The organism is Chryseosolibacter histidinae (assembly GCF_018598225.1).
Classification (GTDB): domain Bacteria; phylum Bacteroidota; class Bacteroidia; order Cytophagales; family Cyclobacteriaceae; genus Chryseosolibacter; species Chryseosolibacter histidini.
In genome coordinates, this window is record NZ_JAHESF010000051.1 from 1 (window position 1) to 42,627 (window position 42,627).

General features: G+C 49.3%; 37 protein-coding genes. 31 read left to right on the forward strand and 6 right to left on the reverse strand.

The genetic code is table 11. The features are described from left to right. From KK083_RS28645 to KK083_RS28655, 3 genes are all read left to right on the forward strand, one after another. The coding region (locus tag KK083_RS28645) for a class I tRNA ligase family protein (RefSeq protein WP_254169582.1) at positions 1 to 2,306 on the forward strand (2,306 nt) is incomplete at its 5' end. Between the two features lie 39 nt (positions 2,307 to 2,345). Further along, on the forward strand, positions 2,346 to 3,047 hold the full coding sequence (locus tag KK083_RS28650) for a lipoprotein signal peptidase (protein WP_254169583.1): 702 nt from the start codon (positions 2,346 to 2,348) through the stop codon (positions 3,045 to 3,047). 153 nt (positions 3,048 to 3,200) lie between these two features. Then, positions 3,201 to 4,715 (forward strand): amino acid permease, encoded by a 1,515-nt coding sequence (locus KK083_RS28655; protein WP_254169584.1) that lies wholly within the window; start codon positions 3,201 to 3,203, stop codon positions 4,713 to 4,715. A gap of 264 nt (positions 4,716 to 4,979) precedes the next feature. Here the strand turns inward: KK083_RS28655 and ccsA (KK083_RS28660) are convergent, their stop codons facing one another. The 6 genes from ccsA (KK083_RS28660) to KK083_RS28685 form a co-directional block, all read right to left on the reverse strand. Continuing rightward, entirely contained in the window at positions 4,980 to 7,532 is a 2,553-nt protein-coding gene (ccsA, locus tag KK083_RS28660; protein ID WP_254169585.1) for a cytochrome c biogenesis protein CcsA, read from the reverse strand. Between the two features lie 48 nt (positions 7,533 to 7,580). Next, complete coding sequence (locus tag KK083_RS28665) at positions 7,581 to 7,985, reverse strand: cytochrome c maturation protein CcmE domain-containing protein (protein WP_254169586.1); 405 nt, start codon at positions 7,983 to 7,985, stop codon at positions 7,581 to 7,583. Positions 7,986 to 8,049: 64 nt separating this feature from the next. After that, positions 8,050 to 8,286 carry a CcmD family protein gene (locus KK083_RS28670; protein WP_254169587.1) on the reverse strand — a complete coding sequence of 79 codons (237 nt, stop codon included), beginning with the start codon at positions 8,284 to 8,286 and terminating at the stop codon, positions 8,050 to 8,052. Continuing rightward, positions 8,270 to 8,947 (reverse strand): cytochrome c biogenesis protein CcsA, encoded by a 678-nt coding sequence (gene ccsA, locus KK083_RS28675; RefSeq protein ID WP_254169588.1) that lies wholly within the window; start codon positions 8,945 to 8,947, stop codon positions 8,270 to 8,272. The genes KK083_RS28670 and ccsA (KK083_RS28675) overlap by 17 nt, the downstream gene beginning before the upstream one ends. Before the next feature lie 83 nt (positions 8,948 to 9,030). Further along, a complete protein-coding gene (locus KK083_RS28680) occupies positions 9,031 to 9,696 on the reverse strand; it encodes a heme exporter protein CcmB (RefSeq protein ID WP_254169589.1) in 666 nt (221 codons plus the stop codon). 2 nt (positions 9,697 to 9,698) lie between these two features. Beyond that, a complete protein-coding gene (locus KK083_RS28685) occupies positions 9,699 to 10,727 on the reverse strand; it encodes a GumC domain-containing protein (protein ID WP_254169590.1) in 1,029 nt (342 codons plus the stop codon). A 94-nt stretch (positions 10,728 to 10,821) separates the two neighbouring features. On the opposite strand from KK083_RS28685, the gene KK083_RS28690 reads away from it, so the two are divergent. The 28 genes from KK083_RS28690 to KK083_RS28825 all read left to right on the forward strand — a co-directional run. Beyond that, on the forward strand, positions 10,822 to 11,847 hold the full coding sequence (locus KK083_RS28690; protein WP_254169591.1) for an NAD-dependent epimerase: 1,026 nt from the start codon (positions 10,822 to 10,824) through the stop codon (positions 11,845 to 11,847). A 9-nt stretch (positions 11,848 to 11,856) separates the two neighbouring features. Then, a complete protein-coding gene (locus KK083_RS28695; RefSeq protein WP_254169592.1) occupies positions 11,857 to 13,107 on the forward strand; it encodes a nucleotide sugar dehydrogenase in 1,251 nt (416 codons plus the stop codon). A gap of 7 nt (positions 13,108 to 13,114) precedes the next feature. Further along, positions 13,115 to 14,134, forward strand: a complete 1,020-nt coding sequence (gene galE, locus KK083_RS28700) for a UDP-glucose 4-epimerase GalE (RefSeq protein WP_254169593.1) — start codon at positions 13,115 to 13,117, stop codon at positions 14,132 to 14,134. A 255-nt stretch (positions 14,135 to 14,389) separates the two neighbouring features. Next, on the forward strand, positions 14,390 to 15,514 hold the full coding sequence (locus KK083_RS28705) for a DegT/DnrJ/EryC1/StrS family aminotransferase (RefSeq protein WP_254169594.1): 1,125 nt from the start codon (positions 14,390 to 14,392) through the stop codon (positions 15,512 to 15,514). Next, the gene (locus KK083_RS28710) at positions 15,511 to 16,095 is read left to right on the forward strand and encodes an acyltransferase (protein WP_254169595.1); all 585 of its coding nucleotides are present in this window, start codon (positions 15,511 to 15,513) and stop codon (positions 16,093 to 16,095) included. The genes KK083_RS28705 and KK083_RS28710 overlap by 4 nt, the downstream gene beginning before the upstream one ends. A 259-nt stretch (positions 16,096 to 16,354) precedes the next feature. Then, positions 16,355 to 18,952 carry a LamG-like jellyroll fold domain-containing protein gene (locus KK083_RS28715; protein ID WP_254169596.1) on the forward strand — a complete coding sequence of 866 codons (2,598 nt, stop codon included), beginning with the start codon at positions 16,355 to 16,357 and terminating at the stop codon, positions 18,950 to 18,952. 70 nt (positions 18,953 to 19,022) lie between these two features. Continuing rightward, on the forward strand, positions 19,023 to 19,991 hold the full coding sequence (locus tag KK083_RS28720) for a Gfo/Idh/MocA family oxidoreductase (protein ID WP_254169597.1): 969 nt from the start codon (positions 19,023 to 19,025) through the stop codon (positions 19,989 to 19,991). 9 nt (positions 19,992 to 20,000) lie between these two features. Continuing rightward, positions 20,001 to 21,107: a DegT/DnrJ/EryC1/StrS family aminotransferase gene (locus KK083_RS28725; protein WP_254169598.1), complete on the forward strand. Its 1,107-nt coding sequence runs from the start codon at positions 20,001 to 20,003 to the stop codon at positions 21,105 to 21,107. Between the two features lie 38 nt (positions 21,108 to 21,145). Next, positions 21,146 to 22,096, forward strand: coding sequence for an NAD-dependent epimerase/dehydratase family protein (locus KK083_RS28730; protein ID WP_254169599.1), 951 nt, complete (start codon positions 21,146 to 21,148; stop codon positions 22,094 to 22,096). Continuing rightward, complete coding sequence (locus KK083_RS28735) at positions 22,093 to 22,986, forward strand: NAD-dependent epimerase/dehydratase family protein (protein WP_254169600.1); 894 nt, start codon at positions 22,093 to 22,095, stop codon at positions 22,984 to 22,986. The genes KK083_RS28730 and KK083_RS28735 overlap by 4 nt, the downstream gene beginning before the upstream one ends. Then, entirely contained in the window at positions 22,983 to 23,687 is a 705-nt protein-coding gene (locus KK083_RS28740; protein WP_254169601.1) for a metallophosphoesterase family protein, read from the forward strand. The genes KK083_RS28735 and KK083_RS28740 overlap by 4 nt, the downstream gene beginning before the upstream one ends. Before the next feature lie 3 nt (positions 23,688 to 23,690). After that, the gene (locus tag KK083_RS28745) at positions 23,691 to 24,746 is read left to right on the forward strand and encodes an ATP-grasp domain-containing protein (RefSeq protein ID WP_254169602.1); all 1,056 of its coding nucleotides are present in this window, start codon (positions 23,691 to 23,693) and stop codon (positions 24,744 to 24,746) included. Positions 24,747 to 25,004: 258 nt separating this feature from the next. After that, positions 25,005 to 25,616: an imidazole glycerol phosphate synthase subunit HisH gene (gene hisH / locus KK083_RS28750; RefSeq protein WP_254169603.1), complete on the forward strand. Its 612-nt coding sequence runs from the start codon at positions 25,005 to 25,007 to the stop codon at positions 25,614 to 25,616. A 9-nt stretch (positions 25,617 to 25,625) separates the two neighbouring features. Further along, positions 25,626 to 26,390, forward strand: coding sequence for an AglZ/HisF2 family acetamidino modification protein (locus KK083_RS28755; RefSeq protein WP_254169604.1), 765 nt, complete (start codon positions 25,626 to 25,628; stop codon positions 26,388 to 26,390). Further along, entirely contained in the window at positions 26,377 to 27,552 is a 1,176-nt protein-coding gene (locus KK083_RS28760) for an N-acetyl sugar amidotransferase (RefSeq protein WP_254169605.1), read from the forward strand. The genes KK083_RS28755 and KK083_RS28760 overlap by 14 nt, the downstream gene beginning before the upstream one ends. Before the next feature lie 6 nt (positions 27,553 to 27,558). Further along, positions 27,559 to 28,746: a glycosyltransferase family protein gene (locus tag KK083_RS28765; RefSeq protein ID WP_254169606.1), complete on the forward strand. Its 1,188-nt coding sequence runs from the start codon at positions 27,559 to 27,561 to the stop codon at positions 28,744 to 28,746. A gap of 94 nt (positions 28,747 to 28,840) precedes the next feature. Then, a complete protein-coding gene (locus KK083_RS28770; protein ID WP_254169607.1) occupies positions 28,841 to 30,184 on the forward strand; it encodes an oligosaccharide flippase family protein in 1,344 nt (447 codons plus the stop codon). Then, positions 30,181 to 31,362 carry a hypothetical protein gene (locus KK083_RS28775; protein ID WP_254169608.1) on the forward strand — a complete coding sequence of 394 codons (1,182 nt, stop codon included), beginning with the start codon at positions 30,181 to 30,183 and terminating at the stop codon, positions 31,360 to 31,362. The genes KK083_RS28770 and KK083_RS28775 overlap by 4 nt, the downstream gene beginning before the upstream one ends. Before the next feature lie 143 nt (positions 31,363 to 31,505). Then, the gene (locus tag KK083_RS28780) at positions 31,506 to 32,768 is read left to right on the forward strand and encodes a hypothetical protein (RefSeq protein ID WP_254169609.1); all 1,263 of its coding nucleotides are present in this window, start codon (positions 31,506 to 31,508) and stop codon (positions 32,766 to 32,768) included. A 39-nt stretch (positions 32,769 to 32,807) separates the two neighbouring features. Then, on the forward strand, positions 32,808 to 34,712 hold the full coding sequence (gene asnB, locus KK083_RS28785) for an asparagine synthase (glutamine-hydrolyzing) (RefSeq protein WP_254169610.1): 1,905 nt from the start codon (positions 32,808 to 32,810) through the stop codon (positions 34,710 to 34,712). 1 nt (position 34,713) lies between these two features. Beyond that, positions 34,714 to 35,811, forward strand: coding sequence for a glycosyltransferase family 4 protein (locus tag KK083_RS28790; protein WP_254169611.1), 1,098 nt, complete (start codon positions 34,714 to 34,716; stop codon positions 35,809 to 35,811). Positions 35,812 to 35,823: 12 nt separating this feature from the next. After that, complete coding sequence (locus tag KK083_RS28795; RefSeq protein WP_254169612.1) at positions 35,824 to 36,111, forward strand: hypothetical protein; 288 nt, start codon at positions 35,824 to 35,826, stop codon at positions 36,109 to 36,111. A gap of 46 nt (positions 36,112 to 36,157) precedes the next feature. Then, the gene (locus KK083_RS28800) at positions 36,158 to 37,252 is read left to right on the forward strand and encodes a glycosyltransferase family 4 protein (RefSeq protein ID WP_254169613.1); all 1,095 of its coding nucleotides are present in this window, start codon (positions 36,158 to 36,160) and stop codon (positions 37,250 to 37,252) included. A 111-nt stretch (positions 37,253 to 37,363) separates the two neighbouring features. Then, positions 37,364 to 38,188: a class I SAM-dependent methyltransferase gene (locus tag KK083_RS28805; RefSeq protein ID WP_254169614.1), complete on the forward strand. Its 825-nt coding sequence runs from the start codon at positions 37,364 to 37,366 to the stop codon at positions 38,186 to 38,188. Between the two features lie 190 nt (positions 38,189 to 38,378). Beyond that, on the forward strand, positions 38,379 to 40,283 hold the full coding sequence (gene asnB / locus KK083_RS28810) for an asparagine synthase (glutamine-hydrolyzing) (RefSeq protein ID WP_254169615.1): 1,905 nt from the start codon (positions 38,379 to 38,381) through the stop codon (positions 40,281 to 40,283). Beyond that, positions 40,276 to 41,496: an O-antigen ligase family protein gene (locus KK083_RS28815; protein WP_254169616.1), complete on the forward strand. Its 1,221-nt coding sequence runs from the start codon at positions 40,276 to 40,278 to the stop codon at positions 41,494 to 41,496. Before asnB (KK083_RS28810) ends, KK083_RS28815 begins: the two co-directional genes overlap by 8 nt. Continuing rightward, positions 41,489 to 42,424: a WD40 repeat domain-containing protein gene (locus KK083_RS28820; RefSeq protein ID WP_254169617.1), complete on the forward strand. Its 936-nt coding sequence runs from the start codon at positions 41,489 to 41,491 to the stop codon at positions 42,422 to 42,424. The genes KK083_RS28815 and KK083_RS28820 overlap by 8 nt, the downstream gene beginning before the upstream one ends. Next, on the forward strand, positions 42,425 to 42,627 hold a 203-nt coding region (locus tag KK083_RS28825; protein WP_254169618.1), incomplete at its 3' end, for a hypothetical protein.

The window sequence follows — 42,627 nt, forward strand, 5'->3', positions numbered from 1 at the left end:
TCCCTACTGTTGATAAGAAGGGCAAGTTTGTAACACCCATCGGCAAAAAACTACAGGAAGGTGTTGAACGATACCACATCAAAACACATCGTCCCCTGGGGCCTGATGATTTTTATGTGAAGAACTATACCAATGAAGATGAGGCGCACGCCGACTACAAGACCACGGACGTGATCATCTCCATCATCCTGAAAGAAGAGAACAAAGCTTTCAAGGTGGAGAAATACGAGCACACGTACCCGCACTGCTGGCGTACAGACAAACCCGTGCTCTACTATCCGCTCGACTCATGGTTCATCCGTACCACGGCGCTGAAAGACAGAATGGTGGAGCTGAACAAGACCATCAACTGGAAACCCGAGTCTACGGGAACAGGACGTTTCGGCAACTGGCTCGAGAACCTGGTTGACTGGAACCTGTCACGCTCAAGATATTGGGGGACACCCCTGCCCATCTGGCGTTCAAGAGATGGTAAGGAAGAGCTTTGCATCGGTTCGCTGAAGCAGCTCAATGCCGAGATCGAAAAATCCATCGCCAGGGGATTGATGAAGACCTCACCGCTCGCCGCGGGAGACTTGCACAGACCTTATGTAGATGATGTGATCCTGGTAAGCGCTTCGGGCCAGCCCATGTACCGCGAGCCGGACCTCATTGACGTGTGGTTTGATTCCGGCGCCATGCCTTATGCGCAGTGGCACTATCCTTTCGAGAACAAGGATGTGTTCGAGAAAAATTATCCTGCCGATTTTATTGCCGAAGGTGTTGACCAGACCCGTGGATGGTTCTTTACCCTTCACGCCATTGCCGTGATGCTGAGCGAAAGCAGCCCCGAAGTGCAGGCCGTGAACAAGAAAGTGAACAATGGCGGCGTCGCTTTTAAAAATGTGATCTCCAATGGCCTGGTGCTCGACAAGAATGGCAACAAGATGTCGAAGAGCAAAGGCAACGTGGTGAACCCGTTCGAGGCCATCAGCAAATATGGCCCTGACCTGGTGCGCTGGTACATGATCGAGAATGCACCGCCATGGGATAACCTGAAATTCGACTTCGACGGCATCGTGGAAGTGCAGCGCCGGTTCTTCGGTACGCTGCTCAACACCTATTCGTTCTTCGCGCTCTATGCCAACATAGACGGTTATGTGAAAGACGAGATGAACGTAGTTGCCTACGAAAAGCTCTCGAACCTAGACCGCTGGATCCTCTCCAAGCTTCAGTCGCTGATCGTGGAAGTGACCAAAGCGCTGGAAGAGTACGAGCCCACCCGCGCGGCCAGGGCTATCCAGGAGTTTGTGAACGATCACCTGTCAAACTGGTATGTGCGCCTGAACAGGAAACGTTTCTGGAAAGGTGAGATGAGCGAAGACAAGAAGGCTGCCTACGAAACCCTGTACGAGTGCCTCACGGTAACGGCACAGCTGATGTCGCCCATCGCGCCGTTCTTCAGCGAGTGGCTGTACAGAAACCTCACCGAGAACATCAGAGACAAGGCTGTTGCCAACAAGACACCGCTGCGCCACACGTCTGTGCACCTCACAGACCTGGTGAAAGCTGAGCAGAAACGCATCGACAAAGACCTGGAGATCTCCATGGACTATGCCCAGCACATCAGCTCGCTGGTGCACTCCATCCGCAAGAACAGCAAGATCAAGGTGCGCATCCCGCTGCAGAAGATCCTGTTGCCGGTGCTCGACGGCGCTTTTGCGCAGCGCATCAAAACCGTGGAGGAGATCATCCTCGCCGAGGTCAATGTAAAAGGCATCGAATACATCGACGATACGTCAGGCCTCCTGGTGAAGAAGGTGAAACCGAATTTTGCCAAGCTGGGCAAACAGTATGGTCCTAAAATGAAAGAGGTTTCGGCGGTGATCAATGCCCTGCAGAAAGAAGAAATTGCCGCGCTCGAAAAGAATGGCAAACTTTCGAAAGATGGTTTTGATCTTGTGCTGGAAGATGTGCTCATCAGCTCCGAGGATATACCCGGCTGGTCGGTGGCCACCGAGGCAGGTGTTACCGTTGCGCTCGACATCAACATCACCGAAGACCTGAAGAAAGAAGGGATTGCCCGTGACTTTGTGAACCGTGTGCAGAACCTGCGCAAAGACATGGGGCTGGAAGTGCTGGACAAGATCGGCATTGAAGTGGAAAAAGACGGCGAGCTGGTAACGGCGGCGCTGACCGAATTTAAAGAATACATCAGCATAGAAACCCAGGCGCTGAGCCTCGAGCTGAAAGAGAAGCTCCAGGATGCGGCAGAGGTCGATATGGATGAGTTCATGCTGAAGATCAAGATCAGCCTTAAAAAATAACTGTTCAATTTTTTGAACAGACAGACAAGCATAATTTCAATGAAGATCTACAAGTATTTCATCATCGCTCTTGTTGTTATCATCATCGACCAGGCGTCCAAGCTGCTGGTGCATGAGCACATGTACCTGCACCAGGAGATCAACGTGATCGGTGATTGGTTCAGGCTTCACTACCTCCTGAATCCGGGTATGGCCTTCGGCATCCGCTGGAACAATGAGTTCGGCAAGCTTGCCCTTACCGTGTTCCGCATCGCCGCCATGGCAGGCATCGGCTACTACTTGTGGCGCATGGCTTCCAGGAATACACATCCTGGTTTTCTCTGGTGTATGGCTCTCATTCTGGGCGGTGCTGTGGGCAACGTGATAGACAGTACCTTTTATGGTGTGCTGCTCAACAACCACCCAGCAGGCTCGCCCACGCCTTGGTTTCACGGGCAGGTGATCGACATGCTCTTCTTTCCGATCTTCGAGTTCTACATTCCCGACTGGGTACCTTTGAAGGGGGGAGAGTTCTTCCTGTTCTTTAGCCCGGTGTTCAATATTGCCGATTCTTCTATTTTCATCGGCGTTGTTACCATCCTGCTGTTCCAGCGCAGGTTCTTCAAGGATAAGTTTCACCACGACGAGACCGACGAGGCAGCCACGCCGGCGCCTGGGTCCAACGGCATCGATGGAACAAGCTCTCTGACCGTAGGCGATTCAGCCTCTTCGGAGACAAAAGATCCCGAGCCAGTCTCCTGAACAAAACTCCACTGAGTAGACGGATTTATCCCGTTCACATAGGAAATTTCACGAACCGCAAAACGATCGTTAGCCAAATTCATTATTCTTCTTACTTTTAGGGATTAAAGTAGTTAAACCAATTAGTTAAAACCTAAAACCTGGAAGAATACAATGAGTTTGTTTATCAAAAAGCCTTTAGCGCAATTGCTTGCCCAGGCTGGCGATTCTGACAAGGGACTGAAGCGTACCCTTGGAGCTGCCAACCTCGTTGCCCTGGGCATTGGCGCGATCATTGGGGCTGGATTGTTTGTGCGCACCGCGGCCGCAGCGGGTGAAGCTGCAGGTCCTGCCGTTGTTGTTTCATTCATCATCGCAGCGGTTGGTTGTGCGTTCGCAGGCTTGTGCTATGCGGAGTTTGCCTCCATGATCCCGATCGCGGGAAGCGCTTACACCTACGCCTATGCTACGATGGGCGAGCTTGTGGCCTGGGTCATTGGCTGGGCGCTGGTGCTGGAGTATGCGCTGGGCGCTGCAACCGTATCCATTGCGTGGAGTGAGTACCTTAATAACTTGCTGGGAGGTGCAATCCCCTACTCGTTGAGTCACTCGCCGTTCGAGCACCTGGTGACCAGGCTGGTAAACGGAAAAGAGACCCTGGTTTCAACTACTGAACTACTGGCCGGCGACGCGGTTGTCTCTGCCGGTATCGTGAACCTGCCCGCATTGCTGATCCTCACCATCCTCACGCTGGTGCTGATCAAAGGAACACAGGAATCGGCCAGCCTCAACGCCGTGATCGTGTTTGTAAAAGTGGCCATTGTGCTGATCTTCATCGCCATCGGCTGGTCATTCATCAATCCTGAAAACTATACACCCTTTATCATCCCCGAAGGCACGCCTGGCCATGATACCTTCCGTGAATTCGGATGGGGCGGTGTGCTGGGTGGCGCCGGTATCGTATTCTTCGCCTTCATCGGTTTCGACGCCGTGTCAACAGCAGCCCAGGAAGCGAAGAATCCCAAACGTGATATGCCCATCGGTATCCTCGGATCGCTCGTGGTATGTACCATCCTTTATGTATTGTTCTCACGCGTGCTCACCGGTATCGCCAACTGGGAAGAGTTTAAGACGGTAGGTAAGGAAGCTTCTGTTGCTTACGCTATCCAGACCTACATGCCCGGCTATGAGTGGCTGGCAACGTTGATCAGCGTGGCTATCCTCGCCGGTTTCTCATCGGTGATCCTTGTGATGTTGTTAGGCCAGTCGCGGGTATTCTACTCCATGTCTAACGACGGCCTGTTGCCCAAGGTATTCGCGGTGCTTCACCCTTCGTACAGAACGCCTTATAAGTCTAACCTGATATTGCTCGTTTTTGTGGGCTTGTTTGCCGGCTTCATTCCTGGAAGCATGGCCGGTGACCTCACCAGCATCGGTACACTCTTCGCGTTTGTGCTGGTGTGCGTGGGTGTATGGATCATGCGGGTGAAGAACCCCGAGTTGCCACGTGCCTTCAAAACACCGCTCGTTCCGCTCGTGCCTATTCTGGGTATCGTTGTCTGCAGCGCCATGATCGTAAGCCTCGACCCTTATACCATACTGGTAGCCGCCGTGTGGATGGTGATAGGCCTCGTTGTTTACTTCGGCTACAGCAAGGACAGGAGCAACCTCCGAACGGGGAAGAAGTGATCGAACGAATTCATAAAAAGAAAGGGCTTCGATCGAAGCCCTTTCTTTTTTTAAGACGGTATGAAAAGTTGCCGGTTGCCAGTTGCCGGCGGGATGGTTTCAGGTTAGAAGTTTCAAGTTTGTGGGAGTTATCCATCAGAAGGCGGTTTGAAAATATCAGTCTCCGTTGTTGGTCCTGCCTTCAATGCAGCATCTCACCAACTGGCAACCGGCAACTAAACCCCACAACTTTAAACTTCAAACTTTAAACTTTAAACTTCTAACTCACTCGAGTCCCTTTTCCTTCATCTTCTTAAACTCCCTTGACCTTCTCACGATTGCTATTCCAAAACCGATCATCAGCACCAGCGTGCCGATCCACAATACGTTGATCAGCGGCTTTTCGAAGGCCTTCAGCACGATCCAGTCTTTCTGGCGTGTATCGATACCGATAGAGAACTGTCCCGTTTCTGGGTGAATGTTCATGAGCGTGAGCCGTACGCCCAGGTCTTTGATCTCGTCAGGGATGCGGCCCACCATCCGGTTGCGGATGATGAAGATGGGTTCGGCCAGGTACTCTTCATACTCGCCTTTCACCCTGATCAGCGCTTTTACCGCAACATCGGCCGAGTCGAGCTTCGTATTGCCGATGCTGAAGATGCGTTCCACTTTTTCGAGCACAGCAACGTAGTCGTTGGCGAAAAACTCTTGCAAAGCAGCCACCTTGATCTCTTCCGTTTTGCTCCACTCTGCTTTTTCAGGATCGTTCAGGTCAACAATGTGTGCGTAAAGATCTTTTGAGAGATCGCGTTTGATATCGGGAGATGCTGCAACGCCCATGGTGGGATTGTCCTGGATGCGGGGATACAAAGTATGTTTGCCGCCACCCTGGCTTACAAGCTGCACCTCGTAATATTTGTTCTCGGGGAAGATCTCGATGGTGTCTTTGGCATTGAACAGCTTGCGTCCGTTGTATTGGATATCACGTTTGGCCACAACGCGGTACGGATCTTCGATGAACTCAACATCGTTGGGGTTCAGGTATCCCGACTTCCATCGCGGCTCCAGGCGCTCGCCCTTGAACTCGATCTTGTAACCTGCCATGGTACGCGGCTCGTTGATGAAGAGCAGCAGGTTCTCGCGGTTGTATTCTTCACTGGCCTCGCGGCTGTATAAAAGTCCTGTGTTGTTGAGCGACACCACTTTTGAATAACCCGAAGAGAACATCATACCGATGAGCATCATGCCCACACCGATGTGTGCTACGGCGCCTCCGGAAAGCCCGGGGCTTGACTTGAGGAGCGAGAGCAGGATCTTGCCATTGGCGATCACCGTGAAAAGCGCGCTGAACAGGATGATGAGATAACGTGCGTTGATGGCCTCGCTGCTGTAGAAAGAAACCATCACCTGCAGGATCACCACAAAGGCCACCAGTGTGATTATGAACGGCATGAGCAGCTCCTTGCCCAATTGCCGCACGTCCATTTTTTTCCACCAGAAGAATTGCCCTACCGCTGAAAGCAACGCTATCGCTACCGCAAACCACAGCTGGAACTTGGTGTAGAAATAGATCTGGTCAGCCGGCGGGGCCATGTTGGAGGAGAAGCCGAGGAAACCTACAAATTTATTCCATGCGGGGATGGAAGTGGGCAACAGCACCTGGAAGCCCATGAGGCAGATCACCAGTGTGCCAACAAAGATCCAGAACTCACGCGAATAAGTGGAGACTTCTTTGTCTGACGACGGGATCTCTTTCCAGCGAACGATCGAAAGTATGATGGCGCCGAACAGGAAGAACCCGAGGTATACCAGCAGTTGTCCGCTGAGACCCAGGTCGGTGAAGGAGTGAACAGACGAATCGCCCAGCACACCGCTGCGGGTGAGGAAGGTGGCATACAGCACCAGCACAAAAACGGCGATCACCAGAATGATGGAAGCCTTGAGCGCAGTCTCGCTGTTCTTGTAAGTGATCATGGTATGGATCGAGGCTACCAGGATCAGCCACGGAACATAGATGCCATTCTCCACCGGATCCCAGTTCCAGTAGCCGCCGAAGTTCAACGTCTCATAAGCCCAGTACCCACCCATTAAAATGCCCAGGCCCAGCACTGCGCCGCCGAACAACGCCCAGGGCAGCGCGGGCCTCACCCATTCGCGGTACTTCTTAAGCCACAGTCCTGCCAGGCAGAACGAGAACGGAACAAGCGTGGAGGCAAATCCCAGGAACAGTGTAGGCGGGTGGATCACCATCCAGTAGTTCTGCAACAGGGGATTGAGTCCGGTGCCGTCGTTGGGAATAAATTCAGGATTAGACACGAAGATCGGCGCATTCTGCATCACCTCGCGCAGCAAAATGAAGGGCGAGCTGCCGATGCGGAAGTCGAGGCCAGGGATCACCACACCCAGGATCATGGAAGCAAGAAAAGCCTGCACCAGCCCGAACACGGTCATCACCGGTGCTTCCCAGAAACGGTTTGTAAAGATCAGCACCAGTCCGAGCGCCGCCTGCCAGAACATCCATAACAAAAAGCTTCCCTCCTGGCCGTTCCAGAAAGTAGAGATGAGATAATGCAGCGGCAGATTTCTATCGGAGTGGCTATAGGCGTAATGGTATTCGAAATAGTGATTGTAAATGATGATGAACAGCGTGACACAGATGCCCAGCACAGCCGTGGCGTGCACGTAGAAGGCCACAGCGCCGTTCTTCCGCCATTGATCTTTGAGGTCAAGCGAGGCGGCGCCGGTACTTCTGAAATAAGAGAACGCCGAAGCGATGGCAGCGATAAAAGACGTAATAACAAAAAGGTGACCGAGGTCACCGACAAAATAATGCATCATCTTGGTAAGTACGAATTACGAGATACGAGGTGCGATTTGGGGTGCCCGCTAAACATTTACTTTTTCTTCCTGGTATTTGGAGGGGCATTTCAGGAGGATCTTGCTGGCAACGAACGTGTCGCCTGAGTAGCTGCCGATCACCACCACTTTTTCAGATTTGGTGAAATCAGCGGGCATCGGTTCTTTATAACTTACTTTTTGTTCTTTGCCATTGTCATCGATCATGATGAAGGAGAATGAAACCTTGTCAGCGCCCGGCTCGATGCCAACGATGTTTCCATTGCCGTCTTTTTTCAGCTGGCCCACCACGTGGATGTCTTTCTGATTTCCTGTAGAAGCCAGTTGATATGCTTCCGAGAAGCTTACGTAGCTGCTGGCGTCATCGGCCGTGGCAACAAGGATACCCACTGCTGCGGCAATAACGACGATGATCAGGATATGCGACTTTTTCATGACCTTCAGTGATTTGGTGCAAAGTTAACTACAAATTGAACAGCTTGTTCTAAAACGATTCTCTTCATGATTTGGTTTGCTGTCTTTCGTGGAGCAGTTTCTCCATTTTGCTCAACTTTTTATCGAGCAGAAAAAGGTAGGCGATCAGGCCGGCGAGCACCACCAGGATGATGGCCACCACCACATAGATCTTGCCTTCAGAGCGCATTACATCTGCCATTTCTACTTTTTCAGGCTGTGCAATGGCGGCATTGCAGAAGAGGAGCAGCAGGGCGGCCAGGTACTTAACGAGATGTTTCATGTTCAAGGTCTAAAAGTTTTTCTTCGATTGTTTTGATCTTGATCCGCAGCGACGCGATCCAGTATCCTACGATAAACCAGCCAGCGGTGGCGGGGTAAAGCACCAGCCGCATTCTGCTGTCGAGGTCATACATGTTGAAGCCGGGATTTCCGCCGCTGCCCGGGTGCATGGAGCTGGTCATGCGGGGAATGATGAAGATGAGCGGCACCATGGCGGCGAACGCAAAGATGTTATACACGGCGCTGAGCCTGGCTTTCTGCTCATGGTTCTCAACAGAGCCACGCAGCACGAAATAAGCGAGGTACACCAGGCAGGCAATGGCGGCACCGTTCTGCTTGGGATCTCCATGCCAGGGCGAGCCCCAGGTGTAATTGGCCCAGATCATTCCGGTTAAAATGCCGAGAATGCCAAACGCCAGTCCCACATGCGCGAAGGCTTCCGCCCGCACATCATATTCTGCCAGTGGCTTGCGCAGATAAAGAATGGCGTTATATAACGAAAGGCTGAACAGGAAGCACATACCGAACCACATGGGTACGTGGAAGTAGGTGGCCCGCACGGTTTCGTTTACAATGTTAAGCCTGGGCACATCGAACAGCATGCCCCCGATGTGAAGATAGAAGAGGAGGCCTATGGCCAGGATTTTTAACCAGGTTTTCATACAAAAAAGGGAACGGACGGCGGCGCAGGCAGGTTACTGCCGGTTTGTCATCCCGTTCAAAAACGACGGGAAGCTGCCGGGTTTTAGCTGCGCCAAATATAAGGGAACAAGAGGTACGCAAGGGCTGTGCTTATACAATTTATTGCAAGAAGGTTGAGCAGTTCATCGTAGCTCGCCGACCGCTCGAGGCCATCGAGAACGTTTTTGGTAACCTTGATGGCCATCAGCAGGATACTGATCACAACCGGGAAGCTCAGCACCGCCACCAGGATGTTGCTGTTGCCCGCCTTCGATGAGATGGCAGAGATCAGTCCAAGCGAAGAGGAGAAGCCAACGGACGTGAGCACAAGGGTGAGCACAAACAAAGGCTGATCCTGTACGGGATTATGAATAAAAAGATGAAACAGGAAATAACCCACCAGCGAAAGGATGAGACAGAGCAGGGCGTTATAAATGATCTTGGAAAGGATGATGGCTTCGGCAGGGGCCACGCTGTAGTAATAAATAGACAGCCCCCTTTTTTCGCCGATGAAACCTTTGGCCACGCTGTTGATCACTGAAAAGAGAATGGTGAGCCAGAAGAGCGCAGACCAGGTAGCCTGTGAGATAGAGGCCTGGCGCAGGCTGAAGGTCAGGTAACAGATAAAGATGAGGCTTAACAGGTAGAGACCGATGCCCGAGATCACCGACTTGCGCCTTAGCTCGAGCGTGAGCTCCTTGCGGATCAATATCTTGATGGCCTGAAACAAGATTAGGCGCTGGTTGAATATTTCGCCAGCAGCTTGTCAAATTTCCACGCGCCGATGATGAGGTAGCCCATCAGCCAGGAGATCCAGAATGAAATGAACAGGACCTCTGGCAGGCTTGCGCCCTCCGGTTGTTTGAAAGTTGTAAAACCTTCAATTACTTCGAAGTCGGCCTTGATGTAAAGTTTCTTTTCGATGTCAAGGATCTCGTCGTTTATCAGAATATCTTCTTTAAAAACATCGAGCGGGTTGAAGCCTTTTTCATCCTTCAGCACCAGGCTGTTGCTCCCCCGGTTGGGTTGCCTGGCAAGCGCCTCGATGTTCTCAAAAAGTAGTCCCTTTAAGCTGTCGAGCTTCTGAGATTCTTTCTTGAGCTTTTGCTTTTTGTTCATCAGGTTGATATGGTTGATCTCGATCCGGTTCTTGATGTAAGAGCTGTTGGCGAAATAATTGATCAACGCTTTCTCCAGGGGTTTTACAATGTCAGGGTTATAAACATACACGCTGATCTCGTAAGCGTTTTTGTTCTCGATGGTGAGTTTGGCCATCACCTTCTGAACCAGATCTCTTTTGTCGGCAGCCAGGTTGTTAAGCTGCTCGCGGAGCACTTCCATCTCTACAATATCACGGTCAGATACGAAAGGTTTTGATTCGAATCGCAGAATGTTCGAGGCGGTGCTGGCATCGATGCCCAAAAGCTCCGATAAGCTTTCACCTCCCGGCTCGGCGCTCAGCTGGTTTAATTTGGCGATATTGCTCTCAACGATCTGGTTATTGAGATAGTCGCAGCTGAGGATCATGGTGGTCTTGTAGAATTCTTTTTTCAGCAGCAGGGAATAGAACGTGCCCAGCGCAAGACCTATCAGAATGAGAATAAAAAAGAACAGCTTGTTTGAAAAAAACAGATTGCGCAGCGAGGCGATCCCGTAGATGATCGCATTCCCGAACCGGTTAAGACCCAGTTGTATCCATCTAAAAAACTGCGCCAGATCAAATTCTTCCGGGTTTTTCTGCCTGTTTTCGGGATGCTCCATTGTTCTTTTTTTTAATGAAAGCCGCAATTTAATATAGATTCTATTTAATATTCATATTTTTGCCGCTCCATTTTATACAAGTACTGGGTTTATCATGTCTACGTCTGAGAATATTCTGATCACAGGGGCGGCCGGCTTCATTGGTTTTCATCTCATAAAAAAAATCAGCAGCAAGGGTTACCATGTAATTGGCCTGGATAATCTTAACGACTACTACGATGTTAACCTGAAGAAGTCAAGGCTTAAGATCCTGCAGGAGCTTCCTGATTTTGAATTCCACCAGATGGACCTTGCCGACAACAAGGCCCTGAACGATCTTTTTAAGGAAAAGAAAATCAGCCGGGTAGTAAATCTGGCCGCACAGGCCGGTGTACGGTACTCGCTGATCAACCCGCATGCCTACCTGCAGAGCAACCTGCACGGGTTCCTCAATATACTGGAGGCTTGCCGCCACAACCAGGTGAAGCACCTCGTCTACGCATCGTCGAGCTCGGTTTATGGCGCCAATAAAAAAATGCCGTTTTCCGTTCATGACAATGTAGACCATCCCATCTCGCTGTATGCGGCCTCGAAAAAATCGAACGAGCTCATGGCCCACACGTATTCGGCGTTGTATGGTCTGCCCACAACCGGCCTGCGTTTCTTTACCGTGTATGGTCCTTACGGCAGGCCCGATATGGCGCTGTTCCTGTTTACCAAAGCAATCCTCGAAGGCAAGCCCATCGATGTATACAATAACGGCAAAATGAAAAGGGACTTCACGTACGTGGAGGATATCGTTGAAAGCATCGCCCGCCTGATCCCCAAAGAAGCCAAACCCAATCAACAATGGAGCGGCATGAAGCCCGACCCTGCCACCAGCTTTGCGCCGTACAGGGTGTTCAACATCGGCAATAACAGTCCCGTTGAGCTGATGCGTTTTATCGAAGTGGTGGAAGAGACCCTCGGCAAAAAAGCAGTAAAGAACCTGCTGCCCCTGCAGGAAGGTGACGTTCCTGAAACGTATGCCGATGTGCAGGACCTGATGAATGAGGTGAACTTCAAACCTTCAACACCCATAGAAGTGGGCATTAAGAATTTCATCGACTGGTATTTGCAATATTATAACATAAAAAAATAACGATTAATCATGGAGAAAATAGGCATCATAGGCCTTGGATATGTAGGTCTTCCCCTCGCTGCAGAACTCGGTAAATTCATGGATGTCATCGGTTTTGATATCAATAAAGAACGCATCGAAGAGCTGAAAAAAGGCCATGACAGAACACGTGAGGTTGAAGCGCACGAGCTGAAAAGCTCTAAAAACCTCCGCTTTTCTTCGGATATACAGGATATCAAAAGCGCCAACTACTACATCGTTACCGTGCCCACGCCCGTTGATGAGTACAAAAAACCTGACCTCAGGCCACTGGAAAGCGCCAGCAGGACCGTTGGTAGTGTATTGAAGCGCGGCGACATCGTGATCTATGAATCAACGGTGTACCCTGGCTGCACAGAAGAAGTGTGTGTGCCGATCCTCGAGAAGACCAGCGGGCTGAAATTCAATGTCGATTTCTTCTGTGGTTATTCTCCTGAGCGCATCAACCCCGGCGACAAGCTTCACAGGGTAACTACCATTAAAAAAGTAACGAGCGGCAGCACACCGGAAGCTGCTGAAAAAGTTGACCAGCTCTATAAAAAAATTGTGCAGGCAGGCACCCATAAAGCATCTTCGATCAAAGTTGCAGAAGCTGCCAAGGTCATCGAGAACTCACAGCGCGATATCAACATCGCTTTTATCAATGAGCTGGCGCTGATCTTCGACCGCGTGGGCATCGATACCCATGAAGTGCTTGAGGCTGCCGGCACCAAGTGGAACTTCCTTCCCTTCAAACCAGGATTGGTGGGTGGTCACTGCATCGGTGTGGACCCTTACTACCTCACCCACAAAGCTGAAAGCCTGGGTTATCACCCCGAGGTGATTTTGTCGGGCCGCCGCATCAACGATAACATGGGCATTCACATCGCCAACTCGGTGATCAAGCTGATGGCACGCAACGAGCTCCCCATCAACAAAAGCAATATCCTTGTACTCGGCATAACTTTTAAGGAAAACTGTCCCGACATCAGGAACAGCCGTGTGGTGGACGTGATCCAGGAGCTGAAGAGCTTCGGCACACAGGTAGACGTGTATGATCCGCAGGCCGATGCCGAAGAAGTGAAGCATGAATACGGCCTCTCGCTCATCAGCGCACCCAACAAGAAATACGATGCCATTGTGCTGACCGTAAGCCACGAGGAATTCGCTGCGATGAACTGGAGCAACATGAAGCACGAAAAAACGGTTGTTTACGATGTAAAAGGATACCTGAAGAAATCTGAAGTAACAGCACGTTTATAGCGATACAATGAAGAAAATTCTCGTTACCGGAGGCGCCGGATACATCGGTGCCCACACTGCAGTGGAGTTGATGAACGCAGGTTACGAAACCGTGCTGATCGACAATTTTTCAAAAAGCAACCGCACGCTGCTGGAGGGCATCGAGAAGATCACTGGCAAGAAGGTGAGCTTTTACGAAGGCGACTGCCTCGACGAGGTTTTTTTACAGAACGTATTCAAATCACACGGGCCTTTTTCGTGTGTCATGCACTTTGCAGCCTACAAATCGGTGGGCGAATCAGTACAGGATCCGTTGGGCTATTACAGGAATAACATCCAGAGCCTGGTAACCCTGCTGCAGGTAATGAAGCAGAACAACGTGAAGGATATTGTTTTCTCTTCATCGTGTACAGTGTATGGCCAGCCTGACCACATTCCGGTAGACGAGAACACACCTTTCAAACGGGCCGAATCACCTTACGGAGCAACCAAGCAGATGTGCGAGCGTGTGCTGGAAGACGCTTTTATCACAGGCTTCAAGGTTATATCACTCCGGTATTTTAACCCCATCGGCGCGCACCCCAGTGCATGGATTGGCGAGCTGCCGATCGGTCCTCCCAATAACCTTGTGCCGTACATTACGCAAACCGCCATCGGCATCCGTGAAAAGCTCACCGTTTTTGGCAGTGACTACAATACCCCTGATGGCACCTGCATCCGCGACTTCATCCACGTGGTAGACCTGGCGCTGGCACACATCAAGGCCATGGAATACCTGAACAAGGTCAGCGAGCCAACGCATTACCAGACCCTGAACCTGGGCACGGGACTGGGCGTATCGGTGATGCAGCTGATCAACCAGTTCATTGAAGTGACCAAGGTGAAACTTCCTTATGTAATGGGCCCCAGGCGGCCGGGAGACGTGGAGAAAGTCTATGCAGATCCCGCCAAAGCAAACCGGCTCATTGAATGGAAAACAAAATATTCCGTTGCTGACGCCCTTCTCCATGCATGGCAATGGGAGAAAAAGCTGGCTGGCAGGAGTTAATCAACTTTGTTTTGGCTATACCGACCGCAAAAATCAACTGATTTCGTATTTTTGCGGCGTTTTTTAAACTATTCCAGCCAAGCATTGAAAGTATCTGCTGTTAGTGAGATCCCATCGAAGCTTTTAAAAATATTGCTTTCCGGCGTCGGTATTCCCAAAATATCCGGCTGCCAGCCTGGCGGGAAACAACCGGCGGGTTACTTCATGCTGCCTTACCACGTATTATCCTAGTTTCCATTAAAAACTACCTATCCAATGAATATTAAAATGGTTGACCTTTATACGCAGTACGCGCAGATCAAGCCTGAGATAGACAAGGCAATGGAGGCGGTGCTGACGTCGACCGATTTTATATCAGGTAAGGCAGTGGGTGAATTTGCCGCTGGCCTGGGGGCTTACCTCGGTTCAAATGTGATTCCCTGCGCCAACGGAACCGATGCCCTTCAGATAGCCATGATGGCCCTTGACCTGAAACCAGGCGATGAGGTGATCCTGCCCGTGCATACGTATGTGGCCACAGCCGAGGTCATCGCGCTGCTGGGCCTGACGCCGGTTTTTGTTGATGTGGATGAGCATACTTTCAACATCGATGTGCGCCAGATCACCGCGAAGATCACACCGCGCACGAAGGCCATTGTTCCTGTTCACCTCTACGGACAATGCGCCGACATGGAACCGCTGATGGAGATCGCCACACGGCATTCACTGTATGTGATCGAAGACACGGCACAGGCATTGGGCGCGGATTATACTTTCAGCAATGGCTCCAAAAAGAAGGCCGGTACCATCGGTACCATCGGCACCACATCCTTCTTCCCTTCAAAAAACCTGGGCTGTTTTGGCGACGGAGGAGCGATTATCGCCAATGATAAGGCCCTGGCAGAGAAGATCCGCATCATCGCCAACCATGGCCAGCGCATCAAATACCATCACGATGTAGTGGGTGTGAACAGCCGCCTGGACACCCTGCAGGCAGCCGTGCTGAATGTGAAGCTGAAATACCTTACGGAATATACCGCCAAGCGCAATGCCGCGGCAGCATACTATGACGAGCACCTGGGCAAGCTGAATACGGTGCGCATACCGGTCAGGGCCAAAAACTCAACCCACGTTTTCCATCAGTACACCATCAAAACAGCGGAAGACCAGCGTGACGTTTTGAAAAAGACACTGGAAGGAATGGGAATCCCAACCATGATCTACTATCCGGTGCCACTGCACCTGCAAAAAGCCTATCTGCGCGATGGGTTTGGTCCCGGCTCTTTCCCGGTCACGGAAAAGCTCTCCAAAACTGTGATCTCGCTGCCGATTCACACCGAACTAACTACCGGTCAACTTGAGTATATTTGCAACGCTATAAAAAAGACCTTAAGCGCATGACAGACAAAAGTACGTTTTATGCCCATCCCACCGCTGTTATCGACGAGGGCTGCGAAATAGGGCAAGGAACCAAGATCTGGCATTTTTCACACATCATGCCCAAATGCATCATCGGCGAAAACTGCAACATCGGTCAGAACGTAGTGATCTCTCCTGACGTGGTGTTGGGAAAAAATGTGAAGGTTCAGAACAACGTTTCCATTTATACGGGTGTCCAATGCGAAGACGACGTGTTTCTTGGTCCATCCATGGTTTTCACAAACGTCTTTAACCCCCGAAGCGCGGTGAATCGGAAATCGGAATACGCTAAGACCATGGTGAAAAGAGGTGCAACAATAGGAGCTAACGCTACAATCGTTTGCGGGAACAACATTGGAGCATTTGCCTTTATCGGTGCGGGCGCTGTTGTAACCAAAAATGTGCCCGACTATGCGCTTGTAGTGGGCAATCCGGCACGACAAACCGGCTGGATGAGTGAATATGGTCACAAACTGATCTTTGACAACAACGGCATTGCTGTGTGTCCGGAGAGTAAGGAGCAATATAAACTTGCGAACGGAAGGGTTTCTAAAATCTCCTGAAGGGAATATATGTCGGTTTTCCGTGTAAATGAAGCAACCGGGGCCGGCGGTGAGGCTTGGTTGGAAGCTGAAATCCGATGCAGGTTAGGAAATTAACACTGGTGCATTAAACCTTACGCGGAAAACCGGTCTAATGGAATACAGACGACCGCAATTTTTGAAGACCTATAGTAGAAGGCAAATGCGCGTACAAGAGAATGAACATTGTTATGTTGACAATAAAATTAAAGTATCAAGCAGGGCACCATATTTTATCGCGATGTATTTAAGAGTCTGCAATACTATTTTTTTACTATTCGTGTTTTTCTCACTGGCAAACTGCCAGGAATCAACGATTAGAGTCCCCGCCAGCAAAGATCTTGACCTGAGTCCTTTCACGGAATTTATCAATAATGGCGTGGTGCTGGCAGAGGATCGCTTTGGCAATAAGAACGAGGCGTATTTTTTTGATGGTAAGCGCTCGAATATCGAACTCATAGCGCCTGACCTTCTGCCATTGACAGGAGATTTTACCGTCTCATTCTGGCTGAGAACCAATAGCAAGAGGAGAATACAGGCGTTCAGCTCTGGCGACCTGGACCATGGCAACTTCGATTTTGATATCCATCCTGTGACCGGTATCTGGGCATACTGGAATGGCGGTGGTGACCACGGTATTCAGTACGACTCCTCCAATATCGCCGATGACAAATGGCATCACATTGCGATCACGCGCGCGGAAGAAATCGTAAAGATGTACCAGGATGGAAAATTTGTTGGTGAGTATGCGTACAAAGATCCGATAGGGTCATCAACGGCATTGATTCTGGGAGGCAGAAGCGCATTTCCGTTCGATGGATACCTGGATGATATCAATATCTACCCCACTTCCATGACCGGTGTGGAGATCAAAGACATTTATGATGAAAAGCCCTTCTTCGTTTTTCCAAATCAGAATTCAGTTTTAACGGCAGGTTATTTCTACGACATTCTGCTGACGTCTATCAATGGCAGTACGGTTGATCTTGAAGTGTCTTATAACAGCGGTGCTTCCTGGGCAAGAGTAGCTTCCGGGCTAACGGTTCAGGACCCCCTGATAAACTGGCAGACAATGTCCCTCAAAAGCGGGTCGCGTCTGTGTAAGCTCAGGCTAAAAGATGAGAACGGAGAGGTTATTGCCCAGTCTGCTCTCTTCAGGCTTAACCCGCCGACGATCTCAACCGACTATCAATGGGAAAAAGTCACCGAAGATGCACCCTGGCATCCTCGCGATGGCGCAGGAGTAACCGTGCTGGGCAATAAGGCCTGGTTGATGGGCGGATGGAACCCCAGCATTTATCCGACAACAACCTCCAACGAGCTCTGGTCTTCTCCCGACGGAACCAACTGGCAACCGGCTGGTGTTGCGCCGTGGGAAGGACGACACGTTTCAGGATGGGTGAATTTCGGGAATGCGATATGGCTGGTGGGAGGAGACGCCAATCAGCAGCGTTATCAGACCGACGTCTGGAAAAGTACAGACGGTGTGAACTGGACGGAGGTCATAAGCGAGACACCATGGATGCCCAGGGCCAGTCATATGGTGACCGTTTTCAAGGGCAAATTATGGATGGTGGGTGGACAGGAGTTTAACAACGGCGTACTGAAAGGCGATTCTGTTTTCAACGATGTCTGGAATTCGTCTGACGGAATACAGTGGAATATGGTTACCGCCAATGCACCATGGGAAGGTCGTGGCTTCGGTGGCCTGGTTTCGTTTCGCGGAAGGCTTTGGCTTTTCGGAGGTGGAAAATATAATTATCCACGCGAGTATTACAACGATGTGTGGAGTACTGCCGATGGCATCACCTGGACCAAGCACGTGACGCCCCCCTGGCGTGCGCGTTTTTTCCACCAGACTGTGGTGTACGATAATAAGGTGTGGATCATCGGAGGCTATGGCGATAATAGTGGCAATCTCGGTGATATATGGTACACCACAGATGGTATGCGGTGGGTGCAGATGGAAAATGTGCCATGGTCGCCAAGGCATGCGGCTACCGCTTTCATCTTTAACAATAATATGTATCTGACCTGTGGAACAACAGGCAATAATCCAGATTCGTTGGAGAACGATATCTGGAGAATGAAACCCTATCTCAATGTCAACCTGCCTTATAATCATGATCTGATCCTTCCCTTCGGAGAATCTCTTAACCTGAAGATAGCGCAGAGTCCAGGCTACCAGTACTCCTGGTACAAAGATGGCACCGAGCTTGAAGGTGAATCGGGTCCTTCCATCGATATTGTGGAAGACGGTGAATACGCCGTTTTTGTGCGGAGTACAAACGGTGCGTTAAAGGGACAAAGCAATTCAATAAAAGTGCTGTTCGAGCCAAATGTTTCACTGAACGTAGGAGCGGATACGCTGGTGTATGTAGATAAGCTGCGGATCGAGACATATTATGATCCGGAGTACAGCTATTCGTGGTATTATAACAACAAGCGTGTTCCTGACATGGACACCAGCGCCTATGAGGCAAAGTTGGAAGGCCATTATTTTGTGGAAGTAACGGGTAAAAACGGGCTGGTGAAATCAAGTCCGGCAATCTATATTTCGTTTTCGACCGAATTGAGTTCCACAGGCGAGCCCAAGCTGATGCTGGAGAGCAGAAATGAACGGTACCTGGACATTTACTATTTCAACAAACCCGTTACAGGTGCCGTCTCCTTGCGATTGTTTGATATGAACGGCCGGGAATTTTACCGGGAAACTGCTGATAAGGTTGAAACGATACAATATTTTAGTGTTAATATTGAGCATCTGTCGGCGGGTATGTTTATCGCATTAATAGAAACCTTTAACGATAAGCGATCAAGGAAATTTTTGAAAAAATAAGCAGCCGTCGCACGTGGATAGTGATGCGTCGTCGTCAGATTTTTTTCAGTTTTTTTAAGAATTTGTATACATGAAAAATTTTGCTTTGATAGGAGCAGCAGGTTTTATAGCTCCAAGGCATCTGAAGGCGATTAAAGACACAGGTAACAATTTACTGGCCGCGCTTGATGTATTTGACAGCGTGGGCGTGATCGATAGCTATTTTCCGAATGCCGATTTTTTTGTTGAGTTCGAGCGCTTCGACAGGCATATCGATAAATTGAAGCGGAAGGGAGTTAAAACAGATTACGTTAGTATCTGTACGCCCAATTATCTTCATGACTCTCATATACGGTTCGCTTTGCGCCATGGCGCCGATGCGATATGCGAGAAGCCACTGGTGCTGAATCCTTGGAATATCGACGCGCTGATGAACCTGGAACAGGAATCCGGCAAAAAGATCTTCAACATCCTTCAGCTCAGGTTGCATCCGGTGATCATTGAATTGCGAAACAAGATCCAGTCGGGGCCGAAAGATAAGGTCTATGATGTTGAATTGAGCTATATCACTTCCCGTGGCTCCTGGTATTACACAAGCTGGAAGGGCGAAATGAACAAATCAGGCGGGATCGCCACCAATATCGGCATTCATTTCTTCGATATGCTCACCTGGATCTTTGGCGCCGTAAAAGAAAATGAAGTGCACATCCACACGCATGACAGGGCGGCGGGTGCGCTGGTGCTGGAAAGAGCACGGGTGAAATGGTTTTTAAGCATCAACTACGATGCAATTCCCGAGAACGTGAAAGCCGCAGGCAAAAGAACTTTCAGAAGCATCACTGTTGACGGCGAAGAAGTGGAGTTTAGCGAAGGATTTACCGATCTTCACACCCGCAGCTACGAAGAAATATTGAAAGGAAACGGATTCGGCATCAACGAAACCAGGCAGTCTATAGAGCTCGCGCATGATATCCGTCATAAGACGCCGCTTGGATTAACAGGCGACCATCATCCCTTCGCAGCCCAGCCACTTTCAGCTCATCCATTCCAGAAAAATTAAGCATCGCGCATGAAGAGCTTTATTCCGCTTAGCAGGCCCAATATAAAAGAAGAAGATATAGAACGCGTTGCGGAGGTCCTCCGGTCGGGTATGCTGGTGCAGGGTGAGCATGTAAAGGCATTTGAAAATGCCATCGCCGCTTTTATCGGATGCAAATATGCCATCGCCGTTTCCAATGGTACGGCATCTCTTCACCTGGCGCTGAAGGCGTTGCATATCGGGCCGGGAGATGAGGTGGTCATCCCTGCCTTCTCTTATGTTGCCACGGCCAACGTTGTTGAGCTGGTTGGCGCCAAGCCGGTGTTTGTAGACGTTGAGCTCACCACCTGCAATATTCAGGCACAGGCCGTTGCCGATCTGCGATCGCCGAAGATCAAGGCATTGATGCCTGTTCACGAGTTTGGCCTGTCGGCAGATATTCAGAAGTTGTCTCAGATCGCCAGGCAGAACAGCTGGGCGCTGATCGAAGATGCCGCCTGTGCGCTCGGAGCTACGGAGCATGGCAAACAGGTGGGCACTTTTAAGGAATTCGGGTCGTTTTCGTTTCATCCAAGAAAGGCCATCACGTCAGGAGAGGGTGGTTTGATCACTACGAATGACGACGATCTTGCCAATAAGATCTATGTGCTGCGAAACCACGGCATCTCCACACAAGGTTATCTCGACTTCATTGATGCCGGATTCAATTACAGGCTTACTGAAATGCAGGCAGTATTGCTGACGGGCCAGCTGAAGCGTTTCGACTCAACGTTGGCACGGCGCAAGGAGCTGGCAGCGCTATACAACGAAAGGCTTCGCGGCATTGCGCAGGTCAGCCTTCCGCAATATGCCCCGGAGAAGGAACACACCTGGCAGACCTTTCACATTTTGCTTGACAGGAATATCGACCGGGCAAAACTTATACTGGCACTGAAAGATCACGGTGTGGGAACGAATTACGGAGCCCAGTGCATCCCGGCCATGACCTACTATAAAGGCAAATACGGTTTTGATGCCGAAAAAACATATCCCAACGCCTGGGCTCTCTACACGCGGGGCCTCGCGCTACCCATGTTTGAAACATTGACGGATGATGAGATACATTACATTTGCGATACGTTAATAAGGTTACTCTAGCATTACTCAACCAACTCTCGACCAAAAATTAAAAATCAATGAAAGGAAAAAATATCTTCATTACTGGCGGTGCCGGCTTTATCGCAAACACACTCATCAAAAAGCTTATCGAAGACAATAAGATCACGGTATATGACAATTTTCATCGCGATACACTGACTGCAAGCGGCTACGCAAATCATCCCAATATAAAGATCATCAAGGGAGATGTGCTCGATGCTGCCCATTTAACGGCATCGATGCAGGGCGCAAATGTGGTGGTGCACGCCGCGGGGATTGCAGGGATCGACACCGTTATAAAAAATCCGGTGAAGACCATGCAGGTGAATATGATCGGCACGGCCAACGCGCTGGAGGCCGCCCGCGTCAACCAGGTCAGTGACAGGTTTATCGATTTCTCCACATCAGAGGTCTTCGGATCCATGGCGTTCAAGTCTTCAGAAGAAGATCAGACCGTTGCCGGATCTGCCGGGGAAGCCCGTTGGACTTACGCTGTGAGCAAGCTGGCAGGAGAGCACCTTGCCCATGCCTACTACTCTCAGTATAAACTTCCGGTAGTAACTGTTCGTCCATTCAATGTGTATGGCCCCGGACAAACCGGTGAAGGCGCTATCCAGATATTCATTAAGAGGGCGCTTAAAAATGAAGAGATCCACATCGATGGCGACGGCGCCCAGATCCGCGCGTGGTGTTATGTTGATGACTTTGTCGACTGCCTCTTCCGGTGCCTTGACAACCCTAAAGCTATCGGCCACAGCTTTAACATCGGAAACGCGCGTGCTGTGATAACAATCCTCGGGCTGGCACAAACCGTTTGCCGGGTGCTGAATTCCCGCTCCAAGATCCTCTTTGATCCGCCGCTGTCTGCCGACATCGCGATCCGCATCCCCAGCGTGGATAAAGCAAAAGATATTCTGGGATTCAAAGCTATGGTTGATCTTGAAGAAGGCATCGAGCGCACTGCTGAATTCTTTAAAAGCCTCGCGTGAATATAGTTGTTACTGGAGCGGGCGGTCACCTGGGTACCGTAATAACACGTGACCTGATCTTAGAAGGACACAACGTTATCCCTGTTTTCCGCAAGGCGCCCACCGGTAACACATTTACTTTTGCGCTTGCCGGCGACCTTTCGAAAGAAGCGTTGCTGGATAAGCTGAAACAAAAGCCCGATGTTATTGTTCATACTGCTGCCAACATCCCGCTGGCGGATTCCGGTGCTGAAATAATTACGGAGAACAGGGAAACAGATACGCACGTTATCCGGTATTGCCGCGACAACAACGTTTTGCTGGTGTATACGTCAACGGCATACCTGTATGCCCTCGACGGTGGCAATGCCGGGTACCTCACTGAAATGGCCCCCGTCAGACCCTCGGGCGAGTATTACGCCGGGAAGCTGGCATCAGAGGAGCGTATCAGGGAACAACTGCCCAGGCATATCATACTGCGTTTATCATCGCCTTATGGCCCTCACAAAAGACACGAGAACGTGCTCATCAAATTCATTAGAAATGTGCTTCGTGGCGACGATCTGGTGCTGAGCGGATCGGGTCAGAAACTGCAGGACTTCATTCATGAAGATGATGCCTCGTATATGGCAAGGCAATGCATCGCCAAATCGGCCTACGGTACTTTTAATTGTGTTTACGGGCACTCTGTTTCAATGATCGAACTCGCGGAGATGCTGCGCGCTATGGTGCCTGGCACGCGGTCGCATATCCGTTTTTCGGACCGGGAAGATCCTTCCGAAAAACTGAATATCAGGTTTAGCAACGACCGGCTTAAAGCGCTGGGCATCGCGCCAAGGGTGTCTTTGCAGGATGGCCTGCGCCGCCTTATCAGGCATTTTCAGGAACAACCCCATGAGACCATTTCATGAAAATCGGCTTCATTTCTGATATCCATGGGAACCATATTGCCCTGAAGGAAGCATTGACGTTCCTGAGACAGGCAAGCAAGGTTAGCGAGATCTTTTTCCTGGGCGACGCGATCGGCTATATGCCCGATGCCAACGCCGTGGTGACTACTTTACGGGAAGAGAATATAAACTGCCTGATGGGAAATCACGAGGCCATGTTCCTGGGATGGTTACCGACCGATGCCCGGGCCGCACAGGTCTATCAGTTCGATAAGATCAGGGGTACAATGGCTGACGGCAATCTTGAATTTCTTAAAAAGCAGCTGCCATTCCGGGAGATCTCCGTGTCCGGAACAAGGATACTCATGGTGCACGGAAGCCCGGTAGATCCTTTGAATGGATATCTTTACCCCGATACGCCGCTTGGCAACATGCAGGCATATCCATATGATTTTGTTTTGATGGGCCACACGCACAGGCCTTTTATCAGGCAACATCATTCATCGTGGTATGTGAACGTGGGCTCATGCGGCATGCCACGCGATACAGGAGCCCTGGCGGCCGTTGCTGTGCTGGATGTGAATACGAAAGAAGCCAGGATCTACAGATTACCGCTGAACATAGCGGCGATGAGAGAAAAATACAAAGGGGTTCATCCTGATGTGGAAAATCTTTGGGAACGTACCATTCCCGTGAAGGATATTGTTGGAGAAATAATATAGGATATGCAAATAAATGTTCTTGTTACCGGCATTGGCGGCGGTGGAGTGGGCGAGCAGGTGTTAAAAGCGCTTAAGTTGTCAGGGAACGCCTATACCGTCATAGGCACAGATGCCACCGGGCTTTGCAATAACAAATTCAAGGTTGATCACTTTTACCAGGTACCCGGCTCCGCGCAGCCGAACTATATTGAAACGTTGCTTCAGATCTGTGAAAAGCACAATGTACGCGCCATTATTCCCGGTTCTGAACCCGAGCTGAAAGTGATCAGCCGCGACAGGCAACGTTTCACAGACCGGAACGTGCTTCCGTTGATCAATCCAGACAACGTTGTTCGCATCTGCCTTGATAAGTTTTTAACGAACAATTTCTTTGTCGACAATGGTTTTCTTTTTCCGAGATCCTATCAGATAAAAAGCCTGGCAGACCTTGCGTCTGTCACCTTTTTTCCGGTGGTGATCAAACCATCTGTAGGTGGCGGTGGCTCAGCCAATACCATGATCGCGCAAGACAAGGCCGAGCTGGAGCTGTTCTCACAATACATGCTCACCATTTACCAGGAATTTATTCTGCAGGAGTATGTCGGAACGCCCGAAGCAGAGTATACCGTGGGTGTGCTGCTGGGCATGGATGGAGAGCTGATCAATTCGATCGCCATCAGGCGCAATATCATGAGCGGATTGAGTAACCGCATCAAAATAAAGAACCGTACAGGAAACGATGCGCTTGGTCCCTTGCTTGTGGTGAGCAGTGGCATTTCTCAGGGAGAGGTGGTGGCCAATCCCAAGGTTACAGGTTCGTGCGAAGAGATCGCCAGAAAAATAGGCGCCCGCGGAGCGATCAACATACAATGCAGGGTTCACAAAGATGAAGTGTATGTATTTGAGATCAATCCAAGATTTTCCGGCACCACTTCCCTGCGCGCCATGGTAGGTTATAATGAGCCGGACGTGCTCATCAGAAGAGAGATACTGGGTGAAAAGATACAGGGCAGGTTTCCATATAAGCTGGGCCATATAACGAGGGGGCTCAGCGAAACCTATATCGGGGAGTTGCAATAACATCCTCCAATTGCCAACGATTGCATGATGCTCACATGGAGTGGGTATCCGGCTGCCGACAGCACCCGGTCACCAGGCGCGCGGGCTTATAAAAGCGGCCGAAGTAGGGAAAGTGGAAATTGAGTATGCCTTAGTATATAATATTTTTGATAAATTTGCGCGCTAAATAATGCTCTGGCAAATCTGGATTAAGCTGGTCATTTAATTTAAATACGCACAGAAGCCTGTTCATCTTAATCCTAAAATCAAGCAGTCTGTATGATCGCAATTGTAGACTATGGAATGGGTAACATAGGATCGATCCTGAATATGTTCAAGCGGATCGAGGTAAAGGATGTTATTGTTACCGGCGATGCAGAAAAGATCAGAAAAGCAGACAAGATCATTTTGCCCGGCGTTGGATCGTTCGATACAGGAATGATCCACTTGAAGGAGAATGGACTGATCGAAGTTTTAACTGAAAAAGCGCTGAAGCAGCGAGTGCCGGTTCTGGGCATCTGCCTGGGTATGCAGCTGATCACCAAACGAAGCGAAGAAGGCGTGGAGCCCGGCCTGGGTTGGATCGACGCCGAGACCAAACGATTCCAATTCGATCCTTCGCTGAAGTTGAAGGTTCCGCACATGGGCTGGAATTATTTGACCGTTAAGAAAGAGAATGCGCTGATTGAAGCGGATGAGAAAAAAAGATTTTACTTCGTTCACTCCTATTACGTGAAGTGTAATGTTGAATCGGATATACTGGCGGAAAGCCACTACGGATTTAAATTCACCTGCTCATTGAATAGAGACAATATATTTGGGGCTCAGTTCCATCCGGAGAAAAGTCATAAGTTTGGAATGAAGTTGTATAAAAATTTCGCTTCTTTATAATCTTCCTCTATGGCCCTAAAAAGGATCATGCCCTGTCTTCTGTACACCGGGCAAAACCTGGTGAAAACGGTTAATTTCAAGAACCCTTCGTACATTGGGGATCCGATCAATGCAATTAAAATATACAATGAGAAGGAAGTGGATGAGCTTGTGCTTCTCGATATCAACGCTACGAAAGAGAACCGGCCGATCAACTTTGGAAAGATAGAGCAGTTTGCCAGCGAATGTTTCATGCCATTTTCATACGGAGGGGGTGTGCGCACGCTTGACGATTTTGCGCAGCTGTTCAAGATCGGTGTGGAAAAAGTGATCGTCAACTCTTTGATCTTCGACAATCCTCAGGTTGTCAGGGACGCGGTGAATAAGTACGCTTCTTCCAGCGTAGTAGCCTCCATCGATGTAAAATCCAATTTTCTGGGCAAAAGATCAGTGTTCTCGCATGCTGGCAGGAAAACGGAATACGATCTGCAACGCATGTGTGCCTTTGTGCAGGATGATCTGAAAGTTGGAGAGATCCTTATTACTTCTGTAGACCGAGAGGGAACATGGCAGGGCTATGATTATGACCTGACCCAAAAAGTAGTTGAAATGGCCAGCGTTCCTGTGATCGCCAACGGTGGAGCAGGTGAAATAGATCACATTAAAAAAGTACTGTACCAGAGCGATGCCAACGCGGCGGCGCTGGGCAGCATGGCAGTCTACCAGAAAAAAGGAATGGGGGTTTTGATAAAATTCCCCGCCAGAGAAAATGTTATTATAGATGAGCAAGTTTAAGTTTTTAGAGCATTACGACCGCGAGATACGCGCTTGCAAAAGATGCATTTATGACGAGCGTATTCCCGGTATTTCTTTCGATGAATCCGGAATATGCAACTATTGCCGTCAGTACGAGCACATGATGACGGAGTATCCTACCGGTGAAAAAGGTATGGCCATACTCCAGGATTATGTGGATCAGATGAAGCGCGATGGGAAGGGCAAAGCATATGACGTGGTGATCGGTGTAAGTGGTGGCTGTGATTCTTCATACATGTGTTACCTGGCAAAAGAAGTGTTCGGCCTCAGGGTGCTGGCGGCGCATTTTGACAATACATACAACTCTAAAATTGCTGTCGAGAACATCCATACCGTACTGGAAAAACTGGAGATAGATCTCTATACCCATGTGGTTGACGCAGATGAATATCAGCGCATCTATAAGTCTTTCTTTTTAGCTTCAGTGCCTGAGATCGATATCCCTACTGACCTGGCGCTGGCCGTTGTACACTATATGGCAGCCGCCAAATACGGGATCAAGCATATCTGGGAAGGCCATTCGTTCCGCACCGAAGGCATCTCTCCTCCGGGCTGGTTCTATATGGACGCCAAATATGTTAAAACAGTTCACCGCAAATTTGGCGACGGTAAGATTAAAACATTGCCGATGCTCTGGATGAGTCATTGGCTCAAATGGATAGTGGTTAACAAGATCAAAAAATTCAGGCCACTATACTATTATGATTATGTGAAGGAGAACGCCAAGAAGTTCCTTTCAAGCGAATATGGCTGGCAATGGTATGGCGGCCATCACATGGAGAACCGCACCGCATACTTCGCAAACAACTATTACCTGCCGCGAAAATTCGGGATCGACCTGAGGTATTCCGAGTTCTCTGCACTGATCAGGTCAGGACAGCTTACCCGCGAAGAGGCGCTGGTGAAAATAAAAGAACAGAAACCGTTTGATCAGGATATCCTCGACGAGATCAAGCGCAGGGTGGGCTTTACCGACGATGAGTTTGAGCGCATCATGAAAGCCACCCCCAGGCACTTTACTGATTACACAACATATAAGCAGACCTTTGAAAGAATGGCTCCACTCTTTTATCTCCTCTATAAGTCGGGATATGTCACCAAGAGCTTTTATGTTAAGTATTGCCTTACAAAAGATTCATAATCAAAAATGAAAACCGCGTTGCGTAAGGGTAAAGTTGCCTTGCTGGGTAACATGAATAATATTTTGTTTAACCTTACCCGGTATCTGCGGGATGAAGGGTATGATGCGCACCTGTTTATTTTTCCCAGTGAACCCGCGCACTTTCATCCTCAGGCAGACACCTTCGACGCCGGATACACGGAGTATGTGCACCGGTTAACGTGGGGCAATCCTTTTGACCTGATGACCACGCCGGTGTCGACGATCAAAAAGGACCTCGATGGATTTACCCGGTTCATTGCTTGTGGTACCGGCCCGGCCTATCTTGCCAAGGCAGGCATCACCGTAGACCTGCTGGCACCCTATGGATCTGATCTTTACGAGCTACCCTTTTTTAAACTTGTAAGGCCGACGAAACTTCTGCATTATCTGATCTTCACATTTTACCAGAAGATGGGGATCCGTGAAGCGAGGAATTTGACCGTGGCCGATAATGCCGATCTTTTTACCAGAACATTAGCGAAGCTCAGGTTTAAAGGGAAGCGCCTGATGTCGGGGCTTCCGTTTGTGTATACGCAGCAATACGCGCCAGATAAGATAAAAGACAATAGCGCTAACAGCCAGCACTATGCTTCTTTTAAGAAAATACGGGACGCGCATGATCTGGTGATCATCCACAATTCGCGGCACTGCTGGAAAAACGAACCTGATCCCATTTCTTTAAAAGATAACGATAAGCTTTTCCGTGGGCTGGCTATTGTATTGACGAGAAGACCCGGCGTAAAGATCGCGATCGTTACTTTTGAGTATGGCCATGACGTTGAAGCTTCAAAAGCGCTCTGCCGTGAGCTGGGCATTGAAAAACATGTCTTCTGGTTCCCGCTCATGCCCCGTAAAGAACTTATGCTGGGGATGTCGTTATCCGACGTGGTGGCGGGAGAATTCAGGAACAGCTGGTTTACCTATGGCGTGGTATTCGAAGCCATGGCCCTGGCAAAGCCAGTGATGCACTACCGCGAGGATTCGCTTTATAAGGAGATGGAGTTGTACCCCATGATCTACGCAAAAGAGACAGAGGATATAGTAGCTGCGCTGACCGCTGCCATCGATGACAAAACCAAACTCGAAAATATCGGGAAGGAAGCAAAAGACTGGTATGAGCGGAACATCACAAAACAATCGCTCAGAGACGTTGCTGAGATCCTCGATCGCTGACAAAGACATGTTTGGGCAGGAGCTTTCGGCCGAAGCATCTGGAAGTCAAAATTTTTTGTTCCCGTTAACGTTGAAAGCTTAACCGAATACCTGGGTGCTGAAGGATATAATCTATCGGATAAAAAATAACCGCCTGCTGGTAAAGGGGCTGGTCGATACCAATTATTATTTTCTGGCGCAGCTGTCGTCTAAAGTTATTGGCATCCTGGTTATTCCCATCGTAGCCAGGTTGTGCTCCATTGAAGAATTTGCATATTACGACCTGTTCATGCTGGTCTCCAGCTTCCTTTCACTGGTGGCAACCCTTGGCATCGATTCCGGAATTGCAATTAAGATCGTTGAAAATAAAGATGATCAGAAAATGCAGGCGTCCCTGCTGGTCACCGCGTTGTTCGTGAACACGGCAATCCTGCTCCTGCTGTGGGCTATCGGCGTAGGGGTGAGTTATGCCGATGTCATTTCTTCATCCAGTTATCCGCTGATGTTCATCCACGGATTGTTCATTTATACGATCATATACCAGTATAATTATAACATTTTCAGTTTTGTGCGGTGGGTAGGAAAAGCAAAAGAGGCTGCCTGGATAAATTTTTCAACCTATTTTCTGGGTATAGTGCTCGGCTTTGTGCTGTTGCTGATAAAAAAAGAGATCGGTTATTATATCGCCGGTATTATTATAGGAAACCTCATTGGCACACTGCTCAGCACATACATCGTCAGAGACTATCTTTTTAGGCTACGGGCCAGGCTGGAGCCCGCGCACCTGAAAGACCTGATGGTGCTATCTTTACCTTACCTGCCTACTTATCTGAGCAACTATGCCATGCAATTCGTCGACCGTCTGCTGGTGACCAGTGCATTTGGCATGGAAGGCCTGGGCTTGTACGCCATCGTGAACAGGCTTGCGCAGATCCCGGTCTTTTTTATACAGATGGTCGCCAACGGGTTTCAGCCGGTGATCTTTTCAAACTACGAAAATGAGAAAGGCCAGGCGTTGGCCAGAATGATCTTTAATGTGTTCTGGATCGCCCTCATCCCAGCCACAGCTGCCATAAGCTTTTTCAGTAACGATCTGCTGCTGCTTTTTGGAGGCGAGAAATACCTTGCGGCCGAAAAGCTCCTACCCTACATCATCGTGTCTACGTTTATGCTGGGAAGCTTCTATCTTTTTGGGTTCGGTTATTCGCTGAAAAGAAAGACGCTGTACGTAACGTTCATTACCCTGGCCGTTGTGGGCATGATCTACCTGCTTAGCGTTTACTTTATTAAATTGACCGGTATCAACGGCGTTGCGCAAGCAACTTTTATCGCCACTACCCTTGGAGCAATGGTATATGTGTGGGGTTCTGAAAAAATGTACGCGTTTGGCTTTCAGCTTAAGTGGATGTTTCTGGCGATGCTCGCGAGTACGATGATATTAATATTTGTAAGCTTATGACAACCGCCCTGGATCTTGCCATGGTAAAATTGAGCCGAAAATCCGTAAGATGGCGCTTTAACAGAGGGTTATTGGTGACGGCGATCTTATGGACAAGTTTCTGCACGCAGGCGCAGGAGAGCCTGTTGAGATCTGAGCTGAAGATCGATACAACTACTTTTATCAGGATCTGGAACAAGAGCAACGACTCAAAAACGGTCAGCTTTTCGATCAACGACAGGCATTTTTTTGTCCAGTATTCAGACATTCTGAAACGGGCGATCCCAGAACCGGTATCTGGCGAAGATTCTGTTAAAATGATCTGGGATTTCACCGCCCGGCACAGTTATCATTATTACCCCATGACACCCTATGTGTGGATGCATGATCCGTTGACATTCTTTAATTCTGCGGGTTTTGGTTTTTGTGACGACGCGGCTACCATCAATGAGCTGTTGTGGAAATTTATGGGGTACGACGCCCGTACGTGGTGGCTAGACGGCCATGTGGTGTCAGAGGTCTATCAGGGAGAGAAATGGAAAATGCTGGACTCTGATCTGGGATGTTATTATTTGAACGACTCTTTGATGATCGCTTCTGTCGAAGAGGTGCTGGAGGCTCCGCGGCTGGTGATGGAAAGGCGCAATGAAATTCCAGTAAGGGTACATGAAGTGAATTATAAGGAAGCAGACTGGAAATTCCTCAGTGAAATTTTTAGCCAGCGATCGGGCTATCCGGATTTTACGCCACTGGATTCCGTGTTGACATCAAAATCGGTGCAGTTCGAGCTTCCGGCCAGGAGCAGTCTGTTGATAGGTGATAAGATCGAACCACAATTTCTGACGGATGTGATCCAGGGAAGGATCCACCAGGTAAAGACATTTTCAAATATTGTTCTGGACGTGCCGTATGCCAAACAGTGGCGGGTAGAACTGCCGCTGATCATTCAGGGAATAAAGGGCACCGGTACAATAACCATCAATGATGAATCGTATCGGATCGGCGACCCCGAGTTGGATTTGAAGCTACGTACCCGCACCGATTTTATTCATTCCCTGTACATAGAAGAGGCGAGAGATCTGAAGATCATTTTTTTATTTAACAGACGGATATTCGATCTTGCGGAAACGAATGAACTAAAAGTATATGGCGAAGACCTGAAGGGTGTCAGGATAAAGAATACCAAAAGAAGATCATAGTGGCTCCCGATATATCTTCATCAACTCCTCTTAAAGCAAGCACAAAATGGGCATTGTTTTTCCTGACGTGCCTCACCGTCGTCATCCATGTGGCTGTTTATCACGAATTGTCGATAGTCTTTTCATTCTTCGTGCTTTATTGGATGGGCATACGGCTACTGAGGTGGCTCGCGCCTGAAACCATCCCTTTCTTCAGATATTCTTATCTCCTCAACGTTTTCTTTGCCATAGTCTTTACACAGGCGTTCCTGCTCGAGCACGGTGATCCTTTCACGGGTATGGGAGACGATTTTACGATCCACCAGATTGCCATCGACAATAAGAACGGTATCGAGTCCTATAAAGACGGGCTTGCGTGGAGCGGGTTGAATTATAAAGCGTACATAACAGCCCTGTCCCTCTGGCTGAAAGTACTGAACCTCGCTGGGTTCAGCTCGGACTATTTTTTGAATCTGATCATTCTCAACAGCTGGATGGGCGCTTTTGTATCGCCCGTTATTTATTTGATTTTTAAAAAGTTTACTACTGATGAGAACAGCAGCACCATCGCCTGGATCACGCTGCTGTATCCGCTGTCTATTTATTATTCGGCCACGATCATCCGCGATATCGTTGTGACCCTTTTTTTTTCGATCGGTGTGCTTGTCATGCTTACCCGCTTCCGGTCGAAATTATTGAAATTCCTGTTGCTTTCTTTTTGTGTGTTTGTGCTGTATCACATCCGCGAGGCCTCCGGATTTTTTCTGTTCATCTTTCTTATTACACATTACGTTCTGAGGAAAACCGGTGGCTCACTCCGGTACGTCATCAGGGCCTCGATTCTGGCGGTCCTTATGTTTGTATTTTCAATTCTGCTCACGGCTCTTTCAATGAGGCCGCCAAAAGAGCTTCCGCCGATGACACACTTTATGGCTTATCTCAGCCATCGTATTCACTTCTATAACGATGCCGCCATTTCACAGGCCACCGAGTCGCTGGGTGCCGAGATCAGAAAGTCAGGAAATCCGGTGCTGCTGGTCCTTAGCTTGCCGCACCTGTTCTTCAGCCCTGTGCCACCGCGGTTCTTTTTCGGCATGACCACCAGCAACATATTTCTCGGGATCGGCAACCTTGTCTGGTACTTTTTTGGTTTCTTTTACCTGTTCAGTTTTATTAATCTGCCCAGTCGCGGTGAAGTGAACAGTTTCTGGTGGGCGGCGTTGATCACGGCCTTCGCCGCATTACTGATCATCAACTTTACATCAGGCGATGTGCGCCATTTTTCATTTATACACCCCGTGCTGATCGGATTCGCCTTCATTTTTATTAAAAACAATAAAGCAGCGTTCGGATACCTCATGAAAACGTTTTTGCTTTTCGCGCTGATAATAGTCCTGGCTTACACAGCCCTAAAATTGGTTAATTGACAGGTTGTTGTAATTTTGCGGGGCTTAAACTCCATCAATATGTGCGGAATAGCGGGATTTGTAGATTTCAATAACAAATCCAATGAAAAGACCATCCAGAGCATGATACAGCCGATTCATCATCGCGGCCCCGATGACACCGGCTCCTATCTCTACAACGATTTCAAAGGTTCCATCGGGTTTGGTCATAAAAGATTATCGATCATCGATATCTCGTCTGGCGGCCATCAGCCCATGCACTACGAGCAATACACCATCGTGTTCAATGGTGAGATGTATAACTACAAATCTGTTCGCAGTGAGCTGGAGAAGGAAGGTTATACATTCGATTCCGCATCAGACACCGCGGTCATTCTCCGGGCTTTCCATAAATGGGGCGTTCAGGCCGTTCACAAATTCATCGGCATGTTCAGCTTCGCCATCCTGGACCGGAAGACCAATCAGCTTTATATATTCCGCGATCGGGCTGGTGTAAAGCCGCTTTACTATTACCATCAGAAAGGTCATTTGCTATTTGCATCCGAGCTCAAGGCGTTTTATGACCATCCCGCATTTGTCAAAGAGCTTGACCACGATGCACTCGTGGAATATTTCTTATATGGATACATCCTGGCGCCGCATACCGTTTTCAAAAATACCTACAAGCTGAGACCAGGTCACTTTCTTGAAGTGAACCTCGAAACACAAAAGGTGAGGGAAGAGAAATACTGGGATATCGTTGATCACTTCAAAAAACCCAAGCTCAAGATCTCGGAGACCGAAGCGATCGAAGAAACGGAAAAACTGCTCACCTCTGCCTTCGAATACCGAATGGTGTCGGATGTGCCCGTTGGCATCTTCCTCAGTGGTGGGTACGATAGCTCAACCGTTGCGGCCATTCTTCAGAAAGGACGCACCGAAAAGCTGAAGACCTTTACCATCGGTTTTCACCTCGATGGATTTAATGAGGCCGTCTACGCCAAAGATGTGGCAAACTATCTGGGCACCGATCATACTGAATTGTATTGCACGGAAGCCGAAGCGGAGGGGATTTTTCCCGAGCTGCCATTCTACTACGATGAGCCCTTTGCCGACTCTTCGGCTATACCCACTATCCTGGTAAGCCGCCTGGCCCGTAAAAAGGTCACTGTAGCACTGTCGGCAGATGGAGGCGACGAGCTTTTTGGCGGATACCGAAAGCATCATTCAGTGCTTCGCGCCCTGTCGCGGCTTCAGCGTGTTCCAAGCTTCATGCGCAAGCCCATCGGATCGGTCGTCGACCTGTTCCCGCCCCGGTATATACCGTTCCTAAACAAGACTTACAGGTTCGATCACTTTTATCACTCGGTGGCCGACCTGTTCAAAGGTGGTGTCTATCCTGACCAGATTCTGCGCCTCACCTCTCATCACATCAACCGGCGCGGCATCGATAAGCTGTTCAAAAATTCCGTAAAGGAATTGCCCACCAACTTTACGCATACGCGCGATATCGAGTTTGCCGACCCACTGGATCCGGCCCTGGCCGTAGATTATAAAACGTACATGGTAGACGACATCCTTGTGAAAGTCGACCGCGCCACCATGTCTGTGTCGCTGGAGGGAAGAGAGCCATTTCTCGATCACCGTATAGCAGAGTTCGTGTCGCAACTTCCTTCTTCGCTGAAGATCCGCAACGGTGAAAAGAAATATCTTCTCAAGCAGGTTACGCACAAATACATCCCCAAAAAAATGATGGATCGCCCTAAAATGGGCTTTGGCATTCCTGTAGAGCACTGGTTCAGAAAAGACCTCAAAGACACCCTGCTGTTCTACCTCGATGATGAGAAGATCCGCAAGCAGGGACTGTTCGATGTGGGGTATTTGCAGCAGGTCAAGAAGCGGTATTTTTCAGGTATCAATGAAGATTTCGAGTTCATTTGGGCAATGATCGTGTTCCAGATGTGGTTTGATCGTTGGATGAAATAGAATGAAAGTTGCCTTACTGATCGATAACCTGAACTCCGGCGGCGCACAACGACAGATCGTTAATCTTGCCATCGGCCTGAAAGCAGAAGGCGCTGACGTCACAGTGATCACCTATACGTTGGGAGAGCATTTTCAGGATGAGCTCAGGCACCATCAGATCGACCTTTCAGCGATAGCGCGCCCTTCAAAGTTCAAAACTTTCCTCGGTGTTTTCAGCGAAATAAAACGACTGCAGCCTGATGTAGTCTGTGCTTACATGTTTGTGCCGAGCCTGATGGCCCTGTTGACCAAGATCTTTTTCTGGCGACCGAAAGTTTTCGTCTCAGAACGTTTTATCGAGCACCTCATGACGGATTGGGCCAAACCTTACTGCCGGGCACTATATCCACTGGCTGCAGGTATCATTGCCAACTCCCAAACGCAGGCAGAAATATTAAAGAAAAAATTGCCGATGCTCCGGGCCAGGATCCGGCACATCCCGAATTGTGTTGATACCGACACCTTCAAACCTGCCCACGAACTGGCAATCAGCCCGGGCACACTCAAAATGATCGGCGTAGGGCGGCTCACGGAGTACAAAAATGTAAAAGTGCTGATCGAAGCCGTTAGGATGCTCCACTTTGATAGGAAGCTTCCCGTTTCTATGAAGTGGGTCGGCCGTGAATATGAAGAGCGGGGTGTCGAAAATACTTACTATGTTGAATGCGTAAACGCCGTTAATGAGAAGGGCCTCTCCGGAATTTGGACGTGGGAAGGACAGCAAAAAGGTCTCGCGGAACTGTACAGGACATCAGACGTGTTGGTGCACCCCTCGTACGGCGAGGGTTTCCCCAATGTTGTATGTGAAGCCCTGGCCACCGGCACACCTGTCATTGCAAGCAATGTGATCGATCATCCTATGATCATCCAGGAGGGACATAATGGGTTCCTTTTTGATCCGCACAATGCTCAAGAACTGGCTGACAAGATCACTACATTTTTCAAAATGCCGCCGGCAACAAGACTGGCGATGAAAGAAAATAGCAGGCTCACGGCCACCCGTTATTTTTCAAGGGAAGTGATGATAGGTTCTTACCTGGAATTTTTTAGAAAAGCTTAAAATACCGAGCCTATGCAACTGATGAGCCTGCTTTTCGACCGGAGCCTTCAAAAGAATTACACGCAATCGAACGATCAGCTGGTGTGCAACGGAAAGACAATCCCGGTTGTCAATGAGATTTCCGGGTTGGTAGAGAATGACAATGACGCATCGGCTTTTGGCGCGCAATGGAAAGCTTACCGCCAGACCCAACTTGACTCTTATACAGGTCACTCAATCATGGAAAATCGAATGGCTCGGTGTTTTGGAGAGGGGTTTGATAAGCTCACGGCAAGGTGGCGCTGGAAGGTTTACCGATGACGGAAACGGGGTGGAAGCCCCATGTATGAAACCCTGAGATGCAAGTATGGTGAAAAAAAAGAAAGTGCTTTTTGTCGGAGCCTTCAACAATACAACGCAAAATACAGGCGGGCAGTTGTTTGCCTGTCTGAGCCTGGTCAACAGCAGACTTTCTGAGGAGATATCGTGGCGGTTGATCGACTCCACGGCCACCACCAACCAACAGAGAAGTTTTTTCGACCGCACTTTCAATGCCGCGAAAAGAGTCTTCAGGTTTGTTCTGTCGCTGTTTACTTTCAATCCTCATACCACACTGATCTTTTTTGCCGACGGCGCTTCCTTCATCGAAAAAGGAATCATGGCCCTCATCGCCAAATTATTTTTTAAGCGGGTGGTGGTATGCCCCAGGGCGGGCCCGCTGATTGATGATATTCCTGCAAGCGCATTTTGGAGAAAGTTCACCCGGTTGGTCTTCAGCGTGTCTGATGTGGTAGTATGTCAGAGTGATACCTGGAAAACGTTCTTCGGAGCGCATATCGGCTTCGAGGCAAGTGGAAAATATGTGGTGATCCGGAACTGGATCAATGCCGAGCCTTACACAGAGAATTTCAAACGCCGGCAGCAGCGGGCAAGCGTAAAGCCTTTAAAAGTGTTATTCCTTGGCTGGATCATCAAAGACAAAGGCATATTCGAATTGCTGGAAGCTTTCAGCAACATGAAGGCTTCCGAAGTGCAGTTGTGGGTTGCCGGCGATGGGCAGGAAATGCAGGCGGCAAAAAAACGCGCTGCTGAATTGAATATTGAAAATACCGTACAGTTCTTCGGCTGGGCTTTCAGCGGCAAAAAAATGGAGCTGTTGCGAGACGCGGATATTTTCGTATTGCCGTCATACGCCGAAGGGATGCCGAACGCTTTGCTCGAGGCGATGGCTTCCGGCTTGCCATCAATAGCCACGAGGGTCGGGGGCATCCCAGATGTGATCCATGATGGAAGCAACGGCTTTCTGGTCGAATCCAAAGATGCTGCGGCCCTGTCTGAAAAGATCAGACTTTTGGCTGAAAATGAAAGCCTGAGGAGACAGTTTTCACATGCTGCCCACTCGTGGATACAGGAAAAGCACAGCCTCCAGGCTGCTATAACCGCTTTTGACAAGATACTTTAGGCGTTTTTAAAAAAAATCTGGAGAAACGAAAACGTCAGGTTATCTTTGTAGCGGTTTAAAAGAGCTGCATCTATCTACTTCTGCGGAAAGCAGAACCTTAAGCGTCATCAAATGCTAACGACAGACAAGAACCATCCAAAGCAATTAGTAGCGGATTTCTGGAATGAGGCTTCCTGTGGGGAGAATCTTTATTTTAAAGGTGAAAATCTTCAGGAGAAATTCAACAATCAATTGAAAACCAGGTACGCGTTGGAGCCCTATATCATTCCTTTTGCCGGTTTTGCCGAGAGCAAGGGGAAAAAAGTGCTGGAAGTTGGTGTGGGGCTCGGAGCAGATCATCAGATGTTCGCCGAAAACGGTGCTATCCTTCACGGCTGTGATCTCACTGAACGAGCGATCGGGCTTACCCGTCAGAGACTTGAGATCTTTGGCTTACGCTCCGAATTGCAAGTTGCCGATGCGGAAAACCTGCCGTATGCCGATGATACGTTTGACAAGGTATACTCATGGGGAGTTATTCATCACAGCCCGGATACCCCAAAAGCGGCAAGTGAGATCCATAGGGTATTGAAAGAAAAAGGAAAAGCAAAAATTATGATCTACCATAAAAAATCGATGGTGGGATACATGCTTTGGCTCAGGTATGGATTGATGCGGTTCAGGCCGTTCACATCGTTGGAGACTATCTATTCAAGATACCTGGAAAGTCCAGGCACCAAAGCGTACACGACAAAAGAGGCCAAAAAAATGTTCTCTATGTTTAAAGACGTGTCTATCCGTACGGAGCTCTCGCATGGTGACCTGCTTTCTTCAGGGGCAGGACAACGACACCAGGGTGTACTTTTGAAGATCGCCCGGAAGCTGTATCCGCGAACCGTCATCAGAAGATTTTTTCCAACCCATGGGCTTTTTATGCTCATTGACCTAACAAAATAGCCGCCATCCAACAGGCCCGCTTCCGTTTGCCGAGATCTTCGAAAATGAGAAAAAGCAAACGTGCCGGCCGCATAACTGGCCATTTAATAGTACTTTTGCAGCTTGCTAAACAACATGGCGGCTATAAGCTGCGTTTGTGCAGCAACAGCAGCGGGCCAGCAAAGCAAGCCCCCGGTAAAACCCAACTATCATGTGCGGAATTGCAGGATATATCTCATATGCTCCTCTGAAAGACCTCAGGCTCTCTGAACGAATGCATCACCGTGGGCCCGATGCCGACGGGATCTTTAAAGACGATTTTGTTCAGCTGGAACATAAGCGGTTGTCCATCATCGATCTTTCAGAACGGGCCAACCAGCCCATGTTCTCTGAAGATGGCAACTATGTCATCGTCTTCAACGGTGAGATCTACAATCACCTGGAGATCCGGAAAGAGCTTATCGCGAAAGGTTATAACTTCAGGTCTACTTCCGATACAGAATCGCTGCTGTATGGCTATGTCGAATACGGTGAGAAGATCCTGAGCCGCCTTAACGGGATCTTTGCTTTCGCTCTCTACAACCGGAAAAAGAAAGAAGTTATACTGGCGCGCGATCAGTACGGCATCAAGCCACTGTACTTCTATCACAAAGACAATGTGTTTCTGTTCAGCTCGGAAATAAAATCGTTTCTGTCATACAAGCAGTTCGATAGGGCCGTGAACTACGATGCCATTGTAAACTACCTTCAGTACCTGTACTGTCCCGGGCCTATCACGCCTTTCAAATTTGTTCGCCGGTTAGATCCGGGGCATTCAATGAAGATCAGGCTCGGCGCTGATAAATTTACGGTCGATCCCCCCGCCAGGTATTACCAGATCCCTTTCACGGGATCGTATCGTGAGATGTCGGAGTCAGCGTGGGTTGACGAGCTCGAGCAAAGTCTCCTGATGGCCGTTGAACGCCAGCTCCTCAGCGATGCGCCGCTGGGGTTCTTCCTCTCCGGAGGTCTCGATTCGAGCCTCATCGTGGCCATGGCCGCCAAAGTGATGAAGCACTCTGATTTCAACTGCTTCACCATATCCACCGGCAGCGATATGGCCGAAGAAGGACTTTCAGACGACCTTCACTATGCGCAGCAGGTGGCGAAGGCTATTGGCTGCAAGCTGAACATCATTGAAGCAAAGCCCGAGATCCTGAAAGATTTTGATAAAGTGATCTGGCACCTTGACGAGCCACAGGCCGACCCTGCTGCCATTCACGTGTACAACATCAGCAAAGGCGCGCGCGAAAAAGATATCAAGGTGATGCTGGGCGGTACGGCTGGCGACGATCTGTTCTCCGGCTATCGCAGGCACATGGCCCTGAGGTATGATCCGCTGTTCGACCTGATACCGTCTGTGATCCGTAAAAAAGCTACCAGCGCCGTGCTGGCCATCAGGTCAGAATCGCCGTGGGTGCGAAGGGCCAAACGGCTTTCAACCGCCATGCGTCTGGAAGGCAGGCAAAGGCTGGTGGAGCATTTCTCATGGCATCCGCTGAACAAAGTGATGCACCTGTTCAATCCTGAGGTGGCAGAGTCCATTGACCATAGCGGCATCTCCGCTAACTACTACCTGAAATTGCTCAGGGAGATCCCCGATGAACATAACAAGCTGAACCAGATGCTTTACCTGGAGCTGAAAACGTTCCTGATCAATCATAACCTCAACTATACGGATAAGATGAGCATGGCAGCGGGTGTTGAAGCACGCGTTCCATACCTTGACGTAGACCTGGTCAACCTCAGCACCACCATACCACCTTCGCTAAAGATGAAGGGTAATAACACAAAATACCTGTTGAAGCGCGTGGCCGAGCGTTACCTGCCGCATGAAGTGATCTACCGGTCTAAAGCAGGTTTTGCCGCCCCTATCCGCAAGTGGATCAAGACAGATATGCGGCCCATGATCAATGAAAGATTGTCGGTAGAAGCGCTACATAAAAGAAAGATCTTCTCCTCAACGGCTATCGATCAGATCATCGCCGAAAATGACTCGGGCCGGTCAGACAACGCCTACCTTTTACTGGCCCTGTTATCTGTTGAAAGTTGGATGAATCAATTTGTTGATGCCTGAGATCATGCAACCTGACTTGTCGGAAGTAAAGATGGATCTGTGGGTGCGTCGCGTGGCGTCGCTGCTTCCCCTGCTGATCGCTTTTACCATGCCGATGCCGGTCAAGCTCAATTCGTTCAGCATTTTGCTGAATACGTTCGTCTTCCTGGTGATCGGCATCAAGTACCGGATCCTGGATTTCGGGTTTACAAAAACGGGACTCTTTCGCGCCATGACCTGGCTGTTCTTTATTCTGGTTGTAGGGCTCATCCATACCGAAGACCTGCGCCTGGGTAAGTTTGAGCTCGAAAAGAATTTTACATTGCTGGTCTTTCCTTTTCTGATCTATCAATGGAAGACCTTTCATGTGAAAATTGAAAAATTGCTGTGGGCATTCATCATCGGATGTGTGCTGGTGACATGTTATGGTTTTTTCTACTGTTATTTTCTGCTCGAAGGTGAGTTGAGAACGTATGCTTTCGACCTGGGTCACTCCTATTACACCCGGTTTATTTCCATTCATCCTACTTACCTGGCGGTGTACTTTGCCGTGATCTTTTTCTACCTCCTGCAGTTCTATTCAGCGCATACTCAGAAAATGAGTGGCTGGTCAAAAGTGGGTATCGTTTCTTTGCTGGCATACGCCGTTTTTATGCTGCTTTTCCTTCGTTCAAGGATAGCGCTTTTTACATGGTGCCTGCTGCTGGTGATCTACCTGCTCCGCGGCCGCAGCAGAAGCGCCCAGGTGATCGTCACGGCCGCGCTGCTTCTTTTGTTGCTGTTGCTCTCGTTCGATAACACTTACTTTTCATCCATCGATTACTGGAGCAGAAATACATCAGATGCTTTGCAGGAACGGTTTGGTGTTTGGAACGGTGCCTGGGAAGGCGCGCGCATGTCTCCCTTCATTGGGGCAGGCACCGGATCGGCGCAGTACCTGATCGATGAAGGATACCTGAAGACAGGCTTTGACTGGGGTCTCGATTATGAGTTCAATGCCCACAATCAGTTTTTGCAATTCCTCTGTCAGAACGGGATCGTGGAACTGGTATCGTTTTTTGTGCTGCTTTTCGTCCTGTTCAGGCCGGCCGTCAACCGCAAGAATGCTACCTTCTTCATGTTCATGCTGATGACCTGTTTTGCCATGATCACAGAGTCTATTCTCTATGTGCAGAAGGGCATCATTTTCTTTTATTTTTTCAGTTGTGTGTTTTATTACCTGGACCATGAATAAGTTGTTGCTGCTGATCCTGGTATTGAACGTCTGCCGCGTGGGCGATGCCTGCGCACAGAGAACCTTGTACAGCGAGGAGCTTTCCATAAAAACGCTCCGTGAAAGCGCTTCCGGTGAATACCTCGGCCGCACACACCTCGATGCCTATCAGCTTGTGATCTTTACAAAAGACTCAACCTGGAGCATGAATATAGGCTCTGAGAACGGTGGTATCAAATGTTTTGATTTTCATCCTGTGAAACCGTTGATCGCCATCGGTTCGTACAGCGGCGCCGTTGAGCTTTGGGATTTCAGGGAAAAGATCCTTTTATGGTCGCATACCGTGCACGACAAACAGGTCAACGATGTTAAATTCTCACCTGTTGATGATTTCGTTGCAACCTGCGGGGCCGACGGAAAGATCAGGTTCCTTCGCACCGATAGCGGCGATCCCATTAAAGAATATAAGCTCCCGTCGCCCGTCAATTCGATCGAGTTTCATCCCGTACACAAAAATGTTTTTGCAACCGGCGATCACGAAGGAAATATAGTCGTGTGGAAGACCGACGCTGAAAAAGCGACCCGCACCATCAAGGCACATACGAGCTACGTGTTCGACCTTGAATTCAGCAGCGATGGAGAAAAGCTCCTCTCCGCCAGCCACGACCACACCATCAAAACGTGGCAGTTCAGCACAGGCACACTGCTGCATACGTCAGAAGGTCACTCCAAAACAGTGTACTCCATCAGCATCAGCCCCGATGGAAAAACATTTGCCAGCGGAGGATTTGATAGGGAGATCGGAATATGGAATTTGCAAACCGGTGGGAATATAAAATTTCTCTCAGGTCATAAGGATTATGTCAATGTAGTCCATTTTACACTTGAGGGCCATTTGCTGAGCGGAAGCCGCGATGGCACCCTGAGGATATGGGATAACACCAAATAAATGAAGCAGATCATACAGAATTTAAAAAGCGGCGAAACGATCCTTGAAAACGTTCCGGCGCCGGTGGTGAAAAAAGGTCACGTGCTCATCAGAACGCACCGCACACTCGTTTCGCTCGGAACGGAACGTATGCTGGTGGAGTTTGGCAAAGCGAACCTTTTGGCGAAAGCCCGCCAGCAGCCCGAACGTGTGAAGATGGTGCT

What these genes read in the sequence shown, in the direction of transcription:
- KK083_RS28775 (WP_254169608.1), top strand. Translation starts at nt 30,181, where the DNA reads ATGACAACCGCCCTGGATCTTGCCATGGTAAAATTGAGCCGAAAATCC.
- asnB (WP_254169610.1), top strand. Translation starts at nt 32,808, where the DNA reads ATGTGCGGAATAGCGGGATTTGTAGATTTCAATAACAAATCCAATGAA.
- KK083_RS28720 (WP_254169597.1), top strand. Translation starts at nt 19,023, where the DNA reads ATGAAAAATTTTGCTTTGATAGGAGCAGCAGGTTTTATAGCTCCAAGG.
- KK083_RS28760 (WP_254169605.1), top strand. Translation starts at nt 26,377, where the DNA reads ATGAGCAAGTTTAAGTTTTTAGAGCATTACGACCGCGAGATACGCGCT.
- KK083_RS28740 (WP_254169601.1), top strand. Translation starts at nt 22,983, where the DNA reads ATGAAAATCGGCTTCATTTCTGATATCCATGGGAACCATATTGCCCTG.
- KK083_RS28655 (WP_254169584.1), top strand. Translation starts at nt 3,201, where the DNA reads ATGAGTTTGTTTATCAAAAAGCCTTTAGCGCAATTGCTTGCCCAGGCT.
- KK083_RS28755 (WP_254169604.1), top strand. Translation starts at nt 25,626, where the DNA reads ATGGCCCTAAAAAGGATCATGCCCTGTCTTCTGTACACCGGGCAAAAC.
- KK083_RS28795 (WP_254169612.1), top strand. Translation starts at nt 35,824, where the DNA reads ATGCAACTGATGAGCCTGCTTTTCGACCGGAGCCTTCAAAAGAATTAC.
- KK083_RS28730 (WP_254169599.1), top strand. Translation starts at nt 21,146, where the DNA reads ATGAAAGGAAAAAATATCTTCATTACTGGCGGTGCCGGCTTTATCGCA.
- KK083_RS28690 (WP_254169591.1), top strand. Translation starts at nt 10,822, where the DNA reads ATGTCTACGTCTGAGAATATTCTGATCACAGGGGCGGCCGGCTTCATT.
- KK083_RS28805 (WP_254169614.1), top strand. Translation starts at nt 37,364, where the DNA reads ATGCTAACGACAGACAAGAACCATCCAAAGCAATTAGTAGCGGATTTC.
- KK083_RS28725 (WP_254169598.1), top strand. Translation starts at nt 20,001, where the DNA reads ATGAAGAGCTTTATTCCGCTTAGCAGGCCCAATATAAAAGAAGAAGAT.
- KK083_RS28790 (WP_254169611.1), top strand. Translation starts at nt 34,714, where the DNA reads ATGAAAGTTGCCTTACTGATCGATAACCTGAACTCCGGCGGCGCACAA.
- KK083_RS28685 (WP_254169590.1), bottom strand. Translation starts at nt 10,727, where the DNA reads ATGGAGCATCCCGAAAACAGGCAGAAAAACCCGGAAGAATTTGATCTG.
- KK083_RS28705 (WP_254169594.1), top strand. Translation starts at nt 14,390, where the DNA reads ATGAATATTAAAATGGTTGACCTTTATACGCAGTACGCGCAGATCAAG.
- galE (WP_254169593.1), top strand. Translation starts at nt 13,115, where the DNA reads ATGAAGAAAATTCTCGTTACCGGAGGCGCCGGATACATCGGTGCCCAC.
- KK083_RS28670 (WP_254169587.1), bottom strand. Translation starts at nt 8,286, where the DNA reads ATGAAACATCTCGTTAAGTACCTGGCCGCCCTGCTGCTCCTCTTCTGC.
- hisH (WP_254169603.1), top strand. Translation starts at nt 25,005, where the DNA reads ATGATCGCAATTGTAGACTATGGAATGGGTAACATAGGATCGATCCTG.
- KK083_RS28820 (WP_254169617.1), top strand. Translation starts at nt 41,489, where the DNA reads ATGAATAAGTTGTTGCTGCTGATCCTGGTATTGAACGTCTGCCGCGTG.
- KK083_RS28815 (WP_254169616.1), top strand. Translation starts at nt 40,276, where the DNA reads ATGCCTGAGATCATGCAACCTGACTTGTCGGAAGTAAAGATGGATCTG.
- KK083_RS28695 (WP_254169592.1), top strand. Translation starts at nt 11,857, where the DNA reads ATGGAGAAAATAGGCATCATAGGCCTTGGATATGTAGGTCTTCCCCTC.
- ccsA (WP_254169588.1), bottom strand. Translation starts at nt 8,947, where the DNA reads ATGAAAACCTGGTTAAAAATCCTGGCCATAGGCCTCCTCTTCTATCTT.
- KK083_RS28765 (WP_254169606.1), top strand. Translation starts at nt 27,559, where the DNA reads ATGAAAACCGCGTTGCGTAAGGGTAAAGTTGCCTTGCTGGGTAACATG.
- KK083_RS28710 (WP_254169595.1), top strand. Translation starts at nt 15,511, where the DNA reads ATGACAGACAAAAGTACGTTTTATGCCCATCCCACCGCTGTTATCGAC.
- asnB (WP_254169615.1), top strand. Translation starts at nt 38,379, where the DNA reads ATGTGCGGAATTGCAGGATATATCTCATATGCTCCTCTGAAAGACCTC.
- KK083_RS28800 (WP_254169613.1), top strand. Translation starts at nt 36,158, where the DNA reads ATGGTGAAAAAAAAGAAAGTGCTTTTTGTCGGAGCCTTCAACAATACA.
- ccsA (WP_254169585.1), bottom strand. Translation starts at nt 7,532, where the DNA reads ATGATGCATTATTTTGTCGGTGACCTCGGTCACCTTTTTGTTATTACG.
- KK083_RS28780 (WP_254169609.1), top strand. Translation starts at nt 31,506, where the DNA reads ATGGGCATACGGCTACTGAGGTGGCTCGCGCCTGAAACCATCCCTTTC.
- KK083_RS28665 (WP_254169586.1), bottom strand. Translation starts at nt 7,985, where the DNA reads ATGAAAAAGTCGCATATCCTGATCATCGTCGTTATTGCCGCAGCAGTG.
- KK083_RS28715 (WP_254169596.1), top strand. Translation starts at nt 16,355, where the DNA reads ATGTATTTAAGAGTCTGCAATACTATTTTTTTACTATTCGTGTTTTTC.
- KK083_RS28745 (WP_254169602.1), top strand. Translation starts at nt 23,691, where the DNA reads ATGCAAATAAATGTTCTTGTTACCGGCATTGGCGGCGGTGGAGTGGGC.
- KK083_RS28650 (WP_254169583.1), top strand. Translation starts at nt 2,346, where the DNA reads ATGAAGATCTACAAGTATTTCATCATCGCTCTTGTTGTTATCATCATC.